Origin of the sequence: Alkaliphilus pronyensis, from assembly GCF_009017275.1 — a bacterium.
Taxonomy (GTDB): Bacteria; Bacillota; Clostridia; order Peptostreptococcales; family Natronincolaceae; genus Alkaliphilus_C; species Alkaliphilus_C pronyensis.
The window spans coordinates 1-47,304 of sequence record NZ_WBZC01000036.1 but is presented as its reverse complement, the minus strand read 5'-3'; the positions used below and the strand labels follow the sequence as shown (position 1 = coordinate 47,304).

Below are 47,304 nucleotides of genomic sequence, written 5' to 3'. Positions count from 1 at the left end.
TTTGCACAAAATTTCATATAACTTATATATATACGAACATCCTACACACTACCCCAAATTTATGTCGTATATACAACCGTATAGGTAGTATATCTGAAGCTATGTCGTATATACACCTTATGCTTGTACTTATTATCATGTCATAAATAAGATTTCCAATTAACAATATATATTAAGTAGTTCCCTATATTTGAACATTATCCTTTAAGAAATAATCGAGTAATTTCGACATTTACAGTGTTGGGATGAAAGAAACCACATATTATTGTGTCATTTAGTTAAGGCACAATTATATATGGTTTGCATAATGGTGTTAAAACTTCATATTATAATATTCATCTTCATAATTACACTCATGTATTGCAGTTTTTTCATCCACTTCATTTTCACCTATATCTGCATCCTCTAAAGTACCAAAGTCTACATATTCCTCATGTTCAGTTGCAACTTCATCACTTATATTAATATCTTCATCGGTCTTTATTTTTGAATCATTTGTATTCTGATTAAAGGCTGAATTTGCTTTATCTTCTAAGGAGTTAATTTTTTTTAGCTTTTGCATTGTAGTTAAAGTGCCTTCTATAACCTCAAGTAGATTTCTGTCCTTATCATTTGCATATTCTTTTAGTCCCCTAATAAAGGCCAGCTGTTTTTCATGTGTATCACCATTAGTAACTCCACCATTTGATATATATGAATTATCAATTCTATAGGTTTTATTTCTTATTCTATCTATAATATCCAATATCTCTAATGCTCCAGATAATGTATAGATAGGCTTTAGCTCCTTTTCATTTAAATTAGAGCAAAGCGTATTTAGGGCTAACTTCATTTCCTGTCTTCTTAATGTATTAATAGAAGAACTAAGGCCTTCATCTCTTCTACCAAGTGTTAGTAATAGTAGCATTATTGGAATGTAGTTGTGTACTACAGAAGTATTTATTTGCTCTTCCTTAAAATCCTCTTGCTTCATATTAATTCCCCTCTCTCCATCTTGTAATTAAATATAACTCTCTTAAAATATAAGAGATATGTAAAAATGGAGATTTACTAATAGTTTAATATATAGCTACAAAGACCCTTGAGCTTTATTTTTCAAGAGTCTTTTTTGTAGCTTTAATTATGGAAGCTTAGAAGCCGAATCCACCAAACAAGAATCTGCCTCCAAACAATACTACTAATAATAAGAAGAAGAATAGTAGACTATCACCAGTACCAAAGATATGGTAACAGTTACAGAAAATAATTACTAGTAGTAAAAAGAAGAATAATAAGCTGTTATTGCTTATACCTCCAAAGATACCTCCACAATTATCTTTTTTTACTTCACCCATACAATTAGCCCCCCTTTAAAATTATTAACTATCTCTAGTCATTACTAAAATATGTTTTATTGCTAAAAAGGTGCTTAAATGGAAATATGTTTTTATAATGTTTACTTAACTATTGCTTTTTACTTGTAATGAATACACTTTGTAATTAAAATATATATAAGGGGTGAGAATAATGGAAAAAAAGAAGAAGTTAACTGTTCATAATAAGTCCGATAAGCCAGATAATATCGTTATTTCAGATCAAGCTTTAATTGAACAGTGCTTAGAAGTTGAGGCTCAGCTACCTGTGTTTATGAAGGATTTCTTTATATACTTAAAAAATGCTGTTGCCCTTACAACAAGACACGCCTATTTAAATGATATTTTATTCTTCTGTAAATACTTAGTTTTAGAAGGCAGTATTACAGCCGCAAAAAATCCATATGAAATTAGCCTTGATGAGTTCAATAAAATAACAGCAAGAGTGGTTAATTACTTTATTGGTGAATACTGCAGTAGGTACATAGTTGAAAATGAGACCAGTAAAAAAATAATTGAAAACCATAACCCTTCATTGGCAAGGAAAAAGTCTTCCCTTTCAGTATTGTTTAAATACCTGTATCGTGACGAAAAATTGAAAAATAATATTACCGACGGTTTTAATCCTATACGATTACCAAAGCCTCAGCCTGATGCAATTAAGCGACTGGAAATCGATGAGGTTGCAAGGCTTTTAGATGTACTAGAAACAGGAGCTGCCTTTACGGATAAGGAAAAAATCTATTGGGAAAAGACCAGGCTTAGGGATAGGGCTATAATTATTTTGTTTGTTACCTATGGCCTACGTTTAAAGGAGCTAAACCAGTTAAACATATCCTCCTTCAACTTTAGCCGTGGTGAATTTAAGATTTATAGAAAGCGTGGTAAAGAGGTGTTAATGCCTATTAATAGAACCTGCGAAAAAGTAGTTAAGGAATATATAGAATTAGAAAGACCAAAGTCTGTACTCTTAAATGAAGAAAGTAAAGATGCACTATTTCTTTCTCTTCAAAAAACTAGAATGACTACAAGAGCTATACGTAACCTTGTAAAAAAATACACAGCTTATGTTTTGGGGACAACTGTAGAAAATGGATATAGTCCCCATAAGCTTAGGGCAACAGCAGCTACCTCCTTGATACAACAGGGCTTTTCAATTTATGATGTACAGAATCTATTGGATCATGAAAATGTTACCACTACTCAATTATATGCTGCCCATAAGAAAAATGTAAAAAGAGAAATTGTAAACAACTTCGAATGGTTAGATGAGTAATTAATGTTACGAACTAGTGTTTGTATTATTTGATTATTTGTGTTATAATGGAAAATAAATAACATATGTTGGGAAGGAGCTCTAAAATGTATGAGGATTTAAGTGTTAAGCAGGCTGAAATATTAAACTATATGAAAAGCCAAATAAATGAAAAGGGGTATCCACCTTCTGTTAGAGAAATTTGTGTAGCTGTTGGACTAAGATCAACCTCTACTGTGCATGGTCATCTTTCTAAGCTGGAGTCTAAGGGCTACATTAGGAGAGATGCTACTAAGCCAAGGGCTATAGAGATTTTATTGGAGGATCATACAGAGGATTTTACATATAACAAAGAAATGATTAACATTCCTATAATAGGTAAAGTTACTGCTGGAGAACCAATCTTGGCAGTTGAAAATATTGAAGATACCTTCCCTATGCCATTGGATTTTGTAGGTAATGAAAACCATAATCTTTTTATGTTAACTATTAATGGTGATAGTATGATTGAAGCTGGCATTATGAATGATGATTATGTAATTGTTAGGCAGCAGTCTGTAGCAAAAAATGGCGATATTGTAGTTGCTCTTTTAGATGATACAGCAACTGTTAAACGGTTTTTCCGTGAGAAGGATTATATTAGATTACAGCCTGAAAACAGCTCAATGGAGCCGATAATTGTTAAGGATGTTTCTATATTAGGCAAGGTTATAGGTGTATTTAGAAAAATGTAAGCATTATATTGAAACTCAGTAAATAACTGAGTTTTTTTTATATGTTATTATCTAGGTTTTTTATATTTTGTAGGGCCTTAATTGCTCCTATTTTACTATGCTCATAGGTTAAACCCCCTTGAAAATACACAACATAGGGGGGCTTTATTGGAGCATCTGAGCTTAGCTCAATTGACGAGCCCTGAATAAATGCACCTGCCGCCATAATTACTGGTACATCATAGCCAGGCATATGCCACGGCTCTGGCTTAACAAAGGAATCAACAGGTGCCATTTCTTGAATTCCCTTACAAAAAGCTAAAACCTTCTCCTTTGCCCCTAATTCTATAGCTTGAATAATATCACTTCTTTTATCATTATATTTTGGAACTACCTTATAGTTAAAACTCTCAAATAGCTTTCCACAAAACACAGCCCCCTTTATAGCTTCACTGACAATATGGGGTGCAAGAAATAGACCTTGAAATAATGAGCGTGAAGTTCCAAAGGTTAAACCACACTCCTTGCCTATTCCAGGTGAAGTCATTCTAAAGGATATTAAATCTATTAAGGCTTTTTTTCCTATAATGTAGCCACCAGATAAAGCTAGTCCACCACCAGGGTTCTTTATTAAAGAGCCAGCAATTAAATCAACTCCTACCTCTGTTGGCTCCTTTCTTTCTAAAAACTCACCGTAGCAGTTGTCCACCATACATATTATATTGGAGTTCTTCTTCTTTGCTATTTGAACAATTTTATCAATTGCTTCAATATCAACAGCCCTTCTAAAGCCATATCCAGTAGATCTCTGTATGTATACAAGGGTTGTACTATCTTTGATTTCAGAGTGAATTCCATCATAATCCACTTCACCATTGCTTAAAAAATCTACTTGCTTATATTTAACTCCTAAATTTTTAAAGCTTAAATCATAAGATCCCCTTAGACCTATTAACTCGTCAAGTGTATCATAGGGTTTTCCGGTTACTGAAATCATCTCATCCCCTGGTTTAAGTATACCTGTTAAGGATAGAGTTAAAGCGTGGGTTCCATTGACTATTGTGGGTCTTACTATTGCATCTTCTCCACCAAATACTTTGCTATAAACCTCTTCTAGCTTTTCTCTACCTAAGTCATTGTATCCATAACCGGTTGTCCATTGAAAATGCTGATCACTGAGGCTTGATGCCTGCATTGCCTTAAGAACCTTGTATTGATTATACTCTTTAATCTCATCAATTTTTAAAAATTGTGATTGAACTTCCTCTTCTGTTTGCTGTACTGCATCTATAATTTCATTATCAATATTAAAAACCTCACGTAGTATTTCGTACCTTTGCTTCATATTAGTATTAATCCTCCATATCCTTTGTTATCGAATTACAAATAGGGCATTTTTTGTTCTCATATAGGTTAAGCTTCAATTCCATTGGTACATGATTTAAGGCTTTCTGGTATCCTTCCTTTGCTCCTATTTTTCGTCCAATTATATAGCCTAATAATAACATAAATAGACCTATAAGTATAACTGTACCATATAGCATTATAACCCCCCTACCCTCTTAAATACAAGTAATTTATAAAAAATGCAACAGGCAATACAATTATTGTATTTACCAAGCTAAGCATTAATGACATAACAGCTAGAATAAATGTGGCTATAAGTACCTCTCCTCTACCAAATTTAACGGCAAAGTTTTTAAAGCCATATCGTTTATCATAGTAAAAATCAATTAAATCATCCACCAGTTGTATTATTAAAATTAATGTTAGTGAGTGTATAAAGGTTTTTATTGGTACAAACATTATATTTATTATTAATATAAATATAATTTCTTGATAGGATTTTAGTCCAAAGGGTAGCTTTTGAAAGGGTATATCAAACATACCTATTATATAGGCTGATGTAAATAATGCAAAGGAGTAATAGGTATCTAGTAGCATTGCTAATGACAAAAACAATAAGCAGTAGGGAAGCTTATATTCTTGAGCTTTAATGGTGCTGTTTTTACTTATTATAGCCTCTTCCTTAAAATCTACTTCATCATCTAACCATTTAATAACAAAGCCAATTAAAAATACCGCCATATATCTTCTAAAGATTTCTGCCCACAAAGAATTTCACCTCTTTAAAGCCTCTTTCACTTACTGAGGATACTGGAATTATATATGAAGTGGGGTACTTGTTTTTTAACAATTGATAGCCCCTTTCGCTTTCTTCTTTATCCATTTTACTTGCTAATATACAATAAAGACTTTTACATCTACAATACTTGTTTATTTGGTCATCTATAAGGCTAATTGAGTTTATTTCCTTTGAGAATATACTAGAGGCATCCATCATATGTAGTACCATATCTGTGTTTTGCAATGCCTTTATAGTTGCAGTCATGGAGCTTCTAATATCATGGCTATCACTTGTACCATCAATAAGACCACTAGAATCTAATAGAACAAAGCTTTGCATTCCCTTGTATACTGGAACTGATAAATTGATCTCAATAATATCCATTGTTTTAAAGGGGCTGCTGCTTATAAGGTTTTTTTTTGCAATATCAATTAAATACTCCTTCTGTATGATTTCTCCCCTATTGTCCCTAAAGGTCAGTTTACAGGTATATACACCTAAATAGGATGCGAAATTAAGAAAAAATGACGTCTTTCCAACATTAGGCTTACCGACTATGAGACAGTGCTTCATATTATCACCATCCATTAACAATTCTTAACCATTGTACAATCCTAATGCTAAAGCATATGCTTCTAAAATAAAAAGAATGACAACAATAAATACTAAGCTAATTGATAATATTTAAATGATGTCACTCTAAATCTTCTCTTGCTAGCATCATTAAGTCTGTAATTGTACAATTTTCTCTATTGCTTAAGCGGACTGCCTGCCTTCTAATAGCTTTTTCTATTATATTTCTAACAAGCCTTGCATTGCCAGAATGTAAACCATCTCTAAGTCGTTTCTGTGCTAAAAGCTGATATAATTTAGCCTTTGCTGACATAGACAGGGTATATTGTCGTAAATCAAGCATTAGTTCAGATATTTCAACTAGCTCTTCTATTGTATAGTCGTCAAAATCCATATGTATCGGAAATCTTGATTTTAAGCCTGGATTAATACTTAAAAATGTATCCATTTCCTCTTTATAGCCGGCTAAAATTATAATTAGGTTATCCTTATTATCCTCCATTCCCTTTACAAGGGCATCTATTGCCTCTTTACCAAAATCCTTTTCTCCACCTCTGGCGAGGGAGTAGGCTTCATCCACAAATATTACTCCACCTAATCCTTTTTTTATCTGTTCTCTTACCTTTTGAGCTGTATGGCCAATATACTCACCTACTAAATCTGCCCTTTCAATTTCTAATAAATGACCAACCTCTAATAATCCTTTAGCCTTAAAGATTTTACCTAGCAACCTTGCTACTGTTGTTTTTCCCGTTCCTGGATTCCCCTTAAATATCATATGCATAGCCAAAGGCTGTGTCTGTAATCCATTAGCCCTTCTCTTTTTTTGCATATCTGCATATGCTAATACCTCCTTAACAAGTGCTTTTACATTGGTTAAACCTATAAGCATATCTAACTCCTTAAGGGTATCGGCTAATATGATTTCATTATCGTCAGACTTTAATTCACCATTAGTAGTTGGCTTTTCAAGTAGTAAAATATCAAAAAATTCGTTAGTTGAAAGCCTACCGGCTTCAAGTGAATTATATCTACAATCCATTGTATCTAATAGCTTTTTTTTCATAAATCACCTCAAAATAGATGCTATTCTATTTTATTCATCTAAGCTATTAAATGTGATAAAAAAACCGCCCTTTTAATGGCGGTTGAGGAGATTAAATTTTATTATTTGTTAAGTTAACTGGAGCTCCAGGTGAGATAGTTGATACTGCATGCTTATATATTAACTGTTGCTTCCCATCTGAATCCAATACAATAGTATAATTGTCAAAGCCTTTTACATAACCCTTAAGCTGAAATCCGTTTACTAAATATATTGTAATAGGAATGCTTTCCTTCCGTACCTGATTTAAAAAAACATCCTGTAGATTTATTGTATTTTTCATGCTATGACCTCCTCATATATTTATATTTATTTAATTATTCGATAAGAAGTAAAAATGTCCTTCCACCTCTTTAAGAATATCATTAAATAATTTTTCTTCAGATAAATAATTACTAACATTGTACCAGCTCACATTGTCGTATCTTTTAAACCATGTCAATTGTCGTTTGGCATATCTTCTTGTATCCCGCTTCAATACTTCAACTGCTTCCTCTAAAGAGCATTCACCCTTAAGATATTTAATAATTTCTTTGTAGCCTAATCCCTTGAAGGCTATTAGTTCTGTTGAATAGCCCTTGGCAAGAAGGGCCTTAACTTCCTCAACTAGTCCCTGCTCCAGCATAATATCTACCCTTTGATTAATTCTATTATATAGTTCCTCTCTCTCTCGGTTTAAGCCAATTATATGGAAGTCATTGTCATCATTTGGGGATATATCCTCTTTAAAACTCCCCATATTTTCGCCCCCTTCGTAATTAACCTCTAGGGCTCTTATAACCCGTTTAACATTATTAGGGTGTATCCTTACTGCTGCAGCAGGGTCTATTTCCCTAAGCTTATCATGTAGATGTTTATTACCTTTACTTTTAGCTTCAGCTTCAAGCTTTTGCCGCAGCTGCCAATTGGAAATAGTATTTGTAAAATCCATATTATAGATAAGGGAGTTAAAATACAGACCAGTGCCTCCAACAACTATAGGAAGCTTATTCCTTGACGTAATATCAGTAATTAAAGCTTTAGCCTCTTCTTGAAAATCTGCAACAGTAAACTCTTCATCAGGATAGACAGCATTTAGCAAATGATGAGGTATCCCCCCCTGCTCTTCTACAGTTGGCTTTGCTGTTCCTATATCCATGTAACGGTAAATCTGCATTGAGTCTGCAGAAATTATCTCTCCATTTAGTTTTTCAGCTATTTTTATTGATGTTTTGGTTTTACCTACAGCAGTGGGTCCAAATATCATTAGCACCTTCTCTTTCAAGCTTCCACTCCCTTCTATTGTATCCTTTTAAAGTATTTTTCTATCTCATACTTAGTCAATTTTGTCAGTATAGGTCTACCATGGGGACATGTTAAAGGAGGAACAAGTCTACTTAGGTCATTAAGTAGCTCACTAATTTCATAGGTATTCAGCCTATCATTTGCCTTAATGGCTTCTTTACATGCTCTTTTTATAACCCTCTCTTGAAATAGCTCTTTGTCAGTAGTCTCCTTTAAATCATCAATTAACTGATATATAAAGTCAAAGCTTTGGGGAATACCCATAACCATGGGAACACTTCTAATTATAATGGTATTTTGACCAAATTCTTCTATATCAAAGCCTAAGTTATTGAACCTTTCAAGGTAGCTAATCATTAATGTATAATCTTCAATTGATAAGTTTAATACTTTTGGCTCCAGAAGCTGTTGAGATACAACTTTATCCTGCTTATGCTCCTCCTTAAGTCTGTTGTATACTAAGCGTTCATGGGCTGCATGTTGATCGATAATATAAAGGGAGCTTTCCTTTTCTATTAAAATATATGTATTAAATAATTGACCAATTATTTTATTATTATTAATAATGGAGACTAAGAAGTTTTCCTGTGGCTCCTCTAAGTCTACTTTGTTCTGATGGTCTATTGGTTTATTTTCATTTTTAAGAATACTCTTAAAGACTAAGTCAACATTCCCTTGAGCTTCAGGGGTATAATCTGTATCAGCAACTATTCCATTTATATTATTATTTATCTCCTGCTTCAAATCCATATTACATTTTGTATTGTACTCATTTTTACATTCTTTTATCCCGTTTGGCAGTTGGTTTGTTGGTGCTTCTTTAACCTTAAGCATAGGAATAGTAATCTCTTCTATTAATGCTTCCTTTAAAGAGGTTGAGATGCATTTAAAAATGTCGGCTTCATCCTTAATCTTTACTTCAGTCTTCATGGGATGTACGTTAACATCTATTAACGAGGGATCTATTCTTATATTAAGAACGCATACAGGGTATTTATTAATAGGTAAATTTTCCTTATAGGCCAATTCAATTGCTTGGCTTACTAGTTTACTTTTAACATATCTGCCATTTACATAGATGATCTCATATGATCTATTACCTCTATATAGGGTCGGTTGTCCTATAAATCCCTCCATTGTAAGGTTATTTGCCTTTTTATTTACTTCTATCATATTCTTAACCCAATCATCCTGTAATATCGAGTAAATAGTAGAGGATAAATTACCATCACCTAGTGTAGTAAACATAATATTATTATTGTTAATATATTTAAAGGCAACATTAGGCTTGCTTAAGGCAAGTCTAGTTATAATTTCTGTTATTTTAGCTGTTTCCCCCTGTGTTGATTTCATAAACTTAAGTCTAGCTGGTGTGTTGAAGAACAGATTTTTTACTATAATAGTGGTACCATTAGGACAGCCAATAGGCTTTTTACTTATTACTTTACCACCATTTACCTCTATTGAAATACCATATTGCTGGTCACGGGTTTTAGTAATCATCTCAACCTGAGCAACAGAGGTAATGCTGGCTAGGGCTTCTCCCCTAAAGCCAAGGGATAATACCTTGTATAGGTCTTTTATTTTGCTGATCTTAGATGTAGCGTGCCTTAAGAAGGCCTTCTCTACCTCCTTCTCTTCTATGCCACTTCCGTTATCTGTTACTCTAATATATTTTTTGCCACCTTCTTTTATTTCAACTGTTATGGAGGTTGCCTCAGCATCTATAGAGTTCTCTATTAATTCCTTAACAATTGAATAGGGTCCCTCTACTACTTCACCTGCAGCTATTTTGTTTATTGTTGAATCATCTAAAATATTAATCATTGTTATTTTCCTCCTTGCAAAAGCTGATTAACTCTTTTTTGAAGGTCTGCAAGAATATTTAATGCCTCTATAGGTGTAGTTTCTAATAGCTTTATGTTATTTAGCTCTTCTATAATATTATTGCTATAAAGTGAATTAAAATCCAATTGCATTGAGTCTGCGGATTCATTTACTTCCTCTTTAGATACAGCTACTTCTTCCTGCGCCCTTTTTATATCTATACCTTCTACTCTAGCAATGTCCTTTTCCTCTAATCTTAATAATAAATCCTTTGCTCGATTAATTACCTCCTGTGGCAGGCCTGCTAGTCTTGCAACTTGAATACCGTAGCTTTTATCCCCACTACCTTCAATTACCTTACGTAAAAATATAATGTCTTCTCCATCCTCTTTAACGGAGATTCTATAGTTTTTTACTCCCTTTATAATTCCTTTAAGCTCTGTTAACTCATGATAATGGGTGGAAAACAGGGTTTTTGCTCTTATTTTGCTACTTATGTACTCAATTACAGACCAAGCAATGCTTAAACCATCAAAGGTGCTGGTGCCTCTTCCAATTTCATCTAATATCAGTAGGCTTTTTTCAGTTGCACAGTTAAGTATATTGGCCATTTCACTCATTTCCACCATAAAGGTACTCTGACCTTGAGAAAGGTCGTCACTTGCACCAACTCTGGTAAATATCCTATCTACAATGCCAATTGTAGCTTCTGTGGCAGGTATGTAGGAGCCTACCTGTGCCATCAGTACAATAAGGGCCACCTGCCGCATAAAGGTGGATTTACCAGCCATGTTAGGGCCTGTAATTATGGATATTTGATGACAGTCATTGTCTATATAAACATCGTTAGAGATAAACATTTGATTATTGAAGATTTTTTCCACAACTGGATGTCTTCCGTCTTTTATATCTATTATTTTTTCTTTACTTATTTGAGGTCTTACATAATTGTTTTCTGCTGCCACCTCACTTAGGGAGGTAATCATGTCAATCTCTGCAATTGCTGAAGCAGTAGCTTGTATTCTAGCAATCTCCTTTGAAATTATATCCCGCAGCTCTATATATAAATTATATTCTATAACTACTACCTTCTCTTCAGCCCCAAGTATTTTTGACTCAATTTCCTTTAACTCTGGAGTTATATAGCGTTCGCAGTTGGCTAAGGTTTGCTTTCTCTGATAGTTTTCTGGTACCTGCTTAAGATATGATTTTGTTACCTCAATAAAATAACCAAACACCTTATTAAAGCCAACCTTTAGTGATTTTATTCCAGTTTTTGTCTTCTCCTTTTCCTCCAGCTTAGCTATCCATTCCTTACCCTCTTTAGATGCTTTATGGTACTTGTCTACCTCTTGATTATAGCCAGCTTTAATAATACCTCCATCCTTTAGGGTAATTGGAGGATCATCAACAATTCCTCTATTAATCAATTCTTCTATATCACTTAGTGGATCTATTCTTTTATATATGCTTTCAAGTAGGATATTTCTATCCTTTATAAGCTCCTTAATTAAGGGAACACGCTGAAGTGATGATTTTAGTGCCACTAGGTCTCTTGGGTTAGCAGAGCCATATGAAACCTTAGCAGCTAATCTTTCTAAATCATAGATATTTTTTAAGTGCTCCTTTAACTCTTTTCTTAAAAATATATCCTCCTTAAGTATCGTAACAGCCTCAAACCTCTCGTTTATTTTTTCTATGTTAAGTAGGGGTGCTTCTAAAGACTTTCTAAGCATTCTTCCACCCATTGCAGTTGAAGTTTTATCTAACACCCATAATAATGAGCCCTTTTTAGTTTTACCCCTTAAGGTTTCTGTCAGCTCAAGGTTAGCCCTTGTACTATAATCTAACACCATTGTTTCTGAAATATGATATATATTAATTTTGTTAATGTGTCCTAAAAATCTCTTTTGGGTTTCCTTTAGATAATTAATTAATGCTCCCGTAGATATTATTCCATTATCCTTAACCTCAAAGCCTAAGCCATCTAAGCCTATTACATTAAAATGCTCCTTTAATATATTTGATGCATATTCATGTTCAAAGCTCCATTCTTCCTGCTGATTAATAACAACATTAAATTGGTTGCATAGCTGTAGGAAGGTATCATTAAAAGTAACATCATCCTCTATATAATAAATAACCTCTTTAGGCTGTATTTTTGTTATTTCATCCTTTAAATCTTTAATCCAATCATTATTAATTATATTTGTTGTAAATAATTCTCCTGTTGATATGTCTACATATGAAATACCTAAACCATTTTTATGACCATAAACCGACATTAAATAATTATTTTTCTTTTCATCAAGTAATTGTGTATCAATTAGTGTACCTGGAGTAATAATTCTTACAACATCTCTTTTAACAATACCTACTGCCTTTGATGCCTCCTCCACCTGTTCACATATGGCTACCTTGTAGCCTTTAGCTATTAGTCTATCTATATAGCCCTCGGCTGAATGATGAGGCACACCACACATAGGGGCCCTATCTTCAAAGCCACAATCTCTACCTGTCAGTGTAATTTCCAGCTCCCTTGATGCAATTTCTGCATCCTGAAAAAACAATTCGTAAAAATCACCTAAGCGAAACAGTAATAGGGCATCCTGATATTGCTCTTTTATTTGAAAGTATTGCTCCATCATTGGTGTTAATTTTTTCAATATAAACCCCCTCCTTGCTAAGAAAATCATAGGTTTATTATAACAAATATAGCTAACATAAACTATAAGGAAAACTGAACTTTGCAAACTGATATATGTATTTAATACTCTCTTGAATATTAAGATGTTTTAAATCTTTATATTTAATTCAAATCTGATTCATGCTGTCTGTAGGAGGAATTGATGCTATAGACTTAGTTGTATATGCATTTTATGATAACAAAAAGATAAATTTAATATGGTATAATATAAATATAAAGTAATATTATTACATTAAGGTTTAACTAAAGCTATTTTAATTACCTTACTGGCTATAGAGATTGCTGTATTTTTGAAATGATTTTCGTAATTTTTTTTTAATATAAACAAGCAATTCTAGTATGGGTATTATAAAGTAGATATAATTCCAAAACATATAAAGAAAGGGTGTTTTCATGAATATAGAGAAAAAAATAGATATAATCAATTGTATTATAGCTTTAATAATGATTATTGGGGTGTACGTAATAAAATTTGATTTTGTCTATCAGCAACTATTACTTATATTAATGATGATAATAAGACTTAAAACCAATACTTCAAGAATAAGAAAGCTAGAAAAAGAAGTGGAAGTTTTAAAGAACATTAATGGAAAGATTTAATATATTGAAAGTTGTTAAAGCTCGTATAGGTTTAATATTAAATAAAAAAGAACGCAATTGCGTCCTTAATCAATTATTTCTCCATTTAATGAAAAGGTTTTAGTATCTACTATTTTTACCTTTACAAGCTTACCTATATATGACTTATCTCCATCAAAATTAACTAGCTTACTTTGCCTTGTTCGTCCCATTAATCTATTAGGGTTTGTTTTACTTGGACCCTCAACTAATACTTCTACTGTCCTATTAAGGTAGGAGGCGTTAATTTCTTTACAGATTACATTTACATTTTCAACTAGCCTATTAAATCGGGTATGTTTAATATCTTCTGGTATTTGCTTCTCCATGTCTGCAGCTGGAGTACCCTTTCTTACTGAATAAAGAAAGGTAAAGGCTGCATCAAATCTTACTTTATTTACAACATCTAAGGTGTCATTAAAATCCTCTTCGGTTTCTCCTGGAAAACCAACTATTATATCGGTTGTAATTGCTATATCTGGAATTTTTGATTTTATTAATTCTATATGATGAAGATACTTTTCTTTTGTATATCTCCTATTCATTTCCTTTAATACTTTGTTGCTACCAGCCTGAAAGGGTAGGTGTAAATGCTGACAAACCTTATCACATTCAGCCATGGCATTTATTAAGTCCTCTGTAAAATCCTTAGGATGAGAAGTCATGAACCTTATCCTCTCTAGCCCATCAATTCTATTAAGCTCAACTAATAGGTCTGCAAAGGTTGTTTTATCCTTTAAGGTTTTACCATAGGAATTTACGTTTTGACCAAGAAGTGTTATCTCCTTTGTGCCATTTGCAACTAAATCTGTTACCTCATTAATTATATCTAGTACCTCTCTGCTTCTTTCCCTACCTCTAGTATATGGTACTATACAATAGGTGCAAAAATTGTTACAGCCAAACATTATATTAACAAAGGTTTTCAAACCATATTTTCTTATTACTGGTACGCCTTCAACTATTTCACCCTCATTCTCCCAAACATCCACCAGCATATTTTCTGATTGCATTGAATTAACCAATAGCTCAGGGAATTTATGTAGATTATGGGTTCCAAATACCATATCAACGTGGCTATATTTTTGCTTTATTTCATCAATAACTTGAGGCTGTTGCATCATACAGCCACAAACTGCAATCATCATATCCTCTTTTTTCTTTTTTAAATTTTTTAAAGCACCTAAATTACCATATACCTTTAACTCTGCATTTTCTCTGACACAGCATGTATTAAAAATTACTAAATCTGCATCTTCTTTTTTATCAGTTTCTTCGTATCCCATATTATTCAACATACCAGCAAGCTTTTCTGAATCATGCTCATTCATTTGACAGCCGTAGGTAACAATATGAAATTTTTTATGCTTTTTATTTTGAGAGTATAAAATTTCATTTTTATTTTTTAACTCTTCCATATACTCCTGTTGATTTTGCATTTCTATGGAAGTCATCTGATGTTCATTTTTTCGTTTCAAAGCAAATCCTCCTCAACATCTTATGTATAAGCTTATTATTAATTGTTTTGTATTCATTTATCAATTATAACTTAAATTTCAGTTAAAAAAAAGGCTATAGTAATGTGGAGGATGGCTTTACAGCATTGCTATTAGTGTTATTGTTTGTTATGAATGTCTTAAGATAAATAATATAAGTATAAATGTTTCAAAATCTTAATAAATGTAATATATTTATTATATATTAAAAACACATTATACTAAAAAACGACAAATCAAATTTGATAGAATTAATCTAGGTGTTTTTTAATATCATTTATTACTATAGGAGGAAAATAATGAAGTATCAAGAATTATCAAAGGTGGAACTAATTCAATTACTTCAGTCTAGGGATAATACTATTGAGGAATTAAATTTAATAAATAAAAGTAGAGCTATTAAAGAAAAAAATTTAGTTGAAGAGTTAAAGGAGTTAGAATATAGATTAAGATTAAAGAGTGATATTTTAGAAAAACAGTTAAAAGAGGAAGGAAAATATGTTCAATTACAAAGTGACTTTATATCTAATATCTCTCATGAGTTTAAAACTCCCCTAAATATTATTTTTAGTACTTTACAATTGCTACAATTCAAGCTAGAGAATAATAATTCTGATATTAATTCAATAAAGCTAGTTAATTATATTGAAACAATGAAGCAGAACTCATATAGATTACTTAGATTGATAAATAATTTAATAGATATAGCAAAGCTAGACTCCGGGTTATTAGAGCCTCAGTTAAAGGAGTTGGATGTAATAAAGCATTTAAATGGTATTATATCATCTCTTAATACCTATCTAAGGAATAAGAAGAGGCTTCTACATTTTAATCATGATGTTAAAGAGAAAAAGATTGTTTGTGACCCTTATATGATGGAGAGAATACTTTTAAATTTACTATCTAATGCAGTAAAGTTTACTAAGCCAGGTGATAGTATTTGGGTTAATGTTTCTGACAAGGGTGATTATGTTTTAATATCTGTTAAAGATACAGGGATTGGAATACCCTGCCATAAAAAAAGCCTAATCTTTAATAGATTTAGACAGATTAACTCTACCTTAAACCGTAGTCATGAGGGCTGTGGTATAGGTCTTGCTTTAGTTAAATCTTTGGTGGAAATCCATGGAGGCAAAATATTTGTTGAAAGCGAGATTGGTGTCGGTAGTAGGTTTATAGTTAAATTACCTACCAACATACATAATGAAAAGGAAATATGCTATTGTGACAAATATGTTGAAGAATTAGATGTCGAAAAACTACAATTTGATTTTTGTGATATATATGAATAGAAAAGCCTTATTTTTATGTGCTTCAGAATCCTAGTATACCTACGGTGCTTAGAGTCAAAAAAAAAGAGGCTGGAGGTGAGAGTATTTATTATTCTCACCCTTCCAACCTCTAACTTCTCACTGAATATGTATACTCTGCAATAGCTAAGATTTTTTTCGTCTCAAGTCCAAGCCCCTGTCCCTTTAGGGCAGGCGGTTAGTTGATTTGCTTTGGTTCCATTCATTAAGATATTTCCTTAGCTCCTTAACAGTTCCTGAAAACACAAATACCTTCATATAAAATCCTCCGTTCTTAGTTTGTTATATTTACATTATAATCGAACATACGTTTGTTGTAAAGGATATTTTTATATTTATTCAAATTTTCTTTTAAATCTATTCTATAGAAAACCAATTTATGCTTAAATTTAATATATTATTAATGTTGAGAATTAAAAAAAGCTACTTTAAGTAGCTTTGATACTTTAATTTTTTACAGTTTGAAAATTAATCAACCGGTTGTAGAATCTCCTTTAAAAGATATTCCTCTGCTTCCTCCATATTTATTGGTATTTCAACATTAATACCCTTTTTCGAAAGCCTTGTGAAAAGCTGTGTTAAAATAGGTGGCTCTAAACTAGCCTTATATAATAATTCCATATCTGAAAAAACCTCTTTAGGTGTTCCTGCAACAACTATGTTACCATCGTTTATAACATAGATTTTATCGGCTATTTCAGGAACAACATTTATATCATGGGTTGTAGTAATAATTGTTATACCATGTACTTTATTTAAATGATTTAACAGTGAAACCATTTCCACTTTAGATTTAGGGTCAAGAGAGTCAAAGGGCTCGTCCATTATCAAAATCTCTGGCATCATCACTATAGCTCCTGCTAAAGCCACCTTCTTTTTTTGTCCTCCACTAAGATAATGGGGTATTTTTTGTAAAATTTCTGAAATGCCTAAGCTTTTAGCAACATTTATAACCATTTCATCAATTTCTTCTTTGTTGTATTTTTCATTTCTTGGTGTAAATGCAATGTCGTCATAAACACGTGGACCAATTATCTGCTCATCTACGTTTTGAAATAGTACACCAATTTTTTTTCGTATAGTGTTAAAGCTTTTACTGGGTTGCATACCTAAAACCTCTACAGTTCCATTAACTGGAGTAAGCAGGCCTAAAATATGTGATATAAGTGTTGTCTTACCAGCTCCATTGGGGCCTAGAATTACCACCCTCTCTCCCCTAAAGACTTCAAAATTTAAGCCACATATACTAACTTCTGTTTTATCTGGGTAAATATGCTTTAAGCAATGGACCTTAATTAAAGCCTCCATGATATCACCTTCCCTATAAGTATTACGCAGGAAAAACCAATTAGTAGGAAGTCATTTGCTTTTAATGGACCGACATCCTTTGAAATGGGAATACTTCCGTTATATCCCCTTAAGGCATATATTTGATACATTCTGTCATTCATCTCGATAGATTTAACAATTACTATTCCTAATGCATTTGCAATGTTTTTTAGATTTTTTACTATTTTTAATGGACTATAGCCTGCCCTTAGCTTAATACTTTTTATCAGGCTTTCAACTTGCCCTATTAGAATAAATAAAGCTCTATAGGTAAAAAGAAAAACATCCACCAACAGTTTTGGTAAAAACAAAGAAAGTATAGAAAAAATATCTACATAGGGGGTGGTTGTAATTAAAAGGATCATAGTCATTGCTGTTCCACATGCTTTAATTATAACTAATATACCTGCAGTAAATGATTGCTGAAATCTAAACAGAGCAAATAGTGATGAAAAGAATAATGGGTATAGTATTAGGTGAAACACTTGTCCATATGGAACTTTGCCTATCCTAAAGGATATTAATATAACTGTAGTTAAAAGGATTAGTTCTAATATATTATTACTAACTATAAATAATGTAATTATAATAGCTGTAAAAATAAGCTTTGAGACAGCCCTCATACTATGAAAAGGGCTATCTTCATTATTAGATAGGTTGTCTATATCAGCTAAATGCATTTTTTTACCTCTTTCTGATAATTACTTAATTAAATGTTAATGATAAAATCTGGTCTTATCTTTGCGAAAAAGTTAACAACAAGTGCTATACCTAATGACTCTAAAATAATGGCAATAACAAAGATTGCAGCTAATGCAGCCCAACCAGAAAAGAAAAGGTATTGTGTATCTGATATGTTATTATGCCCCTCCTCATGATGATGCCCGTCTTCACCATGATGATGCTCATCCTCAAGGTGATTATTATGGGCTGCCACATGATTTTCACCTTCATGATGGTGGGTATTGTCAATAGAACTATGACATTCGCTACAATCACTGTGGTGATGGGGAATTGCCTCGTTAAAGTCAACGGAAAAGCCTACAATTAAAATCATCATTATAAGTGAAGTAATTACTGCTGTCGAGGTTGATATAAATGCTCTAAGGAATAGCTTTGTTTTTCCAGTTAGAAGCTTAAAAATATGATATGCAATAAAAACCTCTGCTCCAATAACTAGAGTATTTAGTCCAACTATAGTTATGCCCCCGTGACCAAATAACGCAAGTATTGTATTAACAACAAATACAGAAATAAAACCCAGTCCTGGACCAACTAGTATGCCAGCTAGTGCTGCTAAACTTAGATGAACAGGAATAATTCCTAATGGAATAGACATACCTAAAAGCATAATTGCTGCAACAATTCCAGTAATAGGTATCTTCCTTCTTACATCGTCGTTTTTTATATCCTTTAATATGTAGAACATTATGATAAAAGTTATAGCATATCCTACTATCCACCAAGAAAAAGGTATAATACCATCGGGTATATGAATGTGACTCATTTTACCGCTCCCTTCTATTTCTTCTAGTTTTTAATTATAATGCATATGATTTGCATTTGCAAATATATCTTAAGTATTCCCTTAATTGCAGCCTTTTAAACATTCAATAGATAAAGAAAACTTAGCTCAGATGGAGTTTTAACTCCTCCTGAGCTTTAGCTCCGCTTACTTTCTAGCTTGGCGGCAATTACTCACGCTTATTATTAATTGGATATGGGCTATCATAATTTTTAGATGATTTTGTATGCTTTTATAACTTAATATGTTATTATATAAGGGAATACATAATACAATTATTAGGAGGTATTAAAGCCATGAATTTTTCTAAAAGAATTACTTCTATGCAGGAATCTCCAATCAGAAAGCTGGTTCCATATGCACAAGGTGCAAAGGCCGCTGGTAAGAAGGTTTATCACCTAAATATTGGACAGCCAGATATTGAGACTCCAGATTCTTTTATGGAATCTATTAAGAGCTTTGATGAAAAGGTTTTAGCGTATTCCTTATCTCAAGGAATGCCTGAGCTAATTGACGCAATGGTTCAATACTATAAAAAGTACGATATGGATTTTGAGGATGATGAAATCCTAATAACAAATGGTGGATCTGAGGCTCTATTATTCTCTATTATTGCTGTAGCAGATGCAGATGATGAAATTCTTGTTCCAGAGCCCTTCTATACTAATTATAATGGCTTTAGCTCAGCTGTTGATGTTAAGGTAGCGGCTATAACATGTAAAGCAGAGGAAGGATTCCATTTACCATCTAAAAAAGCAATTGAGGAGTCAATTACCCCTAAGACTAAGGCCTTTGTTTTATCAAACCCTGGTAACCCTACAGGTGTTGTTTATACTGCTGAAGAAGTTAAAATGCTGGCAGACCTAGCTAAGGAGTACAATTTATTTATTATTGCAGATGAGGTTTATAGGGAATTTGTTTATGATGGTCTACAATATACTAGCTTTGGTAATATGAAGGAAATTGAGGATAGAGTTATCATAGTTGATAGTGTATCTAAAAGATATAGTGCCTGTGGTGCAAGAATTGGTTCTATAGCATCTAAAAACAAGGAACTAATCAAGCAAATTTTAAAGCTATGTCAAGGTAGATTATGTGTTCCTACTTTAGAGCAGATAGGAGCAATTGAATTATATAAAACACCTGAAAACTACTTCGAAGCAGTAAATGAAGAATATGAAAAAAGAAGAAACATTGTTTATAATTCTTTAAATGAAATTCCAGGAGTTCTTTGTAAAAAGCCTACAGGAGCCTTCTATGTAAATGCTAAGCTTCCTGTTGATGATGCAGAGAAGTTTACAATATGGATGCTGAAGGACTTTGATGTTGATGGGGAAACTGTTATGATTGCACCTTCAGAAGGCTTTTATGCCACACCTGGATTAGGTAAGGATGAGGCAAGAATAGCATATGTATTGAACGAAATGGACCTTAAGAAGGCCATGAATGTTTTAAAGCAGGCTATTGAAAATTACCCAAATAAAACAATATAATTAGAATTAGAAATGCACCTACTAAAGTTAGAAGCTTTATCTAACCTATAGGTGCATTTTTATCTCAGCGGCGTACTAGCACTCCCACTTCTTAAGCGGGAGTTTAATATTTTATGCTGCTTTTTGACTTTCCATTAAACATACGCTGGAAAAATGATTTATTTTGAGCCTGCTCCCTTCTAAGCTTGTCCTTTAGCTCGGCTACCTCATAGGATTTTTCCTTTACCTTCATTTTTAACTTTGCATTCTCACATATAAGTACATCCTTTTCTTGATTATTTAACTTATTCTTAAGCTCGTCAATCTTCTCAGATAGCTCTTCTATTTCTTTTCTAGTGTCAATATTCTTTATTGATTCATGAACCTGCATACTTAAGTATTGTGTTGCCTCCTTAAGCAACACCTCATAGTTTTTTTCTTCATTTCGATTCACTTTAGCTGGAGCTGAAACAGCAACCTCTTTTCTAGTTTTAGTATCCAAAGAGATTTTTGGTGATTTTAATACCTGTTTAATCTGTGAATTCGTTAGACCCTTCTCCTGCATACTCTTTATATATAATAAGTCCTCCAGCTCCCTATATGTAAAATACCTTCTATTACCAGTATCTCTAGGAATTTTTAAACTAAACTCTTTTTCATAAAAGCGAATGACATGAGGTTTAAAGCCAGTTAGTTCAGCAATCTCATTTATTGAATATACTTCATTATTTGTTCTCATTACTATATCCCCCCTCTATAATCTTTTCAATAAATATATTAAATTTCCTTTACCTTCAAGGGAACTTTCGTAATACAAATTCCTTCATAAATCGTAGTTTTTTTCATATGGTAAAAAATTTGACAAAAAAAGAGGAGCTACTAACTCCTCTCTTAAAAAATTGATTTTTAATTATCGAAATCTGTTTGACTTAGTTTAACAGATAAATCTATTGCTGCCGATATATCTGACAAATAACACATTTCACAGTTGCTATGGATATATCGTGTTGGTATAGATATAACACCTGAAGGTACTCCACTTCTTGTTAAATGTATTGCCCCTGAATCTGTACCACCGAACTCTAGTACCTCTAATTGATATTTTATGTCACTATCCTTTGCAACCTTTATCATGGTATCCTTAACCTTTGGATGGCATAGTAATGAGTTGTCTCTAATTTTAATGGCTGCACCTTCCCCTAGCTTAACAGCCATTTTTTTTGCATTAGGTGTATCGCCAGTCATTGTAACATCTACCGCAATTCCATAATCGGGATTGATGGTATAGGCGGAAGTTTTTGCACCTCTTATTCCTACCTCCTCTTGAACTGTAAATACAAAATATAAGTCGTTTAAGCTGTTTTTTATTTGCTTTAATGCTTCAATCAAAACAAAGCATCCAACCCTATCATCTAGTCCTTGAGATATAACTTTTTTATCATCTATTAATGCTTCACTATAATAAACACATACGTCTCCAATTGAAACCATTTCTTCTGCTTCCTCTTTAGATTGTGCACCAATATCTATAAAAAGCTTATCAAGCTTTAAATCCTTAATATCGTCAAGCTTCTCACATCCAACTACCCCTACTACACCATTACTAAAAATAACTCTTTGTGACATTGTAATTGAAGGTGATAATCCTCCAACGTTTGTAAATCTTAAAAAGCCTTCTTTGTCAATAAAAGTCACCATTAGCCCTATTTGATCCATATGGCCTGCAAACATTATTTTTTTCCCGTTACCTTTTTTTCTTGCTATTAAGTTTCCTAATGGATCAACATTTATTTCGTCTACATAGTCTTTAATCTCCTGCATAATAAAATCCCTTATAGCTGCTTCGTTACCAGATGGAGAATAAACTGAACACATTTCCTTTAATAGTTCTTTATTCATTAAAAACCCTCCTTACTATCTTAAGCTTTGTTTAAAAATATTTTCGTAACTATTTGCTTTTTCAATAAACCTTGACAATAATGCTAGAGTGTTATTATAATCATCCTTACTTAATACTGAAACAGGAGAATGTATGTAACGACATGGTACTGCCACAGATACACATGGAGTTCCTCCCTTTGCGGTATGAAATCTTCCTGCATCATTTCCACCAAAGGATGCTCTACGATACTGCCATGGAATATTATTTTCCTTCGCTATATCTATCATTAAATCAATATATTTTCTGTTATATATTGAGGTTCTATCCATAACGGAAATAGCTGGACCTAGATCAAGGGAAGTTACTTGTAGGTGAGGATCAATTGCTGAAACATCTGAACAGGTTGTTCCTTCAATTATTATAGCAAGGTCTACATCCACTTGATTAGCTGCTACCTCAGCACCCCGTAGTCCTATTTCCTCTTGGACAGTAAAAATCCCTGTAACTGTAACTTTTTGTGGCTGTTTTAATAGCTCAATTAGAATTCCACAGCCAACCCTATTATCAAGTGCCTTTGCCTTTATTCTATTATTTCCAAACTCAACATATTCACTATCAAAATAAATGTAGTCACCTACAGAAACGATGTTTTCTGTTTCTTTTTTGCTTTTTGACCCAATATCTATATATAGCTCATCTATTGCTATTGCTTTTTTTCTTTCATCAGGTTTTTGCATATGAACCGCCTTAGCTCCAATTACACCTGGAATTCTATTATCACCAATTATTACTGGCTTTGATACTAAAATTCTGCTATCTATTCCTCCAATGGTGGCAAACTTAATTAAGCCATCCTTGTCAATACCCTTAACCATAAGCCCTACCTCGTCCATATGGGCTGTTAAAGCTATGTTAATGCCATCCTTCTCACCATTTTTTACTGCTATAATATTTCCCATTCTATCAACTTTTACTTCATCAACATGTCCTTCTAGCTCTTCTAAAATTAAGTTTCTTACAGCCCCTTCATTGCCAGAAACACCTAAGGCATTTGTTAATCTTTTTAATAGCATAGGAATTCCTCCAAGTCTGTGTCATTTAAGCTTGATACAAAACAGGCCAGCAGCTTACCAGTTTTATCAATGTCATTAAGACTAATAGTTTCAACAGAGGTATGCATATACCTTAAGGGAATAGAGATTACAGCAGTTGCTACACCAGATTTACTAACCTGCATAGGCCAAGCATCTGTTCCAGAGTGACCAGTTGCTATTTCCACCTGATAGTCTATGTAATTATTTTTAGCAGCCTTCTTTAACCCCTCCATTACCTTAGGATGTATGTTTGGTCCTATGGTTAACGCAGGTCCCTTATCCATATCAATAGTATCGAACTCCTTTAGCTCAGGAGTTCTGCCAAAGCCTACATCTATGGCAATACCGATATCTGGCTCTATTTCATAGGTTGCTGTAATTGCCCCTCTTGTTCCTACTTCTTCTTGTACTGTAGCTACTAGATAAACATCTAAATCATGCTTTACATCCTTTAAATGCTTTAAGCAGGAATACATAGCCACTACACCAGCACGATCATCTAAGCTTTTGCCTGTAAACCAGTTGTTTTTTAAAGAAACAGCCTTCCTCTTAATGGTTATTATGTCACCAATAGAAATGTATTCCTTTAGCTCTTCCTTTTTATACCCTGTATCAATCATAAGGTCCTCCATCTTGAGGGCCTTGCTTCTATCCTCATCACTGGTTAGATGTGGTGGTTTTGCCCCAATAATGCCATATATTTTTTTGGCACCATGAATAATTACCTCTTGACATAATAGTGTTCTTTGATCTATACCACCAATATTAGTAAACCAAACAAAGCCATTTTCATCAATATCCTTAACCATTAAGCCAATTTCATCCATATGTGCCGCCAGCATAATTTTTTTACCATTAGCTTTACTTCCTTTTTTTAAGCATATTAAGTTTCCTAATGAATCGGTAGTAACGTCATCACATAAAGGCTTAAAGAACTCCTGTATAATTGTTGAGGCTTCCCCTTCGTAGCCAGAAACACCATAGGCCTCTGTTAATCTTTTAAGAAAATCATAGTTACTCAAAATTCATCCTCCCTTCATAAATAAATCATTTCACTTTTTGATAGAAAAATGTTTTTAGTGGAGTAAGTCTATATCTATTAGGTAAAATAATTTGCTCAGTACTACCTACAAATAGAACTCCATTGCTATCTAAAGAATCATGAAATCTGTGATACATTTTATTTTTAGTCTCTTCAGTAAAATATATCATAACATTTCTACAAACAATTAAATCGCATTTTTCAGGATACGGATTTTCTAGTAAATTGTGTTTTTTAAAGGTCACCCTATTCTTAATACAATCCTTAATCATGTAGCTATCATTTATTTTATCAAAATATTTACTAATAAATTCTGAGGGCAAATTCTCAATGCTTTTTGAGGAATAAATACCTGTTTTAGCTTTATTCATAGCACCATCATCTAAATCTGTTGCTAAGATATTAATTTCATTTAGCTTGAAGAACTTGGTTAAAAGCATAACAAGTGAATAGGGCTCTTCTCCTGTAGAGCAAGCGGCACTCCAAATTTTCAACTTAGATTTATGCTGAAGTAGAGATGGTATAACATCCTTTTCAAGAACGTCCCACTGTTGTTGGTTTCTATAGAATTCTGAAACATTTATAGTTAAATAATTAATAAACTCATTCAATAGTTTTGTATTGCTACATAGAGCTTGAAAATAATCTTCATAGGTATTGAACTGATTTCTAGAAATTAAAGAATCGATACGCCTTTTCATTTGTCTTTCTTTATAGCTTGATAAGTCTATTCCTGTTTTTTTATATACTTTACCAATAAACCCATCATAATCTCTCATTATGTATCATCTCCCTAATTCAACTTAAAAAGCAAAAATTTATAGGAAGCTAAGAAGGAACTTTCCTATGTAAAAATAAAGAGTCTAGGACTCTTTATCTTCATCATTAACTACATTAGTTACATCACCAATAGTAACATTGTCATTTTCAGTAATATATTCAGTATCCTCTTCTGTTTTATTAGCTGCTGCAATACTTAAGCTTATTCGTTTTTGCTCCAGATTAATATCTAATATTTTTACATTCACAACCTGTCCTACTTCAAGCTCTTGTGATGGCTTACTAACAAACTTATCACTTATCTCTGAAATATGAACAAGTCCATCAAGTCCTGGTTCTAATTCTATAAACACTCCATAATCAACCATTCTAACGACTTTTCCTTCAACTATATCTCCAATACTATAGTTTTCTTCAACTAAATCCCACGGCTGTGGTTGAGTTTGCTTAAGTCCTAAGGATATTTTTTCTGTTTCAGAATTAAAATCTAAAATCTCAACCTCTACCTTGTCTCCGATTTTTAATATATCAGATGGATGTTTAACTCTATTCCATGCAAGGTCTGAAATATGAATTAATCCGTCAATGCCGCCTATATCAACAAAGGCTCCAAATTTTGCAATATTCTTTACTTCCCCTTCCACTCTTGAACCTACTTTAATCTTTGATAATACTTCTTTTTTCATTTCAGCCTTTTCATTAATTAATACTACTTTTCTTGATATAATAACTTTATTTTTTCTTTTATCAATTTCAATAATTTTAGTGTTAAAGGTTTTACCAACATAAGCTGATAGGTCTTCTACATAGGAATCTGATACTTGGCTTGCAGGTATAAAGCATCGAATCCCTCTTGAAATAGAGATTAGTCCACCCCGAACAACTTCTATTACCTTTGTTTCTAATAGGGCCTCTGAATCCTTTATTCTCTCTAGGTCATCCCAGCCTTTTTGAACATCTACTCTTTTTTTAGATAAAAGAACATTACCTTCGCCGTCATCCAGCTTTATAACATAGACCTTTATTTCGTCTCCTATTTTAACCATGTTTTTAGGATTAACATTTGGCTCATTTGATAATTCTTCTCTTGGAATAATTCCATCCGACTTATATCCAACATTAACCATGATTTCACTATCTGTAACATTTATTACTTTACCAGTTACTATATCACCTCTATGTAATCTAACCATAGATTTTTCAATTTCCTCCATATAGTTCTGCATCTCATTACTCATTATAATATTACCTCCTAATAAATTAATTTTATAAATAAAACATAATTAAATTTTTTTTAGTTTTTCAATTAACGGTTCTATAAGCCACTGTGGGGTAGATGCCCCTGCTGTTACTCCCACAACCTTAAAATCCTTAAGGTCGTCCTCTACTAAGTCGTCTACAGATTCCACATGAAATGTAGCATTTGGCTTCTCTGCTCTACAAATTTCAACTAATTTCTGAGTATTTGAGCTGTGGTAGCCACCTACTACAATCATTGCATCCACTTCCTTAGCCAGCTTTCTTGCAGCATCTTGTCTTTCCATAGTAGCGTTACAAATTGTGTTAAAGATTTCTACCTTATCTCCTTTTACTTTTAACAGCTCAGTAATTCTATTGAAATGTGACACAGGTATAGTAGTTTGTGCCACTATACATAGCTTTTTTGAGTATGGGACATCTTTTACATCCTCTTCATTACTTACTATATATGATTTGTAATTACACCATCCGTTAATACCAATTACCTCTGGATGCTTAGGATTTCCAATAATCACTATTTCATATCCATTTTGACAATAATCCTTTACTATATTCTGAATTCTTCTTACAAAAGGACAGGTAGCATCTATTATATCTAAAGAGTTGCTTCTAGCTTTTTCATATACCTCCTGTGGAACACCATGGGACCTAATAATTATACTTCCATCAGTAATTGCAGAAATATCATCCTTAACTGAAACACCCTTTTTTTCTAGCTCATTTACCACCTGTTGATTATGAATTAGTGGGCCTAGAGAGAATAACTTTGCTCCCTCAGTCTTTCTGCTGGTTTTATCATAAACCATATCAATTGCTTTTTTTACTCCAAAGCAAAACCCAGAATAATCTGCCAATACAACCTTCATAGATAACCTCCAAAATTTATCTCAGCGCCTTTACTAACACTCCAGCTTCTTCATCAGGTGATAATTGCCGCCAAGCTTCCAAATATGTGGAACTAAGATACTTTATAAAGAAAGCAGACCTATACAAATTCTATAAAACATATAAAATTCCTTCTTATGTTTAAAAATTTATTAATTTTACCTATTATTTATATTCTTTCATTTAAGAAAGAAATTATTTGTCTAATTACCTCTTGAATCGATTTACCTGTTGTATCTATAACTATAGCATCCTCCGCCACCTTAAGGGGTGAACAGCTTCTTTCTTCATCCATTTTATCACGTGTAATTATTTCATCTTCAATTTCAGCTAGGTTTACTTCTAATCCCTTTTCCTTCAACTCAATATATCTACGCTTTGCCCTCTCTTCAACTGAAGCTGTTAAGAATATCTTTAAAGTTGCATGTGGTAAAACCTTTGTACCTATATCTCTGCCATCCATCACAACATTTTGATTAGAGGCAATTTTTCTTTGCAGGTCTACTAATATATCTCTAACCTCTGGAATTCTGGCAATAAATGAGACATTTTTGCTTACAATAGAGCTACGGACCTCATCATTTACCTCTTTATTATCGATAAAAATGTTACCCTTTTCAAATGCTATATCTGTATTTTTTGCTACTTCTAACACCCTTCTAAGGTCATTAACAGATACTTGCTTATTTAATACTTGGTGGGTTAAGGCCCTATACATGGCTCCTGTATCGATATATGTATAATTCAATCCTTTAGCCAGCTCTTTTGCAATAGTGCTCTTTCCTGCTCCAGCAGGACCATCTATAGCTATTTGAACAAATTCCATCATTTTCCTCCTGTTAAATAAAGTAAACCACCAATCCTTGGTGGTTTTTGTTCTACTTAGATCGGACTATATCCAGATATTTTTAGTTTTATTATACATTAACTTCTACTATTACTCAAGTGGGTTGTATTCATATAATTCTAATGATAGCTATAGTTTTTCTATTTTTAATATTATATATTGCACCTTCAGTAATACCAGATATGTTATTTGATACCTCCTCTATATAGAGGTTTATTGGATTACTATACATGCTGCTATTTAATTCAAGAACGTCTCTATCCTTTATATCCACTTTAATTAGCCTATTGTTACCAAAGGTATCAACAAGCTCACCATTTATATATACTTCTATATTGGGATATAGGTCTTCCTCTAGCCTTAGGGTAATTGTGCCACTTTTATCTATTAACTGACTATAGTTAATGCCAGTTTCTCTCCCCAGCATTACAACAGAATTTCTGAGCTGAAACATTTTTATAGAATTAACTATCACAACAGCAGAAAGCAAAATCAAAAAGCAAGTTAAAAGTACCCTTTCAAGTCTTTTAATATTTTCTTCTATATTCATCACACCAGCTCCTTAAGCTATGAGTTTAAGCCAGCCAAATAACCTGTTGAAAAAGCAATATGTAGATTATAGCCGCCTGTTAATGCATCTACATCAATTACTTCACCAGTAAAGAATAATCCCTTAATTAGCTTTGACTCCATTGTTGCTGGATTAATCTCTTTAACTGATATACCTCCTGCTGTTATTATTGCTTCATTTAGTCCACCTAAGGACTTAACAGTTAGTTCTAGTCGCTTTAATGCCATTAATAGCTGATTTCTTTCCTTCTTAGTTACTTGATTCAGTTGCTTTTCTGGGTTAATTTTAGTATTTTTTAATAAAGCAGTAATAAAGTTTTTTGGAAGAAAACTATTTAAGCAGTTTTTTAATGAATCATTTCTATTATTAATCCCATTAATCAATAAATTATTAAGCTGATTTTCACTAATTGATGGTAATAAATCTATTTTTAATTTGGGAATCTCCTGCCTATCATATTCTAAAATATATGCTGATGCCTGAAGTACCGCAGGACCAGATATACCATAATGGGTAAATACTAAGCCCCCTGATATAATATTCTTCTTATTCCTTTTCCCTGAAATAGTTATATTAACCTTTTCAAGGGATATACCCATTAGCTGACGAATCCATAGCTCTTCTATAACAATTGGAACTAAGCTCCCCCTAACTGGAACTATAGAATGGCCTACTGACTTTGCAAGCCTATATCCATCACCATTGCTGCCTGTATAGGGATATGATTGACCCCCTGTTGAGATAATTACAGTATCTCCCATTACAGTTTGTCCATTTCCTAAAGAAACACCTTTTATTTTATTTTCGGAAACAATTAAACCCTTAGCTTCATTATTTAATCTTATGTCTACATTATTTGCAATAAGCTGATTTTTAAGTAATGCAATAACATCTTCTGCTTTATTTCCTTCAGGAAAAACCCTACCCTCCTCCTCTATTCTCAGTGACAGGCCTAGCTTCTTTAATGTATTTATTAAATCTTGGCCAGACATTGCTTTAAAGGAAGGATAAAGGAATTTTCTGTTTCTTACAACCTTTTCTAGCATCTTATCGGAGGATGCTGCATTAGTAATATTACATCTTCCTCCGCCTGTTATTCTAAGCTTAGTGCCAAGGGAATTATTTTTTTCTAGTAGTATTACTTTTTTATCATTATTAGCAGCAGTAATGGCCGCCATCATGCCAGATGCACCGCCCCCTACTACAATTATTCTTCTTCTGCTTATCAAATTAAACACCCTCTTATATTATTTCCATATAGCACATATCGTTATACTTAACTAAAACAGGTCCCCTTGATTTAAATTCAATAATGTTTAAGCTACAATTTCCCTGCTTAAGTCTATAAAAATCACAAAGCTTCATATTTAAAAAGGATAGTAAAAAAAGCTTAATTATAGTACCGTGACTTACTATTAGTACGTTTTTGTCGTTACTGACTTCAGATATTTTTTGAATAAAGGACACTATGCGATTTTGTGCTATTTCAAGACCTTCAGCTTTGGGTATAGTAGCCTTGTGGGGATTATTATGCCATTCCTTTAGCTCATGGGGGTACCTACTGTCTATCTCCTTAAGGGTTAATCCCTCCCATTCACCAAAGCCTAGCTCTATAAGTGCTTCATCGTAATGTGGGGTTTTGTCTACTGCTTTTCCTATAATTGCTGCTGTAGATTTAGCCCTTTCAAGATTACTTGAATATATTACATCTATTTTTTCTGAAACAAGCCTTTTAGCCAGTTTTTCTGCTTGTAATATCCCTCTTGTAGTAAGGGCAGAGTTTTTTCTGCCTTGGGTTCTGCCTTCACTATTCCACAGGGTTTCACCATGTCTTACTAAAATCAGCTTTCTCATAAGCTATTTTCACCCCTATATAATATTTGTAAGGAAATGCTTAGACTATAATAACATATAATTACATATTTTATGTATTTTTTATAAAAAAAATAGCCCAGCTGGGCTATCCTTATTAATCTACTTACTGATTTCCTTTACGATCATATATATTATATTTATACCAAATATTTTCTAGTTTGTTAAAGTATTCCCTGATTTCATCACGTTCTCTCATACCTACAGCAATAATTAATGCATTTATTAAGCTTAATGGAGCAACTAATGAATCTACAAAGGAAACCATATTACTTTTTGCTGTTAAGCAATAGTCTGAGATATTAGCAATTGGCGATAAAAGACTATCAGTTATTCCTACTATAGGAACACCTTCTTCTCTTAAATGATTAATTACCTCCAATGTTCTATTAGAATATCGTGGATAACTGATACATATTACTAAGTCTTTATTACTAATCCTCAATAGTTGCTCAAATATGTCACTAATTCCATATCCAACAATTTTTACATTGTCTAGTATTAAATTAAGATAAAAGCCTAAGTACTCAGCTATGGCAGTAGAGCTTCTAAGACCGATTATATAAATTCTTTCTGCCTCAAATATTTTATCTATAACCTCTTGAAACTCTTCGTAATCAATGTTTTCTAAGGTTGACCGAATATTGTCCATATCGGATTTTAGAACCTTTTTTAATATAGCTCCCTCATTTGAGTATTCGTTAGCCATCTCAACCCGTTGAACAGTAGTAAGCTTTGTTTTTATTATCTCTTGAAGTGCCTTTTGTAGCTCAGGATAGCCTTCAAAGCCAAGGGCGTTTGCAAAGCGAACTACAGTTGATTCACTTACTCCAACTTTAATACCCAGCTTCGATGCAGTCATAAAGGCTGCCTTATCATAGTTATCAATTATAAATTGAGCAATTAGTTTTTGTCCTTTACTTAGCTTTGAGAAGTTTTTTTGGATTTGTAAAAGCAAATCCTTTTTATTCTCGTCAATCATATGAATGTACCACCCTATTAAATATTTTTAAACTCTTCAGCCAATAAATATCCCTGTTGTAATGCAGCCTTATTTAGTTCCTCAGTACCCTTTGGAACCCTTTTTAATACTGCCCTTTCTAAAGAGGCTTCAGTTACAACCTCTGTAACCACTCTAATCACACCTAATGCAACAATATTTGCAACCATTGATTTACCAATTTTTTCAGCTGCAGTTTCAATAATTGGTATTTTAATTATTTTATATGCCTTGTTTGTAAGGTCAACCTCAACATTTGAATCAATAATCAAAATTCCGCCTTCCTTTAATGCCTTAATATACTTATGATACGCCTTATCGGTAAGGGCCAAAAGAAGATCAGCCTTTTCAACCTTTGGATAATCAATAGTATCATCACTTATGATTACCTCAGCCTTACTGGCACCCCCCCTTGCCTCTGGTCCGTAGGATTGAGATTGTATTGCGTTTTTACCATCAAGAAGAGCAGCTTCTGCAAGTATTATTCCTCCAAGGATAAGGCCCTGCCCACCGGATCCACTGAGTCTTATTTCTTTTTGGTTTACCATATTATCTCTCCTTTTGGTATTTTTTTATTATTTTCATATATTCTTCTGTATATTCAGGTTCGGTGGTATTTTTAAACTCTCCAATTATAAACTTGTTTTCTAATTTTTCAGGTGGAAGCTTATCTACTACCTTAGCATCTACAGCAAAATCCTTTAAATAATTCATCATATTTACAGCAGCACCTTTTTTATTCTTTCTACCATAATATGTTGGGCATATACTAATTGCATCTACCAGTGAAAAGCCCTTATTAGAAATTGCATTTTCTATTATTTTTGTCAATTGATTAACATGATATGCTGTTCCTCTGGCGGTATAGGTAGCCCCTGCTGCATCTGCTAATTTACAAATATCAAAGGCTTTGTCAATATTTCCAAAGGGAGCAGTTGTTCCAAATTCATTAGTTGGGGTAGTAGGTGAATATTGACCACCAGTCATTCCGTATATGTTGTTATTAAACACTATAGCTGTAATATCAATATTTCTTCTGGCGGTGTGTATTAAATGATTACCCCCTATAGCTGTGCAATCTCCATCTCCAGTTACTACTATAACCTTTAATTCAGGATTTGCTAATTTTACTCCCGTTGCAAAGGCTAAAGCTCTACCATGGGTAGTGTGAAGAGTGTTGAAATCAAGGTAACCAGGAGTTCTTGATGAGCAGCCTATACCTGAAATAACACAAACCTTCTGCTTTTCTAAATTTAAGTTTTCTACCGCCTGTGCTAAGCTCCTCATGATAATTCCATGTCCACAGCCAGGACACCATATATGTGGTAATCTATCTTCTCTAAAATTATTTTTAATTAATTGACTACTCATATTATAGGACCTCCCTAAGCTTTGCTAAAATCTCTTCAGGGGTAATGGATTCACCATTAACCTTACCTAAGCTATAAACTTCAGCATCATTCTTAACAACTCTTTCTACCTCTTCAGCATATTGCCCTAAATTTAACTCAGGTACAAGAATTTTTTTGATTGATTTAGTTAGCTCTTTAACTCTTTTTTCTGGAAATGGCCAAATTGTTAACGCTTTAAATAGTCCAACCTTAAGGCCTGCAGCCCTTGCTTGCTTAGCTGCACTTCTTGCTGAACGGTAAGTACAACCATATGCTAAAATTAATATTTCAGCATCTTCTATAAACTCTTCTTCAAATAATACTATATCATCTACATTATCAGATATTTTACTCATAATCCTTCTAAGTAGTTTATCGGCAATTCCTGAATCATTTGATGGAAAGCCATAATCATCATGCATAAGACCTGTTACATGAAAGTGGAAGCCTTCTCCAAAGGATGCCATCGGAGGAACTATCTGACCTTCGTCTACCCTATATGCACGATAGCTTTCATCACATACCTTAGGCTTAACACGATCAAAAATTTCTATTTCATCAGGGTTAGGAATTTCTATTTTTTCCCTCATATGTCCTACAATTTCATCTAGCATTAGAAATACAGGTGTTCTATATTTTTCAGATAAATTAAAAGCCTTTACCGTTAAATCAAAGGTTTCTTTTACAGAAGTGGGTGATAAAGCAATAACTGGATGATCACCATGGGTACCCCATTTAGCCTGCATAATATCTCCTTGTGAAGGAGCAGTTGGCAATCCTGTACTTGGACCTGCTCTTTGTACATCTACAACAACACATGGAACCTCAGTTAAGGCAGCATAGCCAATATTTTCTTGCTTTAGTGAAAAACCAGGTCCGCTTGTGGCTGTCATTGATTTTAAACCAGCTAATGATCCACCTATAGTAGCAGCCATTCCTGCTATTTCATCCTCCATCTGTATGAACTTACCACCAACTAAGGGAAGTCTTTGAGCACAAAATTCTGCTATTTCTGTAGAAGGTGTTATAGGATAACCTGCATAAAACCTCATGCCTGCCGCCAGTGCTCCCTCAACACAGGCCTCATTTCCCTGCATTAATTTAACTTGTCTATTATTCATTATTAGACCACCTCCAAATAGATTGCATAGTCAGGACATCTTAATTCACATAAGCCGCATTTAATGCATTTGTCCAAATCAGAAATGACAACCTTGTCATTTTCCATAGTAAGAACGTTTTTAGGACAAAATGCGACACAAATACCACATCCTTTACACCAATCCTCAATGATCTTTAATTCTTTTTTAGCCTTCTGGTTGTCCAACAGGCCCATCTCCCTTCAATGACTTAATATAAAACCTCTTATAACAAGACTATAACAGATAAAGAGTAATTATGCAATTTTTATTTCATAATTTTAGCATTCATTTTGTTATATGCAAGATTAACTTCACAAACTGCATAATTCACGAAAAATACAAAATTTAAGGTGTAGCCAAAAAAGTAGTTAGACTACACTTTAAAATTCATTCTTCTTAAACTGTCTAGGTCTTTGAAATGAGTTAAATCAAAGTGTATTGGAGTTATGGATATAAAGTTATTTTTAACTGCCATTACATCGCTGTCTTCAGCTTCCTCTAAATCCATGGCCTTCCCTGAAATCCAGTAATATGAGTCACCACGTGGATCTTTTCTTTCAATCAATGAGCTGCTATACCTTCTTATGCCTAACGAAGTTATCTTTATACCTTGTATTGACTCCCTTCGACAGGTGGGATAGTTTATGTTAACTATTCCAACCTTAGACCTATATAATTGATGTATACTTTTTGCAATCCTGCAGGCAAATTCTGCCGCATCTTTAAAGGTATCAATTTTAGTTGTTGCCATTGAAACTGCAATTGAAGGAATTTCTAAAATAGCAGCTTCTACTGCTGCTGATACAGTACCAGAATAAATAACATCTGTACCTAAATTAGGTCCATTGTTTATTCCCGAGACCACAATATCCGGCTTCCTATCCTTTAATATTGCTTCAACAGCAACCTTTACACAGTCTACAGGTGTACCATCAATAGCGTGGGCCTCTAGCTCTGTATCAAAAAATTTTGTATTACTTACTCTTAAAGGTCTATGCAAGGTAATTGAATGTCCTGTAGCACTTTGCTCCTTATTTGGTGCAACAACAATTACTTCTCCAAGAGGAATGAGTGCTTTGGCAAGCTGATATATACCTTCTGAAAAAATACCATCATCATTTGTAACAAGAATACGCATGAAAAACCTCCTAGTTATATTTGTATTATACTTCTTAAGGATATCGACAATAATAAAGCTGTGTAATAGAGTTAAAGAAAGGGTGAACATATTGATTCAAATAGATGATGCCGGCAGTGGTAGCCTATTAGGAGGAACAATTATAGGTGCTATAAGAGTTGAAACCAATGAGTACAAAGAAGAATTGATCCCGCTAAAATTCTACCGAGCTGAAAGCTTTAATAAAAAACTATATACAAATTATGTTGTTGAAATAGTTAAAAGGCTACTTAATGAATTAAATGTCTCAAAATCTGAAGAGCTTCACGTATGTAGAGGCTATATGTTTGATGAACTCAATAAATGGCTTAAGGCCAATAACTATAAACATATTAACTTGAAGATTACTAATCCGCTTCAGGATATTATAGAAAATTCCTTTGATAATTATGCCGTTAGTCTAGGTTTACCTACTTCATATATTAACTATACAAAATATCCATTTCACTTTCATAGAATATTGAAATGGGTTTATGCTGATTATGAAGCAAGAAGCAAGCTATGTAAAACAGGGTGGAAAAGCTGGAGTAAGTATAACAATTTAAAGGTTACCACCAGCTTTGAGGTAGTTAAAAATAAAAATTGGACCTGCTTAAAATGTAATAAAATAATTCCACGTAATACTACAGTAGCAGTAAAATCATATATTAGCAACAGACATTATAAGATTTATCTACATAAGCATTGTATATGATAAAGCTCCCATTCATAGGGAGCTTAGATTATTAAAGGTCATATTATATTGGATGGGTCTTTTCTTCTTCATTATAAAGGGTTGTTTCTATTTTATACTGCTTGCTCCAGCGGTCCTTAAAAAAGTTCATTGCAATTTGAGGGAACAATCCGTAGGATAAAACATCTTCATCCTGTGTTAGATATTCCTTCATTTCAGCCTTTAACCTATCTAATTGAGGTTCAATCAAGTCTGCTGGTCTACAGGTTATTATCTCCTCTTTACCGATTATCTTTTCCTTAATTTCATTAGATATAGGTGTAGTAGCTTTTCCATATAGGCCTTTAACATAGTCCTTTATTTCTTTAGGCACCATTTTATATCTTTCACCAATAATAACATTAAATACTGCTTGGGTTCCCACCATTTGACTCATAGGTGTCACTAAAGGAGGATAGCCTAAGTCTTCACGTACTCTAGGGACTTCTGCTAAAACTTCGTCTAGCTTATCCAATTTATTTTGCTGTTTTAGCTGTGATATTAAATTTGACAACATTCCGCCCGGTACTTGATAGACTATTGTATTAATATCTACCCCCATAACCTTTGGGTCTATTAGTTTCTTCTCAAGATATTTATCCCTTAGTGGCTTAAAATATTCAGTTATTTCATTTAATGCCTCTAAATCCATACCAGTATCGTATTGAGTACCCTTTAAAGTAGCAACAAGTGGTTCAGTAGGTGGCTGTGAAGTTCCTAATGCAAATGGAGAAATTGCTGTGTCAACCACATCTACCCCTGCTTCAATAGCTTTAATATATACCATTGATGCCATACCACTGCTATAGTGGGAATGTAGCTGTATGGGAACAGTGACTACCTTTTTAAGCTCCTTCACAAGATCATAGGCTACAAAGGGTGTCAATATACCAGACATATCCTTGATACATATTGATTTAGCCCCCATACTTTCATATTCTTTAGCCTTATTAACATAATACTGAATATTATGAACAGGACTGGTGGTGAAGGAAATGGCACATTGTGGATGTCCCCCCTCTTGATTTGTAACCCTTATAGAGGTTTCAAGATTCCTTGCATCATTTAATGCATCAAATATACGAATTATGTCAATTCCATTGTATATTGATTTTTTAATGAATTCAGTTACCACATCATCAGAATAGTGTTTATAGCCTAATAAGTTTTGTCCCCTTAAAAGCATTTGTAGCTTTGTGTTTTTTACAAGACCCCTAATTTTTCTTAGTCTCTCCCAAGGGTCTTCATTTAAGAATCTTAGACAAGCATCAAAGGTTGCTCCCCCCCACATTTCTAAAGAATGATAGCCTACCCTATCAAGCTTTTCGACAATAGGTAGCATTTCATTTGTTGTCATTCTTGTAGCAAGCAGAGATTGATGAGCATCCCTTAATACAGTTTCAGTAATTTTAATTTGCTTTGTTTCAGCTTCTGCCATTTACTAGTACCTCCTTAAGTTTAAATTAAAGTCCGTTAAATAATTTTTTCTATAAAAACAATAATGGGTGGATTTTTCTCCTTTGAAATATAGCTGCATTTAAGTACAGAATATTTTTTATTATCTAGGGTTTCTAGAAAATCAATTACTGAGTTTTTCTCTATAGCTCCTCCTTCATGTCCATAGTATATAACTATAGATAATATACCTTTAGTTTTAAGGATTTCTAAACTACTTTTAATAGCTCCTATTGTTGAAGGGGGCTTTGTTATTACTTTATGATCACCCTTTGGCAAATAACCAAGGTTAAATACAGCTGCATCTATCTTTTCCTTTATATATATACCCATATTTTCATGACTATCTCTTATTAAAACAACGTTATTACAGTTAGCTTCTAGTAGTCTTTTATAAGTTATATCAAGGGCTTTTTGCTGAATATCAAAGGCATATACCTTTCCATTACTGCCAACAGCCTGGGAAAGGAAAATGGTATCGTTACCATTACCCATTGTTGCATCTACGACAATATTTCCTATTTGGATTTTCTCCTGTAGAATTTTATGCACAAATGCTGTAGCTCTTGATATTAGTAGCCTATTCATTTAATTATCTACTTCCTTTACATTTTTTCTGAAAAAAATCTTTAGGATAACAATAAAAATAGTCTGAGGTATTTAAGCTTAAGTTCTTTAACTGGAGCTGTAGTTCCTCTGATAATAAGTGGCTTGTTAATGGTAATAACCCTTCATGAGTATAAAAATCCTCAAGCTTTTTATTAGATCTTAAAAAAATATGAGAATAACCTTTTTCCATTAAATAATTTAGTGTTCCCCTTAAAAGACCATCCCCTAGGCTATTTCCTCTGGCATTTGGAGTTATGTATAAAAATGATATTTCTGCTGCTTCAACAGACAGTCTTTTATAATTTGAAATACCCAATACTTTATTTCCTTCCTTAACAATGATTGAAGATAAATCCTCTTGTTCTGGAGCTAATTCATTAAAGGAAAGCTCCCTATAGATTTCATTAATCTGTTGAATATCTTCTGTTACTGCCCTCCTAATTTCAAGCAATTTATCACTGCCCTTCTGTTTTTCCTATTTTCATGTCTATTATACACCTTTTATTTAGGATATACAAAAGCATGTTTATTATCAAAAGTGATGTTTAAATGTGTAAATTTTCATTATAAATGATAAAACTTTACCCATCTAAAATTATGGATAGGGCTGTAACCACAATTCTGATGGGCTAAATTTTTTATAAGCTTTTTCGTAGGGTATAAATAAGGTATAAATTTGCATATGTTTAAAATTTAATTAAATTATTAAATTTTCTTTATATATTTTATTTCTTCCTTAGTTAAAAGCCTCCAAGCTCCAACCTTCAAACTACCAAGTTTTATTTCTCCCATTGCTATTCTTTTTAATTCTAAAACAGGGTGTCCTATTGCATCACACATTTTTCTTATTTGTCTATTTTTTCCTTCACGTATTATTATTTCTACTATAGAGGCATTATCCTCTGTACTTAGTATTTTTATCTTTGCTGGTGAGGTTATATAGTCTTCAATTACTAAGCCATTTTTAAAGGCATTTATTTTATCAGCATTAAGCAAGCCTTTTATCTTACTTATGTAGGTTTTTTCAACCTTAAATTTCGGATGGGTTAATTTATAGGTAAGCTCACCATCATTTGTTAGTAATAGTAATCCAGAGGTATCATAATCTAATCTTCCAACTGGAAAAATTCTATAGGGTAAATCTATCAAGTCAGTAACCTTTTTTCTGTTAAACTGGTCATTGACTGTAGTAATATAGCCCTTTGGTTTGTTTAAAACAACATAGACCTTTTTTTCATCTTCACTTATTTCTTTACCATCTACTAAAACTATATCCTTATCTGGGTCAATTTTATAACCCATTTCTGTTACTGGTTCGCCATTGACCTTTACTTTTCCAGACTCAATCAGTTTTTCGCTTTTCCTTCTGGAGGCAACTCCACAGGCTGCTATATATTTTTGGAGTCTCATCCTATCACCTACTTTTAGTTTAATCTTAACTATTATTCTATTTCATCTAATTATTCCCGAGGAAATAGTTAAATTTCAACATTTTACGAGGATATTACTATATTTTGTCATCTACAATAATATAATGTCTAATATTACTATTTAGTTGCTTTGTATAAGGGTCGCTTTTGATATTATTTTAAGCTCCTTTGACATAAATACCATAGTTACCACTGTAGAAAGCACATCCGCCAAAGGAAAGGCTAACCATATACCCAATAGATCAAAATAAATTGGAAGTGTTAATACTAATGGTATTAAAAATAATATTTGTCTTGACATGGATAGTATTAATGAGGGTAAAGCCTTACCTATTGATTGAAACATACTGGCACCAACCACCTGTAGGCCAATGAAGGGCACCCCCAACACTATTATTCTTACTGCACCTATTGACAGTTCTATAAGCTCTGTATCATCGCTGAATATTTCCATAAAAAATCTTGGGAATACCATCAGCATTAAAAAACCAATAGTGGCAAGTAGAGTTGTTATTACAATTGATAATTTTATTGTAGCTTTAACTCTGCTTAGTTTTTTAGCTCCATAATTGTATCCAACTATTGGCTGCATTCCTTGAACTATACCAAATAATGGCATGAAAGTAAACATTAGTAATCTATTAATCACTCCAAAGGCTGCTATTGTAATATCTCCACCATAAAATGCAAGTGAGTTGTTTAGTATAATTGCCATAATACTACCTGCTGCCTGTCTTGCAAAGGCACTTGAGCCTATTGCAAATGTTTCAAGTATTATTTTGATATCTGGCTTAAGATTTTTCATTTTGAATTTAAGGGTACTCTTACCGGTCATAAAATAAATGACAAGATATACTGCTGTTGTTGCCTGTGCCAAAACAGTAGCAATGGCAGCCCCTCTTATTCCCATATTAAATACAAAAATAAAAATTGGGTCGAGTATAATATTAAGCCCTGCTGAGATTAGCATGGTGTACATTGCCATTTTAGCATTACCCTCTGCCCGTAAAACGCTGTTACTGGCTACAGCAAAGGTAAATAATACCGTTCCCAATAATATTACCCTCATATACTCCATAGCATAGGGCAATATTGAATCTGTAGCTCCAAAAACCATTAGAATTGGCTCTATAAAGGCTAGTCCAAGTATTGTTAATACAAGGCTTATCACTATAATAAGACTAAAAATATTTCCCATAGCTTTTTCCGCTTTTTCTGTATCACCACTACCTAAGCTTCTTGAGATAATTGAAGCTCCCCCAATACCAATTGCCTGTGCTATAGCCAGTCCCAACATTTGAAGGGGAAAAGCAATCGCCAGTCCAGCAATAGCCATGGTGCCAACTCCTCTACCAACAAAAATTGTATCTACAAGGTTATATAGAGCTTGTACCATCATTCCAGCTACAGCAGGAGCCGATAATCTAAGTAATAGCTTTCCTATTCCTTCACTACCTAGTATTTTACTATGTTTATTCATTATATCACTCCATTATTTTAATTTCTCTATTTAATAATTATACCTAATTTAAGCTTTAAAACCTTTTAATCTTTATAATATTTCATGGCCTCTGTTGAATTATTCTTTACTTTTTATAAAAATATATTTAGTAAACATACTTTTATTTATGTTTAGTTTACACGTATTTCATTATATCACCTTTTTTAAAGTCCTTCAGTTTTGTTATAAGATTTTTGTTAGACATGTGGACATAGTTGTAAATTTAGGGATATAATAAATATGGACAATTTATTGGAAATGAGGTGAAACATATGGCAAAAGACAGTTCTTTTGATATAATTTCAAAGGTAGACCTACAAGAGGTTGATAACGCAGTAAATCAAACCTCTAAGGAAATAAGCCAAAGATTCGATCTAAAGGATACCAACACAGCAATTGAGCTTGGTAACGAAGAAATATCTATTACAGCAGAAGATGATTTCAAGCTTAGAAATGTAATAGATATTTTGCAAACTAAGATGACAAAGCGGGGTATCTCCCTTAAGTCTTTACAATACGGTAAGGTGGAAAAATCCCTAGGTGGTAGAGTAAAGCAAATTATTACTTTAAAGCAAGGAATTGAAAAAGAAGAAGCAAAGCTCATAACTACAGCTGTTAAAAATGCAAAAATAAAGGTACAGGCATCCATTCAAGGTGATTCTGTACGAGTTACTGGTAAAAATAAGGACGATTTACAGGCTGTAATTCAACTACTTAAGTCAGCAGATTTACCCTTCCCGCTGCAATTTGTAAATTATAGATAATAGTAAAACCTCCTACAAGGAGGTTTTTTCATTGCTAATTACTAAATACTAATTGTATTTAGTTAATCAATCTCAATTCCCATTAATATACAATCGTAAAAAATCCCATCTATCATAAACTCTCTTGATATTAGCCCCTCTTTTTTAAAGCCTAAGTTTTCATATAGGGTAATACCCCTTGTGTTGTCTGCTCTTACCTTTAGATTTATTTTTCTAACTACTCCTGTTTGTCTACTCCAATTTATTAAGTAGGAAACTAACCTTTTTCCAATTCCTAATCCCCAGTATCTTTTTAAGACACTAACACCAAATTCACCAGCTTGCTTTGTTCGTGGTCTTACTCCCCCAGTAAAGCTTAAATTTGCAACTATTTTACCATCAATTTCAGCCACAAGAAACAAAGAATTATTACTCTTGAGAGTTTTTTCAATAAATGACTCCTCTTCTTCTTTGGTTAATAAAAACTCCCCTGGTCCAAAGGTTAGGTAATCTGATTCACCAGCTATTATTTGTATATAGTCAATAAGCTGCTGAGCATCCTCTTTTTTAGCAGGTCTTATAATTATTTCTTCTCCACTTGATACAATATATTTTTCCATAACTAACCTCCATTAATCTTAGAAGAATTATATCAAATTATTGTATAATTCTTCAAGTAGAAGTTTATAGGTGTCAACAACTCCGAACCCTTGACACTATATTTCCATTTTATGCTATTGTACTTACAAAAGCAATACATTGACTAAATCTATACTCTAAATTCTTTCAGTTATGCTTTGTTGCTTTTCTTTAAGCATAAAAGGAACATGGGCTATTAGCTTTAATACCATTCCTATAGCTAATATTAGTATTGGGTATAAAAGTATACCTTTATTAAATAGGTATCCAAAAACTTTAAATCCTATAAAGCGTCCAACAGCAAATAACATTATTAGTATAGAGCCAAATCTCCCTAATAGTTCTTTTGGTACATTACCTTGGTAAAAGGATACAAAAAAGACTCCGTAATACCCAAATGATAAAAACATAAAAAAATTAACGAAGCTAAAAAATATTAAAGTAATTAATGGGCTATCCTTCAATACTGCTGTAAAGCTTGGTACAATTAGAAGCCCTACTAAAACAACCGTTAATAGCATACCAATAATTGCATAATTGATGCTTTCGGCTTGACTTAGTTTGTTTTTGGTTATAGATACTAAAGCAACCGATAGAAAAAAGCCAACCGGCATCAAACTTTGAACTATTCCATAGAATAATTCTGGTACAAGAAAAACTTGAGTTAATAAGTATGGAAAACCTACCAGAAAAAAGGGAAAAAGGAATATATGTGATAGTATACCATTGGCAACTAAGGAAGTAATTTTAGTATCCTTAAAGAAGACCTTAAATCCATCCATTACCTCTTTAATAAAATTATTAGACCCTATGTCTTTTTCCTCTAATGGTATTTCCATAAATAGTTCGGAAATAGCAGATATTAAGTAGGTAATAGCATCTACAAATAAAATTATAATTAATCCATATCTACTAAAGACAACTGCACCTAAAATTGGGGCTATTATTCTAGTGGCTTCTAAAATTGTGTTCATTAAAGCATTACCATCTACAAAATCTTCCTTATTTATAATTAATGGAAATATACTTATAAAGCTAGGGCCAAAGAATATATCACATAATGAGAAGAACATAACTGTTATGTATATGGTGTTGATCTGTAGTTCTCCCTTTGTTATAACTATCAAAACAAGCAAATATAAAAATCTTATTAAATCAAGAAAAATTATGCTTTTTTTCTTATTTAGTCTATCAACAATTGTTCCAGCAAATGGTCCTAAAAAAACCTGTGGAATAACTCCTAATGCTAATATTGCTGCGAATTTCTCGGCTGACCCTGTAAGCTTTAACACATATAAGGATAAGGCGATATTTAAAAACACATCGCCAAACACAGAGGATGCTTGCCCAAAAACAAAGAGACTATAATTTTTATTCTTAAATAGTGCAAATTTCATATTGTTGCCCTCCTGTAATTAGATGCATATCTTATTAGATATATATATTATATAGCTTATATAATAAATTTGCAATTATATTTAATACAAAAACTACATACACAATTTAGTAGCTATGTTTAGTTTTTAGGCATAAAAAAACTCGGCTAAGACCACATAATTTCATGAAAAGTTAAATCTGGAATGTTGTGATCTATTTTTCTCAAGGTTTGCCGAGGGTTTAACAAGGTATTGAAGCTATTTGTTATATAAGTAGTTCTTTACATCTTCAAGTAAAGAGTCAACCTTTTCAATATTTGCACTAAAGTACTTTATGTTTTTTTCCTTATGTTCATTAATAAAGCCTGCAGCCTTTAATTGATCTAAATGATGAGAGATGGTTGCTGTTGTAAGGTTTAACATTGCAGCCAATACTTTACCATAGGTAGGCTCTGATATTATGTGTCGTAATATTTCTAGCCTTGTTTTATCTGAAATTACACTTAGTGACTTTGCAATGTCTATTCTCTCTTTTATTTTTTCATTTCTATCATTTATCATATCATAGGCTATAACGATACTTTTATGATTGTATATCATTAAATGATGAGGACTTATAAAATAGGAAGGAACAAAAAAATATTCTTGCAGGTCTTTAATATTCCATTTCTTACCTATAACCTCTTGTGCTAGTGCCTTAATTTCTGTTTTTATTATTCTAATATTCATGTCTTCAATAGCTTTTTGGTATATATTCTTTAGCTCCTGTAGCTTATTATTAAATATATCATTATTTATCTCAATCAATAGCTCTACTAATTGATTTTTATAATTATCGGTGTTAAAAAATGAATATTCAAGTGGGTTTATACTATCCCTTACAAGCCAAGGAAATTCTGCCACTACATTTTTTAAGCTTTCTTTTCCATTGATTATATTTTTAATTCTCTCAATACCAATTTGCTCTCCTGTTATCTTGTGCAAAAATTCAATATTATCATATTCTAATATTGTCTTATATAGTTTTTCTGTATCATCAAAAATATAGCCCTCTAGCACAAACTCAATTAACTCCATACCCTGCAAACAGGTTTGAGCAATAATTGAAAGGGTTTTCATACTATCCGCCGAAAGCTTATCATACATTTGATTTGCCCATTCTCTAGCAAATTCATGATGCTTGCTATCTGCCAATAATTGTATTGCTATTATCAATTCTATGTTTTTAGAGTTGATGGCTAATACTTTTGTACCTTTAACATTCATATCCATATCTGAAGGCATATTTTTACTCCTTTTCGATAACATGAGGATTACGATAACCCCCCACTTTTTCATGTGACTTTGTTGTTTTAATATATTACATTATATCATAGCAATGGCATACTAGCACAATCTATAGATTAGTTATTGCCTATATATTGATAATTATGTTGTAGTTCAGTATACATAATAATATTATGTATACTGATTCTTTAGATTTTATACAAATACCATTTGCAGGTCTCCATCTCATACCTTAGCTCTAATAATTTTAATTCTCCATTGATACAGCTTTCGCAGGTGTATTTAATCATCTTATTACCTGCAAATTTATCTAGCTCCTTCTTAATAATTTTATTTATTTTAATAACAGTGTTTTCTTCTTCTTCATTCAATAGTCGGAATTTTACAGGTGTTGTATTTCCTTCATAGTCAAACCATGCCACCATCTCTACAGATTTTTTTAAAAGCCTCATTCTTAAAATCCCTTCCCTTTCTTCATGCTTATACCTAATTACTAGCTATTTTTTATTTTAATTATTGTCTGAACTTACAGTATGCTACTCATCATGGGGTAATCCTCTTCTCCTACTCCCCCTAAAAGAGGAGCTATTTCTCCGTCGGCAAATATTCCCCTCATAATTGAATACTTCCCATATTTTTCACGAATATTATCAATTGACTCATCTAAAGCTTGATATTTTTCTCTTGTTTTTTCATCAAAAAAAGAAGTTTGAATTGTTTCGTTTTTTGTTAAGTCTGCTACCCTTACTCCCAAATGTCGAAGCTTCTCTCCCTGCCAGCATTCATTGAATAATTCCTTGACTATTCTATAAATTTCATTAGTAACATTGGTGGGTGAAAAAAGCTTTCTTTGATGTGAATAGGTATGAAGCTCTGCATTACGTAGGGAAATGGCTACTAAGCCAGAGGAATAACCAGCCTCCCTTAGCCTAAAAGCAACTGATTCTGTTAAGGATAATAATATTTTATAGGCTGTTTCCTTATCATATACGTCGAACTTAATAGTACTACTGTTTCCCATTCCCTTCATGGGAATATGTGAACCATTAAAAACAGGTGATTCTTCTAGTCCGTTGGCATAGCACCAAATTAAATTTCCAAAGGATTTTAGCTTACTTTCTAATAGCTTTGGATCTGCCTTTGCAAGATCTCCAATAGTAAATATATTTAAATGATTTAGCTTTTTATGGGTTCTCCTTCCCACCATATATAACTCTTCTACTGGAAGGGGCCACATTTTTGATTTCATCTCATGGGGCCATAGGGTATGAACCATATCAGGCTTTTTTAATTCTCCAGCCATTTTAGCCATTAGCTTATTAGAGCCTATTCCAATATTTACGGTAAAGCCTAATTCATCTTTTATTTTATCTTTAATAAAATGGGCGGCCTCAACAGCAGTGCCATGATTAGCCTCCATACCTGTATAATCTATAAAAAACTCATCCACAGAAAAACGCTGTATAATTGGAAAGTACCTATTTAATAATTCATAAAGGGCTCTACTGCATCTCATATAAATTGTATAATTTGGAGGGACAATTACAATATTAGGACATTTTTGCCTTACCTTCCATAATACCTCTCCAGTTTTTATATTAAAGGCCTTAGCAGGAATACTTTTAGCCAATACAATTCCTCTACGATCCTCCTGTGATCCACCCACCACCGAGGGAATTTGTCTCAAATCAATAGTGCTTCCCTGCTGAAGATTATAAACAGCCTGCCAGGATAAGTATGCTGAATTTACATCGATATGCATAATTGTACGTTCCTTCATAGTTTCACTCTCCAGTAAGTAATATGTAATATGGAATAAGTAATAAGGAAAAACAAAAAAGCAAAACCCATAAAGATAAAAGAAAAAAACCACTAAAGAATAAAGAATAAATCAATAACACAAATAAAAATTTAA

General features: G+C 32.8%; 49 protein-coding genes. 7 read left to right on the top strand and 42 right to left on the bottom strand.

Annotation, left to right across the window (positions count from 1 at the left end; all coding sequences use genetic code 11):
• Nucleotides 1–313: 313 nt before the first annotated feature.
• Nucleotides 314–973: a hypothetical protein gene (locus F8154_RS10180; RefSeq protein WP_151861514.1), complete on the bottom strand. Its 660-nt coding sequence runs from the start codon at nt 971–973 to the stop codon at nt 314–316.
• A 157-nt stretch (nt 974–1,130) separates the two neighbouring features.
• Nucleotides 1,131–1,334 (bottom strand): hypothetical protein, encoded by a 204-nt coding sequence (locus F8154_RS10175; protein WP_151861513.1) that lies wholly within the window; start codon nt 1,332–1,334, stop codon nt 1,131–1,133.
• 169 nt (nt 1,335–1,503) lie between these two features.
• Here F8154_RS10175 and F8154_RS10170 point away from each other — a divergent pair, with 169 nt between their 5' ends.
• Together F8154_RS10170 and lexA are read left to right on the top strand one after the other, a co-directional pair.
• Nucleotides 1,504–2,628, top strand: coding sequence for a tyrosine-type recombinase/integrase (locus tag F8154_RS10170; RefSeq protein WP_408609013.1), 1,125 nt, complete (start codon nt 1,504–1,506; stop codon nt 2,626–2,628).
• A gap of 86 nt (nt 2,629–2,714) precedes the next feature.
• Nucleotides 2,715–3,341, top strand: a complete 627-nt coding sequence (gene lexA, locus F8154_RS10165; RefSeq protein ID WP_151861511.1) for a transcriptional repressor LexA — start codon at nt 2,715–2,717, stop codon at nt 3,339–3,341.
• Between the two features lie 37 nt (nt 3,342–3,378).
• Here the strand turns inward: lexA and F8154_RS10160 are convergent, their stop codons facing one another.
• From F8154_RS10160 to mutS, 9 genes are all read right to left on the bottom strand, one after another.
• Nucleotides 3,379–4,665 carry a methionine gamma-lyase family protein gene (locus F8154_RS10160; protein WP_151861510.1) on the bottom strand — a complete coding sequence of 429 codons (1,287 nt, stop codon included), beginning with the start codon at nt 4,663–4,665 and terminating at the stop codon, nt 3,379–3,381.
• A 7-nt stretch (nt 4,666–4,672) separates the two neighbouring features.
• On the bottom strand, nt 4,673–4,864 hold the full coding sequence (locus tag F8154_RS10155) for a hypothetical protein (RefSeq protein ID WP_151861509.1): 192 nt from the start codon (nt 4,862–4,864) through the stop codon (nt 4,673–4,675).
• A gap of 10 nt (nt 4,865–4,874) precedes the next feature.
• On the bottom strand, nt 4,875–5,435 hold the full coding sequence (locus F8154_RS10150; protein WP_151861508.1) for a hypothetical protein: 561 nt from the start codon (nt 5,433–5,435) through the stop codon (nt 4,875–4,877).
• Entirely contained in the window at nt 5,416–6,036 is a 621-nt protein-coding gene (locus F8154_RS10145; RefSeq protein WP_151861507.1) for a GTPase domain-containing protein, read from the bottom strand. The genes F8154_RS10150 and F8154_RS10145 overlap by 20 nt, the downstream gene beginning before the upstream one ends.
• A gap of 106 nt (nt 6,037–6,142) precedes the next feature.
• Nucleotides 6,143–7,087 (bottom strand): AAA family ATPase, encoded by a 945-nt coding sequence (locus F8154_RS10140; protein WP_243141229.1) that lies wholly within the window; start codon nt 7,085–7,087, stop codon nt 6,143–6,145.
• A gap of 91 nt (nt 7,088–7,178) precedes the next feature.
• The gene (hfq, locus tag F8154_RS10135; RefSeq protein WP_151861506.1) at nt 7,179–7,409 is read right to left on the bottom strand and encodes an RNA chaperone Hfq; all 231 of its coding nucleotides are present in this window, start codon (nt 7,407–7,409) and stop codon (nt 7,179–7,181) included.
• Nucleotides 7,410–7,439: 30 nt separating this feature from the next.
• Nucleotides 7,440–8,390, bottom strand: coding sequence for a tRNA (adenosine(37)-N6)-dimethylallyltransferase MiaA (gene miaA, locus F8154_RS10130; protein WP_279237180.1), 951 nt, complete (start codon nt 8,388–8,390; stop codon nt 7,440–7,442).
• A gap of 14 nt (nt 8,391–8,404) precedes the next feature.
• Entirely contained in the window at nt 8,405–10,237 is a 1,833-nt protein-coding gene (gene mutL / locus F8154_RS10125; RefSeq protein WP_243141228.1) for a DNA mismatch repair endonuclease MutL, read from the bottom strand.
• A gap of 2 nt (nt 10,238–10,239) precedes the next feature.
• Nucleotides 10,240–12,903, bottom strand: coding sequence for a DNA mismatch repair protein MutS (gene mutS, locus F8154_RS10120; RefSeq protein ID WP_151861504.1), 2,664 nt, complete (start codon nt 12,901–12,903; stop codon nt 10,240–10,242).
• 434 nt (nt 12,904–13,337) lie between these two features.
• Between mutS and F8154_RS10115 the strand changes: the two genes are divergently transcribed.
• A complete protein-coding gene (locus F8154_RS10115) occupies nt 13,338–13,544 on the top strand; it encodes a hypothetical protein (protein WP_151861503.1) in 207 nt (68 codons plus the stop codon).
• 65 nt (nt 13,545–13,609) lie between these two features.
• On the opposite strand, the gene miaB is transcribed toward F8154_RS10115, so the two are convergent.
• Nucleotides 13,610–15,040 (bottom strand): tRNA (N6-isopentenyl adenosine(37)-C2)-methylthiotransferase MiaB, encoded by a 1,431-nt coding sequence (miaB, locus tag F8154_RS10110; protein WP_151861502.1) that lies wholly within the window; start codon nt 15,038–15,040, stop codon nt 13,610–13,612.
• Nucleotides 15,041–15,357: 317 nt separating this feature from the next.
• On the opposite strand from miaB, the gene F8154_RS10105 reads away from it, so the two are divergent.
• Nucleotides 15,358–16,350, top strand: coding sequence for a sensor histidine kinase (locus F8154_RS10105; RefSeq protein WP_151861501.1), 993 nt, complete (start codon nt 15,358–15,360; stop codon nt 16,348–16,350).
• Between the two features lie 486 nt (nt 16,351–16,836).
• Here the strand turns inward: F8154_RS10105 and F8154_RS10100 are convergent, their stop codons facing one another.
• The 3 genes from F8154_RS10100 to F8154_RS10090 are packed head-to-tail and all read right to left on the bottom strand — an operon-like array spanning nt 16,837 to nt 19,204.
• Nucleotides 16,837–17,676 carry an energy-coupling factor ABC transporter ATP-binding protein gene (locus tag F8154_RS10100; protein WP_151861500.1) on the bottom strand — a complete coding sequence of 280 codons (840 nt, stop codon included), beginning with the start codon at nt 17,674–17,676 and terminating at the stop codon, nt 16,837–16,839.
• A complete protein-coding gene (locus F8154_RS10095) occupies nt 17,664–18,377 on the bottom strand; it encodes an energy-coupling factor transporter transmembrane component T family protein (protein ID WP_151861499.1) in 714 nt (237 codons plus the stop codon). Before F8154_RS10095 ends, F8154_RS10100 begins: the two co-directional genes overlap by 13 nt.
• A gap of 29 nt (nt 18,378–18,406) precedes the next feature.
• Nucleotides 18,407–19,204, bottom strand: coding sequence for an energy-coupling factor ABC transporter permease (locus tag F8154_RS10090; RefSeq protein WP_151861498.1), 798 nt, complete (start codon nt 19,202–19,204; stop codon nt 18,407–18,409).
• Between the two features lie 314 nt (nt 19,205–19,518).
• On the opposite strand from F8154_RS10090, the gene F8154_RS10085 reads away from it, so the two are divergent.
• Nucleotides 19,519–20,715 carry a pyridoxal phosphate-dependent aminotransferase gene (locus F8154_RS10085; protein ID WP_151861497.1) on the top strand — a complete coding sequence of 399 codons (1,197 nt, stop codon included), beginning with the start codon at nt 19,519–19,521 and terminating at the stop codon, nt 20,713–20,715.
• Nucleotides 20,716–20,818: 103 nt separating this feature from the next.
• Here F8154_RS10085 and F8154_RS10080 read toward each other — a convergent pair whose 3' ends face one another.
• The 17 genes from F8154_RS10080 to surE all read right to left on the bottom strand — a co-directional run bounded on the left by F8154_RS10080 (nt 20,819) and on the right by surE (nt 35,598).
• Nucleotides 20,819–21,433, bottom strand: a complete 615-nt coding sequence (locus F8154_RS10080; protein WP_151861496.1) for a helix-turn-helix domain-containing protein — start codon at nt 21,431–21,433, stop codon at nt 20,819–20,821.
• A 167-nt stretch (nt 21,434–21,600) separates the two neighbouring features.
• Nucleotides 21,601–22,593 carry a M42 family metallopeptidase gene (locus F8154_RS10075; RefSeq protein WP_151861495.1) on the bottom strand — a complete coding sequence of 331 codons (993 nt, stop codon included), beginning with the start codon at nt 22,591–22,593 and terminating at the stop codon, nt 21,601–21,603.
• A gap of 15 nt (nt 22,594–22,608) precedes the next feature.
• Nucleotides 22,609–23,649 (bottom strand): M42 family metallopeptidase, encoded by a 1,041-nt coding sequence (locus tag F8154_RS10070; RefSeq protein ID WP_151861494.1) that lies wholly within the window; start codon nt 23,647–23,649, stop codon nt 22,609–22,611.
• A complete protein-coding gene (locus F8154_RS10065) occupies nt 23,640–24,692 on the bottom strand; it encodes a M42 family metallopeptidase (RefSeq protein WP_151861493.1) in 1,053 nt (350 codons plus the stop codon). Before F8154_RS10065 ends, F8154_RS10070 begins: the two co-directional genes overlap by 10 nt.
• Before the next feature lie 25 nt (nt 24,693–24,717).
• The gene (locus tag F8154_RS10060) at nt 24,718–25,491 is read right to left on the bottom strand and encodes a CheR family methyltransferase (protein WP_192930243.1); all 774 of its coding nucleotides are present in this window, start codon (nt 25,489–25,491) and stop codon (nt 24,718–24,720) included.
• 84 nt (nt 25,492–25,575) lie between these two features.
• Nucleotides 25,576–26,730, bottom strand: a complete 1,155-nt coding sequence (rpsA, locus tag F8154_RS15300; protein WP_151861491.1) for a 30S ribosomal protein S1 — start codon at nt 26,728–26,730, stop codon at nt 25,576–25,578.
• Between the two features lie 45 nt (nt 26,731–26,775).
• The gene (locus tag F8154_RS15295) at nt 26,776–27,618 is read right to left on the bottom strand and encodes a 4-hydroxy-3-methylbut-2-enyl diphosphate reductase (protein WP_151861490.1); all 843 of its coding nucleotides are present in this window, start codon (nt 27,616–27,618) and stop codon (nt 26,776–26,778) included.
• A gap of 188 nt (nt 27,619–27,806) precedes the next feature.
• Entirely contained in the window at nt 27,807–28,463 is a 657-nt protein-coding gene (cmk, locus tag F8154_RS10045) for a (d)CMP kinase (protein WP_151861489.1), read from the bottom strand.
• A gap of 130 nt (nt 28,464–28,593) precedes the next feature.
• Nucleotides 28,594–29,034 (bottom strand): hypothetical protein, encoded by a 441-nt coding sequence (locus F8154_RS10040; RefSeq protein ID WP_151861488.1) that lies wholly within the window; start codon nt 29,032–29,034, stop codon nt 28,594–28,596.
• A 17-nt stretch (nt 29,035–29,051) separates the two neighbouring features.
• The gene (locus F8154_RS10035) at nt 29,052–30,284 is read right to left on the bottom strand and encodes a BaiN/RdsA family NAD(P)/FAD-dependent oxidoreductase (protein WP_243141227.1); all 1,233 of its coding nucleotides are present in this window, start codon (nt 30,282–30,284) and stop codon (nt 29,052–29,054) included.
• A gap of 13 nt (nt 30,285–30,297) precedes the next feature.
• Nucleotides 30,298–30,909 (bottom strand): histidine phosphatase family protein, encoded by a 612-nt coding sequence (locus F8154_RS10030; RefSeq protein WP_151861487.1) that lies wholly within the window; start codon nt 30,907–30,909, stop codon nt 30,298–30,300.
• A gap of 124 nt (nt 30,910–31,033) precedes the next feature.
• The gene (locus F8154_RS10025) at nt 31,034–31,909 is read right to left on the bottom strand and encodes a MurR/RpiR family transcriptional regulator (RefSeq protein ID WP_151861486.1); all 876 of its coding nucleotides are present in this window, start codon (nt 31,907–31,909) and stop codon (nt 31,034–31,036) included.
• Between the two features lie 17 nt (nt 31,910–31,926).
• Complete coding sequence (locus F8154_RS10020) at nt 31,927–32,475, bottom strand: 2-oxoacid:acceptor oxidoreductase family protein (RefSeq protein WP_151861485.1); 549 nt, start codon at nt 32,473–32,475, stop codon at nt 31,927–31,929.
• 1 nt (nt 32,476) lies between these two features.
• On the bottom strand, nt 32,477–33,298 hold the full coding sequence (locus tag F8154_RS10015) for a 2-oxoacid:ferredoxin oxidoreductase subunit beta (RefSeq protein WP_151861484.1): 822 nt from the start codon (nt 33,296–33,298) through the stop codon (nt 32,477–32,479).
• 1 nt (nt 33,299) lies between these two features.
• Nucleotides 33,300–34,439, bottom strand: a complete 1,140-nt coding sequence (locus F8154_RS10010; protein WP_151861483.1) for a 2-oxoacid:acceptor oxidoreductase subunit alpha — start codon at nt 34,437–34,439, stop codon at nt 33,300–33,302.
• Nucleotides 34,440–34,441: 2 nt separating this feature from the next.
• Nucleotides 34,442–34,645, bottom strand: coding sequence for an indolepyruvate ferredoxin oxidoreductase subunit alpha (locus F8154_RS10005; protein ID WP_243141226.1), 204 nt, complete (start codon nt 34,643–34,645; stop codon nt 34,442–34,444).
• Between the two features lie 188 nt (nt 34,646–34,833).
• Complete coding sequence (gene surE / locus F8154_RS10000; RefSeq protein ID WP_151861481.1) at nt 34,834–35,598, bottom strand: 5'/3'-nucleotidase SurE; 765 nt, start codon at nt 35,596–35,598, stop codon at nt 34,834–34,836.
• A gap of 82 nt (nt 35,599–35,680) precedes the next feature.
• On the opposite strand from surE, the gene F8154_RS09995 reads away from it, so the two are divergent.
• Nucleotides 35,681–36,331, top strand: a complete 651-nt coding sequence (locus tag F8154_RS09995; protein ID WP_408609012.1) for a hypothetical protein — start codon at nt 35,681–35,683, stop codon at nt 36,329–36,331.
• 43 nt (nt 36,332–36,374) lie between these two features.
• Here F8154_RS09995 and F8154_RS09990 read toward each other — a convergent pair whose 3' ends face one another.
• The 5 genes from F8154_RS09990 to F8154_RS09970 all read right to left on the bottom strand — a co-directional run bounded on the left by F8154_RS09990 (nt 36,375) and on the right by F8154_RS09970 (nt 41,323).
• Nucleotides 36,375–37,787: an oxaloacetate decarboxylase subunit alpha gene (locus tag F8154_RS09990; RefSeq protein ID WP_151861479.1), complete on the bottom strand. Its 1,413-nt coding sequence runs from the start codon at nt 37,785–37,787 to the stop codon at nt 36,375–36,377.
• Nucleotides 37,788–37,822: 35 nt separating this feature from the next.
• The gene (locus F8154_RS09985) at nt 37,823–38,392 is read right to left on the bottom strand and encodes a tRNA (mnm(5)s(2)U34)-methyltransferase (protein ID WP_151861478.1); all 570 of its coding nucleotides are present in this window, start codon (nt 38,390–38,392) and stop codon (nt 37,823–37,825) included.
• A gap of 4 nt (nt 38,393–38,396) precedes the next feature.
• On the bottom strand, nt 38,397–38,864 hold the full coding sequence (locus tag F8154_RS09980; RefSeq protein WP_151861477.1) for a GNAT family N-acetyltransferase: 468 nt from the start codon (nt 38,862–38,864) through the stop codon (nt 38,397–38,399).
• A gap of 254 nt (nt 38,865–39,118) precedes the next feature.
• Nucleotides 39,119–39,823, bottom strand: coding sequence for a pseudouridine synthase (locus F8154_RS09975; RefSeq protein WP_151861476.1), 705 nt, complete (start codon nt 39,821–39,823; stop codon nt 39,119–39,121).
• Nucleotides 39,824–39,964: 141 nt separating this feature from the next.
• The gene (locus tag F8154_RS09970; RefSeq protein ID WP_151861475.1) at nt 39,965–41,323 is read right to left on the bottom strand and encodes an MATE family efflux transporter; all 1,359 of its coding nucleotides are present in this window, start codon (nt 41,321–41,323) and stop codon (nt 39,965–39,967) included.
• Nucleotides 41,324–41,616: 293 nt separating this feature from the next.
• On the opposite strand from F8154_RS09970, the gene F8154_RS09965 reads away from it, so the two are divergent.
• The gene (locus F8154_RS09965; RefSeq protein WP_151861474.1) at nt 41,617–42,108 is read left to right on the top strand and encodes a YajQ family cyclic di-GMP-binding protein; all 492 of its coding nucleotides are present in this window, start codon (nt 41,617–41,619) and stop codon (nt 42,106–42,108) included.
• A 62-nt stretch (nt 42,109–42,170) separates the two neighbouring features.
• Here F8154_RS09965 and F8154_RS09960 read toward each other — a convergent pair whose 3' ends face one another.
• The 5 genes from F8154_RS09960 to F8154_RS09940 all read right to left on the bottom strand — a co-directional run bounded on the left by F8154_RS09960 (nt 42,171) and on the right by F8154_RS09940 (nt 47,169).
• Complete coding sequence (locus F8154_RS09960) at nt 42,171–42,707, bottom strand: GNAT family N-acetyltransferase (RefSeq protein WP_151861473.1); 537 nt, start codon at nt 42,705–42,707, stop codon at nt 42,171–42,173.
• 156 nt (nt 42,708–42,863) lie between these two features.
• Nucleotides 42,864–44,123 (bottom strand): MFS transporter, encoded by a 1,260-nt coding sequence (locus F8154_RS09955; RefSeq protein WP_151861472.1) that lies wholly within the window; start codon nt 44,121–44,123, stop codon nt 42,864–42,866.
• A 237-nt stretch (nt 44,124–44,360) separates the two neighbouring features.
• Entirely contained in the window at nt 44,361–45,386 is a 1,026-nt protein-coding gene (locus tag F8154_RS09950; RefSeq protein ID WP_192930242.1) for an ArsR/SmtB family transcription factor, read from the bottom strand.
• 191 nt (nt 45,387–45,577) lie between these two features.
• Nucleotides 45,578–45,841, bottom strand: coding sequence for a hypothetical protein (locus F8154_RS09945; protein ID WP_151861470.1), 264 nt, complete (start codon nt 45,839–45,841; stop codon nt 45,578–45,580).
• 74 nt (nt 45,842–45,915) lie between these two features.
• A complete protein-coding gene (locus tag F8154_RS09940; protein ID WP_151861469.1) occupies nt 45,916–47,169 on the bottom strand; it encodes a Y-family DNA polymerase in 1,254 nt (417 codons plus the stop codon).
• Between the last annotated feature and the right edge of the window lie 135 nt (nt 47,170–47,304).

Excerpts from the sequence above, each read along its gene's own strand:
- F8154_RS10180 (WP_151861514.1), bottom strand. The coding sequence starts at position 973 with ATGAAGCAAGAGGATTTTAAGGAAGAGCAAATAAATACTTCTGTAGTA.
- F8154_RS10175 (WP_151861513.1), bottom strand. The coding sequence starts at position 1,334 with ATGGGTGAAGTAAAAAAAGATAATTGTGGAGGTATCTTTGGAGGTATA.
- lexA (WP_151861511.1), top strand. The coding sequence starts at position 2,715 with ATGTATGAGGATTTAAGTGTTAAGCAGGCTGAAATATTAAACTATATG.
- F8154_RS10160 (WP_151861510.1), bottom strand. The coding sequence starts at position 4,665 with ATGAAGCAAAGGTACGAAATACTACGTGAGGTTTTTAATATTGATAAT.
- F8154_RS10155 (WP_151861509.1), bottom strand. The coding sequence starts at position 4,864 with ATGCTATATGGTACAGTTATACTTATAGGTCTATTTATGTTATTATTA.
- F8154_RS10145 (WP_151861507.1), bottom strand. The coding sequence starts at position 6,036 with ATGGATGGTGATAATATGAAGCACTGTCTCATAGTCGGTAAGCCTAAT.
- F8154_RS10140 (WP_243141229.1), bottom strand. The coding sequence starts at position 7,087 with ATGAAAAAAAAGCTATTAGATACAATGGATTGTAGATATAATTCACTT.
- hfq (WP_151861506.1), bottom strand. The coding sequence starts at position 7,409 with ATGAAAAATACAATAAATCTACAGGATGTTTTTTTAAATCAGGTACGG.
- mutL (WP_243141228.1), bottom strand. The coding sequence starts at position 10,237 with ATGATTAATATTTTAGATGATTCAACAATAAACAAAATAGCTGCAGGT.
- F8154_RS10115 (WP_151861503.1), top strand. The coding sequence starts at position 13,338 with ATGAATATAGAGAAAAAAATAGATATAATCAATTGTATTATAGCTTTA.
- F8154_RS10105 (WP_151861501.1), top strand. The coding sequence starts at position 15,358 with ATGAAGTATCAAGAATTATCAAAGGTGGAACTAATTCAATTACTTCAG.
- F8154_RS10100 (WP_151861500.1), bottom strand. The coding sequence starts at position 17,676 with ATGGAGGCTTTAATTAAGGTCCATTGCTTAAAGCATATTTACCCAGAT.
- F8154_RS10095 (WP_151861499.1), bottom strand. The coding sequence starts at position 18,377 with ATGCATTTAGCTGATATAGACAACCTATCTAATAATGAAGATAGCCCT.
- F8154_RS10090 (WP_151861498.1), bottom strand. The coding sequence starts at position 19,204 with ATGAGTCACATTCATATACCCGATGGTATTATACCTTTTTCTTGGTGG.
- F8154_RS10085 (WP_151861497.1), top strand. The coding sequence starts at position 19,519 with ATGAATTTTTCTAAAAGAATTACTTCTATGCAGGAATCTCCAATCAGA.
- F8154_RS10080 (WP_151861496.1), bottom strand. The coding sequence starts at position 21,433 with ATGAGAACAAATAATGAAGTATATTCAATAAATGAGATTGCTGAACTA.
- F8154_RS10075 (WP_151861495.1), bottom strand. The coding sequence starts at position 22,593 with ATGAATAAAGAACTATTAAAGGAAATGTGTTCAGTTTATTCTCCATCT.
- F8154_RS10070 (WP_151861494.1), bottom strand. The coding sequence starts at position 23,649 with ATGCTATTAAAAAGATTAACAAATGCCTTAGGTGTTTCTGGCAATGAA.
- F8154_RS10060 (WP_192930243.1), bottom strand. The coding sequence starts at position 25,491 with ATGAGAGATTATGATGGGTTTATTGGTAAAGTATATAAAAAAACAGGA.
- rpsA (WP_151861491.1), bottom strand. The coding sequence starts at position 26,730 with ATGAGTAATGAGATGCAGAACTATATGGAGGAAATTGAAAAATCTATG.
- F8154_RS15295 (WP_151861490.1), bottom strand. The coding sequence starts at position 27,618 with ATGAAGGTTGTATTGGCAGATTATTCTGGGTTTTGCTTTGGAGTAAAA.
- cmk (WP_151861489.1), bottom strand. The coding sequence starts at position 28,463 with ATGGAATTTGTTCAAATAGCTATAGATGGTCCTGCTGGAGCAGGAAAG.
- F8154_RS10040 (WP_151861488.1), bottom strand. The coding sequence starts at position 29,034 with ATGAATATAGAAGAAAATATTAAAAGACTTGAAAGGGTACTTTTAACT.
- F8154_RS10030 (WP_151861487.1), bottom strand. The coding sequence starts at position 30,909 with ATGAGAAAGCTGATTTTAGTAAGACATGGTGAAACCCTGTGGAATAGT.
- F8154_RS10025 (WP_151861486.1), bottom strand. The coding sequence starts at position 31,909 with ATGATTGACGAGAATAAAAAGGATTTGCTTTTACAAATCCAAAAAAAC.
- F8154_RS10020 (WP_151861485.1), bottom strand. The coding sequence starts at position 32,475 with ATGGTAAACCAAAAAGAAATAAGACTCAGTGGATCCGGTGGGCAGGGC.
- F8154_RS10015 (WP_151861484.1), bottom strand. The coding sequence starts at position 33,298 with ATGAGTAGTCAATTAATTAAAAATAATTTTAGAGAAGATAGATTACCA.
- F8154_RS10010 (WP_151861483.1), bottom strand. The coding sequence starts at position 34,439 with ATGAATAATAGACAAGTTAAATTAATGCAGGGAAATGAGGCCTGTGTT.
- surE (WP_151861481.1), bottom strand. The coding sequence starts at position 35,598 with ATGCGTATTCTTGTTACAAATGATGATGGTATTTTTTCAGAAGGTATA.
- F8154_RS09990 (WP_151861479.1), bottom strand. The coding sequence starts at position 37,787 with ATGGCAGAAGCTGAAACAAAGCAAATTAAAATTACTGAAACTGTATTA.
- F8154_RS09985 (WP_151861478.1), bottom strand. The coding sequence starts at position 38,392 with ATGAATAGGCTACTAATATCAAGAGCTACAGCATTTGTGCATAAAATT.
- F8154_RS09975 (WP_151861476.1), bottom strand. The coding sequence starts at position 39,823 with ATGAGACTCCAAAAATATATAGCAGCCTGTGGAGTTGCCTCCAGAAGG.
- F8154_RS09970 (WP_151861475.1), bottom strand. The coding sequence starts at position 41,323 with ATGAATAAACATAGTAAAATACTAGGTAGTGAAGGAATAGGAAAGCTA.
- F8154_RS09965 (WP_151861474.1), top strand. The coding sequence starts at position 41,617 with ATGGCAAAAGACAGTTCTTTTGATATAATTTCAAAGGTAGACCTACAA.
- F8154_RS09960 (WP_151861473.1), bottom strand. The coding sequence starts at position 42,707 with ATGGAAAAATATATTGTATCAAGTGGAGAAGAAATAATTATAAGACCT.
- F8154_RS09955 (WP_151861472.1), bottom strand. The coding sequence starts at position 44,123 with ATGAAATTTGCACTATTTAAGAATAAAAATTATAGTCTCTTTGTTTTT.
- F8154_RS09950 (WP_192930242.1), bottom strand. The coding sequence starts at position 45,386 with ATGCCTTCAGATATGGATATGAATGTTAAAGGTACAAAAGTATTAGCC.
- F8154_RS09945 (WP_151861470.1), bottom strand. The coding sequence starts at position 45,841 with ATGAGGCTTTTAAAAAAATCTGTAGAGATGGTGGCATGGTTTGACTAT.
- F8154_RS09940 (WP_151861469.1), bottom strand. The coding sequence starts at position 47,169 with ATGAAGGAACGTACAATTATGCATATCGATGTAAATTCAGCATACTTA.